49 protein-coding genes are annotated in these 50,856 nt (G+C 71.4%); 16 read left to right on the top strand and 33 right to left on the bottom strand.

The window, feature by feature from the left end:
• Nucleotides 1–200 precede the first annotated feature (200 nt).
• Nucleotides 201–929, top strand: coding sequence for a siderophore-interacting protein (locus CR470_RS06625; RefSeq protein WP_097866651.1), 729 nt, complete (start codon nucleotides 201–203; stop codon nucleotides 927–929).
• Between the two features lie 106 nt (nucleotides 930–1,035).
• Here CR470_RS06625 and CR470_RS06630 read toward each other — a convergent pair whose 3' ends face one another.
• The 7 genes from CR470_RS06630 to CR470_RS06660 all read right to left on the bottom strand — a co-directional run bounded on the left by CR470_RS06630 (nucleotide 1,036) and on the right by CR470_RS06660 (nucleotide 9,732).
• On the bottom strand, nucleotides 1,036–1,404 hold the full coding sequence (locus CR470_RS06630; protein ID WP_097866652.1) for a DUF6463 family protein: 369 nt from the start codon (nucleotides 1,402–1,404) through the stop codon (nucleotides 1,036–1,038).
• A gap of 36 nt (nucleotides 1,405–1,440) precedes the next feature.
• Nucleotides 1,441–3,027 carry an APC family permease gene (locus tag CR470_RS06635; protein ID WP_097866653.1) on the bottom strand — a complete coding sequence of 529 codons (1,587 nt, stop codon included), beginning with the start codon at nucleotides 3,025–3,027 and terminating at the stop codon, nucleotides 1,441–1,443.
• A 227-nt stretch (nucleotides 3,028–3,254) separates the two neighbouring features.
• Nucleotides 3,255–4,721 (bottom strand): aldehyde dehydrogenase family protein, encoded by a 1,467-nt coding sequence (locus tag CR470_RS06640; RefSeq protein ID WP_097866654.1) that lies wholly within the window; start codon nucleotides 4,719–4,721, stop codon nucleotides 3,255–3,257.
• Entirely contained in the window at nucleotides 4,718–6,457 is a 1,740-nt protein-coding gene (locus tag CR470_RS06645) for an N-acyl-D-amino-acid deacylase family protein (protein WP_097866655.1), read from the bottom strand. Before CR470_RS06645 ends, CR470_RS06640 begins: the two co-directional genes overlap by 4 nt.
• 277 nt (nucleotides 6,458–6,734) lie before the next feature.
• Nucleotides 6,735–7,859, bottom strand: coding sequence for an LLM class flavin-dependent oxidoreductase (locus CR470_RS06650; protein ID WP_097866656.1), 1,125 nt, complete (start codon nucleotides 7,857–7,859; stop codon nucleotides 6,735–6,737).
• A 119-nt stretch (nucleotides 7,860–7,978) separates the two neighbouring features.
• Nucleotides 7,979–8,776 carry an SDR family NAD(P)-dependent oxidoreductase gene (locus CR470_RS06655; RefSeq protein ID WP_097866657.1) on the bottom strand — a complete coding sequence of 266 codons (798 nt, stop codon included), beginning with the start codon at nucleotides 8,774–8,776 and terminating at the stop codon, nucleotides 7,979–7,981.
• A gap of 11 nt (nucleotides 8,777–8,787) precedes the next feature.
• Nucleotides 8,788–9,732, bottom strand: a complete 945-nt coding sequence (locus CR470_RS06660) for a TIGR03619 family F420-dependent LLM class oxidoreductase (RefSeq protein ID WP_097866658.1) — start codon at nucleotides 9,730–9,732, stop codon at nucleotides 8,788–8,790.
• A 234-nt stretch (nucleotides 9,733–9,966) separates the two neighbouring features.
• Here CR470_RS06660 and CR470_RS06665 point away from each other — a divergent pair, with 234 nt between their 5' ends.
• Nucleotides 9,967–10,401, top strand: coding sequence for a VOC family protein (locus CR470_RS06665; RefSeq protein WP_257138471.1), 435 nt, complete (start codon nucleotides 9,967–9,969; stop codon nucleotides 10,399–10,401).
• A gap of 74 nt (nucleotides 10,402–10,475) precedes the next feature.
• Here the strand turns inward: CR470_RS06665 and CR470_RS06670 are convergent, their stop codons facing one another.
• Nucleotides 10,476–11,447: a GlxA family transcriptional regulator gene (locus tag CR470_RS06670; RefSeq protein ID WP_097866659.1), complete on the bottom strand. Its 972-nt coding sequence runs from the start codon at nucleotides 11,445–11,447 to the stop codon at nucleotides 10,476–10,478.
• A 129-nt stretch (nucleotides 11,448–11,576) separates the two neighbouring features.
• Between CR470_RS06670 and CR470_RS06675 the strand changes: the two genes are divergently transcribed.
• The gene (locus CR470_RS06675; protein WP_097866660.1) at nucleotides 11,577–12,545 is read left to right on the top strand and encodes an NADP-dependent oxidoreductase; all 969 of its coding nucleotides are present in this window, start codon (nucleotides 11,577–11,579) and stop codon (nucleotides 12,543–12,545) included.
• Nucleotides 12,546–12,648: 103 nt separating this feature from the next.
• A complete protein-coding gene (locus tag CR470_RS06680) occupies nucleotides 12,649–13,062 on the top strand; it encodes a nuclear transport factor 2 family protein (protein WP_097866661.1) in 414 nt (137 codons plus the stop codon).
• Nucleotides 13,063–13,131: 69 nt separating this feature from the next.
• Here the strand turns inward: CR470_RS06680 and CR470_RS06685 are convergent, their stop codons facing one another.
• The gene (locus CR470_RS06685; RefSeq protein ID WP_097866662.1) at nucleotides 13,132–13,959 is read right to left on the bottom strand and encodes a M23 family metallopeptidase; all 828 of its coding nucleotides are present in this window, start codon (nucleotides 13,957–13,959) and stop codon (nucleotides 13,132–13,134) included.
• Between the two features lie 314 nt (nucleotides 13,960–14,273).
• On the opposite strand from CR470_RS06685, the gene CR470_RS06690 reads away from it, so the two are divergent.
• Nucleotides 14,274–14,882, top strand: a complete 609-nt coding sequence (locus tag CR470_RS06690; protein ID WP_097866663.1) for a hypothetical protein — start codon at nucleotides 14,274–14,276, stop codon at nucleotides 14,880–14,882.
• 120 nt (nucleotides 14,883–15,002) lie between these two features.
• On the opposite strand, the gene CR470_RS06695 is transcribed toward CR470_RS06690, so the two are convergent.
• Nucleotides 15,003–16,925 (bottom strand): AMP-dependent synthetase/ligase, encoded by a 1,923-nt coding sequence (locus tag CR470_RS06695; protein ID WP_097866664.1) that lies wholly within the window; start codon nucleotides 16,923–16,925, stop codon nucleotides 15,003–15,005.
• 133 nt (nucleotides 16,926–17,058) lie between these two features.
• Entirely contained in the window at nucleotides 17,059–18,354 is a 1,296-nt protein-coding gene (locus CR470_RS06700; protein WP_097866665.1) for an acetyl-CoA C-acetyltransferase, read from the bottom strand.
• A 100-nt stretch (nucleotides 18,355–18,454) separates the two neighbouring features.
• On the opposite strand from CR470_RS06700, the gene CR470_RS06705 reads away from it, so the two are divergent.
• Nucleotides 18,455–19,777 carry a 3-oxoacyl-ACP reductase gene (locus CR470_RS06705; RefSeq protein WP_097866666.1) on the top strand — a complete coding sequence of 441 codons (1,323 nt, stop codon included), beginning with the start codon at nucleotides 18,455–18,457 and terminating at the stop codon, nucleotides 19,775–19,777.
• A gap of 5 nt (nucleotides 19,778–19,782) precedes the next feature.
• Nucleotides 19,783–20,685, top strand: coding sequence for a MaoC/PaaZ C-terminal domain-containing protein (locus CR470_RS06710; RefSeq protein ID WP_097866693.1), 903 nt, complete (start codon nucleotides 19,783–19,785; stop codon nucleotides 20,683–20,685).
• Nucleotides 20,686–20,693: 8 nt separating this feature from the next.
• Here CR470_RS06710 and CR470_RS06715 read toward each other — a convergent pair whose 3' ends face one another.
• Nucleotides 20,694–21,377: a DUF2238 domain-containing protein gene (locus CR470_RS06715; RefSeq protein ID WP_097866667.1), complete on the bottom strand. Its 684-nt coding sequence runs from the start codon at nucleotides 21,375–21,377 to the stop codon at nucleotides 20,694–20,696.
• Between the two features lie 180 nt (nucleotides 21,378–21,557).
• Nucleotides 21,558–22,202: a TetR/AcrR family transcriptional regulator gene (locus tag CR470_RS06720; RefSeq protein ID WP_097866668.1), complete on the bottom strand. Its 645-nt coding sequence runs from the start codon at nucleotides 22,200–22,202 to the stop codon at nucleotides 21,558–21,560.
• Nucleotides 22,203–22,400: 198 nt separating this feature from the next.
• On the opposite strand from CR470_RS06720, the gene CR470_RS06725 reads away from it, so the two are divergent.
• Nucleotides 22,401–23,648, top strand: coding sequence for an alpha/beta hydrolase family protein (locus CR470_RS06725; protein ID WP_097866669.1), 1,248 nt, complete (start codon nucleotides 22,401–22,403; stop codon nucleotides 23,646–23,648).
• A gap of 87 nt (nucleotides 23,649–23,735) precedes the next feature.
• Here the strand turns inward: CR470_RS06725 and CR470_RS06730 are convergent, their stop codons facing one another.
• From CR470_RS06730 to CR470_RS06750, 5 genes are all read right to left on the bottom strand, one after another.
• The gene (locus CR470_RS06730; protein ID WP_097866694.1) at nucleotides 23,736–25,106 is read right to left on the bottom strand and encodes a dicarboxylate/amino acid:cation symporter; all 1,371 of its coding nucleotides are present in this window, start codon (nucleotides 25,104–25,106) and stop codon (nucleotides 23,736–23,738) included.
• A gap of 455 nt (nucleotides 25,107–25,561) precedes the next feature.
• On the bottom strand, nucleotides 25,562–25,855 hold the full coding sequence (locus CR470_RS06735) for a DUF4229 domain-containing protein (protein ID WP_097866670.1): 294 nt from the start codon (nucleotides 25,853–25,855) through the stop codon (nucleotides 25,562–25,564).
• Nucleotides 25,856–25,932: 77 nt separating this feature from the next.
• Entirely contained in the window at nucleotides 25,933–26,469 is a 537-nt protein-coding gene (locus tag CR470_RS06740) for a GNAT family N-acetyltransferase (RefSeq protein ID WP_097866671.1), read from the bottom strand.
• A 117-nt stretch (nucleotides 26,470–26,586) separates the two neighbouring features.
• Nucleotides 26,587–27,750 carry an aminofutalosine synthase MqnE gene (gene mqnE, locus CR470_RS06745; RefSeq protein WP_097866672.1) on the bottom strand — a complete coding sequence of 388 codons (1,164 nt, stop codon included), beginning with the start codon at nucleotides 27,748–27,750 and terminating at the stop codon, nucleotides 26,587–26,589.
• A 49-nt stretch (nucleotides 27,751–27,799) separates the two neighbouring features.
• A complete protein-coding gene (locus tag CR470_RS06750; RefSeq protein WP_097866673.1) occupies nucleotides 27,800–28,255 on the bottom strand; it encodes an Lrp/AsnC family transcriptional regulator in 456 nt (151 codons plus the stop codon).
• 121 nt (nucleotides 28,256–28,376) lie between these two features.
• On the opposite strand from CR470_RS06750, the gene CR470_RS39435 reads away from it, so the two are divergent.
• Complete coding sequence (locus tag CR470_RS39435; RefSeq protein WP_179892168.1) at nucleotides 28,377–28,523, top strand: hypothetical protein; 147 nt, start codon at nucleotides 28,377–28,379, stop codon at nucleotides 28,521–28,523.
• 7 nt (nucleotides 28,524–28,530) lie between these two features.
• Here CR470_RS39435 and CR470_RS06755 read toward each other — a convergent pair whose 3' ends face one another.
• The gene (locus tag CR470_RS06755; RefSeq protein WP_097866674.1) at nucleotides 28,531–29,217 is read right to left on the bottom strand and encodes a UbiX family flavin prenyltransferase; all 687 of its coding nucleotides are present in this window, start codon (nucleotides 29,215–29,217) and stop codon (nucleotides 28,531–28,533) included.
• Nucleotides 29,218–29,337: 120 nt separating this feature from the next.
• Here CR470_RS06755 and CR470_RS06760 point away from each other — a divergent pair, with 120 nt between their 5' ends.
• Entirely contained in the window at nucleotides 29,338–29,964 is a 627-nt protein-coding gene (locus CR470_RS06760) for a rhomboid family intramembrane serine protease (protein WP_097866695.1), read from the top strand.
• A 6-nt stretch (nucleotides 29,965–29,970) separates the two neighbouring features.
• Here CR470_RS06760 and mqnP read toward each other — a convergent pair whose 3' ends face one another.
• Together mqnP and CR470_RS06770 are read right to left on the bottom strand one after the other, a co-directional pair.
• Nucleotides 29,971–30,882, bottom strand: coding sequence for a menaquinone biosynthesis prenyltransferase MqnP (gene mqnP / locus CR470_RS06765; RefSeq protein ID WP_097866696.1), 912 nt, complete (start codon nucleotides 30,880–30,882; stop codon nucleotides 29,971–29,973).
• A gap of 14 nt (nucleotides 30,883–30,896) precedes the next feature.
• Nucleotides 30,897–32,354, bottom strand: a complete 1,458-nt coding sequence (locus tag CR470_RS06770) for a menaquinone biosynthesis decarboxylase (protein WP_097866675.1) — start codon at nucleotides 32,352–32,354, stop codon at nucleotides 30,897–30,899.
• Nucleotides 32,355–32,562: 208 nt separating this feature from the next.
• On the opposite strand from CR470_RS06770, the gene CR470_RS06775 reads away from it, so the two are divergent.
• Nucleotides 32,563–32,907: a PLD nuclease N-terminal domain-containing protein gene (locus CR470_RS06775; protein WP_097866676.1), complete on the top strand. Its 345-nt coding sequence runs from the start codon at nucleotides 32,563–32,565 to the stop codon at nucleotides 32,905–32,907.
• A gap of 128 nt (nucleotides 32,908–33,035) precedes the next feature.
• Here CR470_RS06775 and ccsB read toward each other — a convergent pair whose 3' ends face one another.
• The 7 genes from ccsB to hemL all read right to left on the bottom strand — a co-directional run bounded on the left by ccsB (nucleotide 33,036) and on the right by hemL (nucleotide 41,195).
• Nucleotides 33,036–34,130 carry a c-type cytochrome biogenesis protein CcsB gene (ccsB, locus tag CR470_RS06780; RefSeq protein ID WP_097866677.1) on the bottom strand — a complete coding sequence of 365 codons (1,095 nt, stop codon included), beginning with the start codon at nucleotides 34,128–34,130 and terminating at the stop codon, nucleotides 33,036–33,038.
• Entirely contained in the window at nucleotides 34,127–35,956 is a 1,830-nt protein-coding gene (gene resB / locus CR470_RS06785) for a cytochrome c biogenesis protein ResB (RefSeq protein ID WP_097866678.1), read from the bottom strand. The genes ccsB and resB overlap by 4 nt, the downstream gene beginning before the upstream one ends.
• A gap of 5 nt (nucleotides 35,957–35,961) precedes the next feature.
• On the bottom strand, nucleotides 35,962–36,744 hold the full coding sequence (locus CR470_RS06790; RefSeq protein ID WP_097866679.1) for a cytochrome c biogenesis CcdA family protein: 783 nt from the start codon (nucleotides 36,742–36,744) through the stop codon (nucleotides 35,962–35,964).
• A 4-nt stretch (nucleotides 36,745–36,748) separates the two neighbouring features.
• Nucleotides 36,749–37,351, bottom strand: a complete 603-nt coding sequence (locus CR470_RS06795; RefSeq protein ID WP_097866680.1) for a TlpA family protein disulfide reductase — start codon at nucleotides 37,349–37,351, stop codon at nucleotides 36,749–36,751.
• Nucleotides 37,352–37,418: 67 nt separating this feature from the next.
• Nucleotides 37,419–38,681, bottom strand: a complete 1,263-nt coding sequence (locus tag CR470_RS06800) for a hypothetical protein (RefSeq protein ID WP_097866681.1) — start codon at nucleotides 38,679–38,681, stop codon at nucleotides 37,419–37,421.
• 484 nt (nucleotides 38,682–39,165) lie between these two features.
• Nucleotides 39,166–39,927 (bottom strand): histidine phosphatase family protein, encoded by a 762-nt coding sequence (locus CR470_RS06805; protein WP_257138472.1) that lies wholly within the window; start codon nucleotides 39,925–39,927, stop codon nucleotides 39,166–39,168.
• A complete protein-coding gene (gene hemL, locus CR470_RS06810) occupies nucleotides 39,924–41,195 on the bottom strand; it encodes a glutamate-1-semialdehyde 2,1-aminomutase (RefSeq protein WP_097866698.1) in 1,272 nt (423 codons plus the stop codon). Before hemL ends, CR470_RS06805 begins: the two co-directional genes overlap by 4 nt.
• 332 nt (nucleotides 41,196–41,527) lie before the next feature.
• Here hemL and CR470_RS06815 point away from each other — a divergent pair, with 332 nt between their 5' ends.
• Nucleotides 41,528–42,112, top strand: a complete 585-nt coding sequence (locus tag CR470_RS06815) for a hypothetical protein (RefSeq protein ID WP_097866682.1) — start codon at nucleotides 41,528–41,530, stop codon at nucleotides 42,110–42,112.
• Nucleotides 42,113–42,217: 105 nt separating this feature from the next.
• On the opposite strand, the gene CR470_RS06820 is transcribed toward CR470_RS06815, so the two are convergent.
• On the bottom strand, nucleotides 42,218–43,819 hold the full coding sequence (locus tag CR470_RS06820; protein WP_097866683.1) for a carboxylesterase/lipase family protein: 1,602 nt from the start codon (nucleotides 43,817–43,819) through the stop codon (nucleotides 42,218–42,220).
• A 167-nt stretch (nucleotides 43,820–43,986) separates the two neighbouring features.
• Here CR470_RS06820 and CR470_RS06825 point away from each other — a divergent pair, with 167 nt between their 5' ends.
• Nucleotides 43,987–44,553, top strand: coding sequence for a TetR/AcrR family transcriptional regulator (locus CR470_RS06825; RefSeq protein WP_306667789.1), 567 nt, complete (start codon nucleotides 43,987–43,989; stop codon nucleotides 44,551–44,553).
• Nucleotides 44,554–44,724: 171 nt separating this feature from the next.
• Here CR470_RS06825 and CR470_RS06830 read toward each other — a convergent pair whose 3' ends face one another.
• Entirely contained in the window at nucleotides 44,725–45,363 is a 639-nt protein-coding gene (locus tag CR470_RS06830; protein ID WP_097866685.1) for a TIGR03086 family metal-binding protein, read from the bottom strand.
• Between the two features lie 85 nt (nucleotides 45,364–45,448).
• Here CR470_RS06830 and CR470_RS06835 point away from each other — a divergent pair, with 85 nt between their 5' ends.
• The 3 genes from CR470_RS06835 (at nucleotide 45,449) to CR470_RS06845 (ending at nucleotide 48,058) form a co-directional block, all read left to right on the top strand.
• Nucleotides 45,449–46,270: a helix-turn-helix domain-containing protein gene (locus CR470_RS06835; protein ID WP_097866686.1), complete on the top strand. Its 822-nt coding sequence runs from the start codon at nucleotides 45,449–45,451 to the stop codon at nucleotides 46,268–46,270.
• A 75-nt stretch (nucleotides 46,271–46,345) separates the two neighbouring features.
• Nucleotides 46,346–47,080: a Mut7-C RNAse domain-containing protein gene (locus tag CR470_RS06840; RefSeq protein WP_097866687.1), complete on the top strand. Its 735-nt coding sequence runs from the start codon at nucleotides 46,346–46,348 to the stop codon at nucleotides 47,078–47,080.
• Nucleotides 47,081–47,299: 219 nt separating this feature from the next.
• A complete protein-coding gene (locus CR470_RS06845; RefSeq protein ID WP_097866688.1) occupies nucleotides 47,300–48,058 on the top strand; it encodes an SDR family NAD(P)-dependent oxidoreductase in 759 nt (252 codons plus the stop codon).
• A 7-nt stretch (nucleotides 48,059–48,065) separates the two neighbouring features.
• Here the strand turns inward: CR470_RS06845 and CR470_RS06850 are convergent, their stop codons facing one another.
• The 3 genes from CR470_RS06850 to CR470_RS06860 form a co-directional block, all read right to left on the bottom strand.
• Complete coding sequence (locus tag CR470_RS06850) at nucleotides 48,066–49,139, bottom strand: ABC transporter ATP-binding protein (RefSeq protein WP_097866689.1); 1,074 nt, start codon at nucleotides 49,137–49,139, stop codon at nucleotides 48,066–48,068.
• Nucleotides 49,136–49,993: an ABC transporter permease gene (locus CR470_RS06855; RefSeq protein WP_097866690.1), complete on the bottom strand. Its 858-nt coding sequence runs from the start codon at nucleotides 49,991–49,993 to the stop codon at nucleotides 49,136–49,138. The genes CR470_RS06850 and CR470_RS06855 overlap by 4 nt, the downstream gene beginning before the upstream one ends.
• Nucleotides 49,981–50,856, bottom strand: an 876-nt coding sequence (locus CR470_RS06860) for an ABC transporter permease (RefSeq protein WP_097866691.1), incomplete at its 5' end; no start/stop codon positions are given. The genes CR470_RS06860 and CR470_RS06855, both read right to left, overlap by 13 nt.

The following is a 50,856-nucleotide window of genomic DNA, read 5'->3' on the forward strand; positions in this document are numbered from 1 at the left end:
GCCCGGACGGGTCGGACCCGGCCCCGTAGACCCCTCCGCGCTCCGCGGGCCACGGCACGGCCAGCGGAGCGTCATCGTCTCGCCGCTCCCCCGCTTCGGTGGTTCTCGGCCACTCCCCAGCCCTCGCGATTTAGGTTAGCCTTACCTAAAGTGACCTTTTGGGCAGTGGGCCGGGGCGCCGGGGCGAGGCAGGAGACACCGTGGGGCATGGCTGGGAAGGCGTCGTTCTCAAACTGTTCCGGGGGCGTGACTTCACCTTCACGGTGACCGGCACGGAACAGGTCACGGACCGCTTCCGCCGGGTGCACGCGACCGATGGCGGGCTGCTCGCCGCGACCGGCGGGGCCCACCCGACGATGTGGGTGCGGCTGTGGTTCGAGAAGGACGGCAAGCCGCATCAGCGCGCCTACACCTTGGTGGACCCCGACCCGGAGACGGGCACGTTCGCCCTGGAGTTCGCCCTGCACGCGGGACCCGCCTGCGACTGGGCGACGACCGTCGAGATCGGCGGGACGATCGACGCGACGCTCCAGGGCACCGGCTTCACGCTGCCCGATCCGGCGCCCTCGCGGCTCTTCGTGATCGGTGACGCGGCGGCGCTGCCCGCGATCAACTCCCTGCTGGACGCGGTCCCGTCGACCCCGGCGACGATCTGGTTCGAGACCGCGCACGAGGAGGACCGGAAACTGCCGTTCCGCCTGGACGAGGCCCACCACACCCTGCACCACGTGGAGCGCGCCGAGGCGGGCGCGCGGCTCGTCTCCGAGGTGCGGGCGGCCCTGCCGGAGCTGCTGGGCGAGGACCACACGGACGCGTACGTCTGGGTCGCGTGCGACACGGCGACCACCCGGACCCTGTCGGCGTACCTCCGCAAGGAGCTGGGCCTGCCCAAGGACCGGGTGAACGCGCTGGGTTACTGGCGGCCGTAGGGGCCGGCCGCTGCGGCGACGGGGCGGCCCCGGGGATTCCGGGGGCCGCTGCGGCGCCGGGGCGGTCCCGGGGATTCCTGCCGCTTCCGGCGCTCGCCGTGCGCGCCTACGCGCCGCCCCTGGACCGCAGCGACCTGCGCAGCAGGATGCCGCCGATTCCCACCAGGCTCGGAAACCCGCTCTTCGGCATGGCCACCGTGCCCACCACGCCGACGGCGGCCAGGGCGATGCCCGCCGCGCGCTGGGCCGGGATGTCGTCGTACTCCTCCGCCGAGCGCAGCAGCCGGCCGCCCAGCCACAGAGTGGGGGCGGCGGCCATGAACCAGAAGGCGGCGGCACGGTCGCCCCGGTCGGGCACGGAGTCGACCACGTCCCGTCCCAGGTCGGCGAGCACGTCGCGGTAGATCACCGCGCCGATGGCGCCGTGGGCGATTCCGACCACCTGGAGCCAGCGCCCCATCGAACGTCGCGTCATGGCCTCAGCGTACGGGCCCCGCACGGCCCGACGGGGTCAGTCCTCGACCACGAGGGCCGGGGTCTCCTTCGTCAGGACCTCGCCCCGGAAGAACGCCGGACTGCGGCGCTCCATCGCGACCATGAGCACCACGCCGAGGAGCAGCAGCCCGACCCCGATGACGAACACCGACCCGACGCCGAGGACCGAGGATCCGGAGCCGTACGCCGGGTCCCACATGTCGTAGAGGGTCTTGGCGAAGACGGCGGCGAGCAGAGCGCCGCCGAGCAGCGGGAAGAGGCCCTTGAAGACCAGGTCCCGGGCGGAGCGGGTCAGTTCGGCGCGGAAGTACCAGACGCAGGCGAAGGCGGTCAGCGCGTAGTAGAAGCAGATCATGAGGCCGAGCGCGTAGATGGTGTCGACCAGGACGTGCTCGCTGACCAGGGTCATCACGGTGTAGAAGACGCCGGTGCCGATGCCCGCCGTGATCGTCGCCCGGCCAGGGGTTTTGAAGCGGGGGTGGACCTTGGCGTACGAGGCCGGCATCGCCTCGTACGCGGACATCGCGAGCACCGTGCGGGCGACCGGGATGAACGTGGTCTGGAGGCTGGCGGCGGCCGAGGCGAGGACGGCGACGAAGAGCAGCACGCCGAGGCCGGGGCCCATCACCGGCCCGGCGAGGGCGGCGAAGACGTTGTCGGAGGTCTCCGGGTTGGCGAGGCCGAGTCCGGAGGTGCCGGAGCCGACGGCCATCTGCGCGGCGATGCCGGTGGCGAGGTAGGAGCCGACCAGGACGACCATCGCGATGAGGGCCGCGCGGCCGGGGGTCTTCTCGCTGCCGGTGGTCTCCTCGTTGGCGGTCAGACAGGCGTCCCAGCCCCAGAACATGAAGATCGAGAGGGACAGCCCGGCCGTGAAGGCCGCGAAGGACTGGACGGCGAAGGGGTTCAGCCAGGACCAGGAGAAGTCGAGCGAGGACGCGAAGTCCGGCCCGTCGCCGCCCGCCTTGGCCAGGGCCATCGCCACGAACACGGCGAGGACGGCCAACTGGAGCCCGACCAGGGCGTACTGGATTCCCTTGGTGGCGGTCATCCCCCGGTAGCTGATGGCGGTGGCGACGGCGATGAGAACCAGGCAGGTGAGGATGTGGACCGGCTTGCTGTCGTCCAGGGCGGCGACCGACGCGCTGCCGGTGATCTCCCCCGCGAGCAGCCAGAAGTACGAGGTGGCGACGCCCGCCAGATTGGACAGCACGATGATCGTCGCGATCACCAGGCCCCAGCCGCACATCCAGCCGACGCGCGGGCCGAACGCCTTCACCGTCCAGGTGAAGGAGGTGCCGCAGTCCGGCATCGCCCGGTTCAGCTCGCGGTAGGCGAAGGCCACGAGCAGCATCGGCAGGAATCCGGCCAGGAAGACGGCGGGCATCTGCACGCCGACCTCTCCGGCGGTGGAGCCGAGGGTGGAGGTCAGGCAGTAGACGGGGGCGACGGTGGAGACGCCGATGACGGCGCTGCCCATGAGGCCGACGGAGTTCCCGCCGAGCCCCTTGCCGCGTACGCCGCCACGGCCGTCACCGCCGTCGGCCGGGGCGCTTCCCCGTACCGTGTCTCCGGCCCGTGGCCGCGCGTCCAGCTGAGTCATGAGGAGGACGCTATGCGCTGCGATATCCACATCCGGAGCGTGAGACTCCAACGTCTCACCCTTGGATATATCAGCCAACTCCCCGTGAACACTTCATCAATTCAAGGTCACATTCACATGGAACCTTGCATTGCATGCCGCTCGACCGAGCCTGACGGCGTACGGTAATCGCAGCACAGTCCGCTTTGTGACGATTCAAAATTTTCCCGTGGCCCGGGGAAGCGACCTCAGCCGGGCCAGACGATCGCCTGCGTCTCGCTGTAGGCGCGCAGTGCGTACGAGCCCACGTCCCGCCCCACTCCGCTCCTCTTGAAACCGCCGAACGGGGCTTCCATGTTCCGCCCGACCGTGTTGACGCCGACCCCGCCCGCGCGCAGCCGGCGGGCGACGCGGAACGCGCGGGCCACGTCGCCGGACCACACGTAGTCGATGAGGCCGTAGTCGCTGTCGTTGGCCAGGGCGACGGCCTCCTCCTCGTCGTCGAAGGGGACGACCACCACGACCGGTCCGAATATCTCCTCGCGGACGACCCGCATGTCGGGCGTGCAGCCGGCGAGGAGGGTGGGGGCCACGTAGAAGCCCCGGTCCAGGTGGCCGGGGCGGGCGCCGCCCGTGACGACCCGCGCGCCTTCCTTCCGGCCCAGCTCCACGTACGCCTCGACGCGGTCGCGGTGGGCCGCGGAGATGACCGGGCCGACCACGGTGGCCCGGTCGGCCGGGTCGCCGACGGTGAGCCGGTCCGCGTACGCGGCCAGCGCGGCGATCAGCTCGTCCTGGCGGGACCGTTGGACGAGGACGCGGGTCGGGGCCGTACAGATCTGTCCGCTGTAGAAGGAGAACGTCGTGCCGATGCCCGCGACCGCCGCGTCCAGGTCCGCGTCGTCGAGGACGAGCGCGGCGCCCTTGCCGCCCAGCTCCATCAGCTGCCGCTTCATCCCGCGCCCGCACACCTCCGCGATGCGCTGCCCGACGGCGGTGGACCCGGTGAAGCTGACCATGTCGACGTCCCCGGAGTCCACAGCCGCCTCCCCCACCTCCGCGCCCGACCCCGTGACGACGTTCACGACGCCCGGCGGAACGCCCGCCTCCGCGAGCACGGCGGCCATCCGGTAGACGGAGAGCGGGTCCTGCGGGGCGGGCTTCACCACGACCGTGTTGCCCATCGCGAGCGCGGGCGCGATCTTGCCCGCCGGGTTGGCCCAGGGGTTGTTGTACGAGGTGACGCAGGTGACCACGCCGACCGGCTGGCGTACGGCCAGCGCTCCGAAGACCCCGGCCCGCCCCATCGGCCCGGCCTCGTTGATCTGAGGTGCGACGGCCTCCTCGACGGGCTCCAGGGCCCCCTTCGCGTACCGCCGGAAGCGCGCGACGCCCACCGCGACCTGCATGCCACGGGCGGTGGAGGCGGTGGCCCCGCTCTCCGCGCGGGCGACCTCGGCGTGCGCGAGGAAGTCGCGCTGGACGAGGTCCGCCGCCCGGTCCAGGATCGTGGCACGCTCCTCGGGCCGGGTCCGCGACCAGGGGCCGAAGGCCTCCTTGGCCGCCGCGGCGGCCTCGTACACCTGGGCGCGGCTCGCCTCCGGGGCGAGACCGACGACCTCCTCGGTGGCGGGGTCGATCACCTCGTAGTGGCCGCCGTCGGGTTCGGTCCACGCGCCGCCGATGAAGAGCCTGCCGGGGCTGCTGCCGCTCACGCGGTACTCACCGTCCGGGTGTCACGGCCCGAGCGCAGCACCGCCCCCGGCACCGCCCCCGTCACCTTGTCGTCGCGCAGGGTCTCGATCCCGTTGACGCGTACGGAGACGATCCCGATGGCGCTGGAGTCCAGGCGCGGGCTGTCCCCGGGCAGGTCGTGGACGAGGGTGGCGGGCCCGGCGTCGATGCGCTCGGGGTCGAAGAGGACGAGGTCGGCGTGGAAGCCCTCCTCGATCCGGCCGCGCTCACGCAGCCCGAAGAGCCGGGCGGGGTCGTCGGTGAGCATCTTGACGGCGGCGGTCAGCGGGACGAGCTTGCGCCCGCGCAGACAGTCGCCGAGGAAGCGGGTGGTGTACGGGGCCCCGCACATCCGGTCCAGGTGCGCGCCCGCGTCGGAGCCGCCGAGCATGACGTCCTCGTGCTCCCAGGTCCGCTGCCGCAGCGCCCAGGAGTCCGGGTCGTTGTCGGTGGGCATCGGCCACAGGACCGTACGCAGGTCGTCGGCCGCGCAGATCTCGACCAGGCAGTGGAAGGCGTCCTGGCCGCGTTCGGCGGCGATGTCGTTGACGACCCGCCCGCCGAGCCCCTCGTTGGCGGCGCTGTAGGTGTCCCCGATGACGTACCGGCCGAAGTTGGCGAGCCGCCGGAAGACCCCGGCCTCCTTGCTGTCGGCGCGGCGCAGCATCTCGGCGCGGGTGCCGGCGTCCCGGAGGCGTTCGATGCGCTCGGGGACGGGAAGGGCGAGGATCTCGCCCCAGCCGGGGATGAGGTTGAGGGCGCAGAAGGTGCCGAGCGACATGTTCATGGGCGTCAGGATCGGCATGGTGAGGGCCACGATCCGGCCGCCGGCGCGGCGGGCGCGCTCGCTGGGGACCAGCTGGCGCGGTACGCGTTCGGGGACGGCGGCGTCGATGGTGAGGACGTTCCAGTTGAGCGGGCGTCCGGCCGCGGCGGTCATGTCGACGAGGAGGTCGATCTCCTCGTCGGAGAACTGGTCCAGGCACCCGGCGACGATCGCTTCGAGCTGGGTCCCCTCGTGCTCGCCGACCGCGCGGGAGAGGGCGAGCAGCTCCTCCGGCCGGGCGTGCCGGGAGGCGACGGGCTCGCCGTCGCCGTCGGTGTGGGTGGAGGACTGGGTGGTGGAGAGCCCCCAGGCCCCGGCGTCCATCGCGTCGTGGAAGAGGGCGAGCATGGCGTCCAGCTGGGCCGGGGTGGGCTGCCCGCCGACCGCGTCGGCGCCCATGACGTGCCGCCGCAGGGCGCAGTGCCCGACCATGAACCCGGCGTTGACGGCGATGCGCCCTTCGAGGGCGTCGAGGTACTCGCGGAAGGTGGACCAGGTCCAGTCGACGCCTTCCTCCAGCGCGGCGAGCGCCATGCCTTCGACCCGCGACATCATCCGCCGGGTGTAGTCGGCGTCCTCGGGCCGGTCGGGGTGGAGCGGGGCGAGGGTGAACCCGCAGTTGCCGCCCGCGACGGTGGTGACGCCGTGGTTCATGGAGGGGGTGGCGTAGGGGTCCCAGAAGAGCTGGGCGTCGTAGTGGGTGTGCGGGTCGACGAAGCCGGGGGCGAGGACGAGCCCGTCGGCGTCCTCGCCGGTGACGGCCTCTTCGGTGATCGTCCCCGGCTCGGCGACGACGGCGATCCGGCCGCCCCGGATACCGACGTCGGCGGTGTACGCGGGCCCGCCGGTGCCGTCCACGACGGTCGCGCGGCGGATGAGGTGGTCGAGCATGACGGTTCCCTTCTCGGGGTTCCTTCTCCGGCTCGGGTGGCACAGCTCGGGTGTGTGGGACAGCCGGGGTGCGCACGCTCTCGGCCGCGGTGCGCACCCCGGCTCATCAGGGCGGCGGTCCGGGAAGACGCCGCCCGGCCTGTCCGGCCCCGCGGGCGTGTGAGGCGCGCCCGAGCCCAGGGCTCAGCCTCACCGGCGGACAGAGGCTGCGGGTGGCCGTTTCCAGCCCCGCCGGCGTTTGAGGCGCGGGGCTCGGGGCGGAGCCCCGACGTGGGCCTCAATCCGTGGCGGCCCGGAACCGCGTGGTCCGGTGCACGGGATCCGTGTCGATCTGCGGAATCACGTGCTCCCCGATCAGCCGAATCGTGTTCATCGTGTCCTCGGGACTGATCCCGATCGGCAGCCCGAAGCTCAACTGGTCCGCCCCCGCCCGGTCCCACCGCCGGCACTGCTTCAGCACCTCGTCGGGGTCCCCGCAGATCATCAGCTCCTCCGCGATGAGCAGCTCGACGATCTCCTCGGTGTACTCCGGCAGCAGCTGCGGCCACTCCGGTATCCCCTCGGGCCGGGGGAACGTGTCGTGGTAGCGGAACAGCAGCGACTGGAGGTAGTTGAGCCCGCCGCCGACCGCGATCTCCACCGCCTCGGCGTGCGTCTCGGCGCAGATCGCGGTGGACGTCACCATCACGTTGTCGTTGACGAAGGCGCCCACCGGCTCGGCGTCCTTGACCGCGTTCTTGTAGGACTCGACGACCCACTCCATGTCGGAGACCTTCTGCACGCTGAAGCCCAGCACGCCGAGCCCCTTCTTCCCCGCCATGGCGTACGAGGACGGCGACCCGGCCGCGTACCACATGGCCGGGTGGGACTTCCCGTACGGCTTCGGAAGGATCTTGCGCGGCGGGAGGGACCAGTGCTTGCCCTGGAAGCCGACGTACTCGTCCTGGAGCCACATCTTGGGGAACTCGGCGATCGTCTCCTCCCACAGCTCCTTGGTGTGGTTCATGTCGGTGATGCCCGGCATGAACCCGAGGATCTCGTGGCTGCCCGCCCCGCGTCCGGTGCCGAACTCGAAGCGCCCCTCGGAGAGATGGTCGAGCATCGCGACCTTCTCGGCGACCTTCACCGGATGGTTGACGGGCGCGAGCGGGTTGAAGATGCCGGAGCCGAGGTGGATGCGCTCGGTGGCGTGCGCGAGATAGCCGAGGTACACGTCGTTGGCGGAGAGGTGCGAGTACTCCTCCAGGAAGTGGTGCTCGGAGGCCCAGGCGTACTTGAAGCCGGACTTGTCCGCCTGGATGACGTACTCGGTCTCCTCGATCAGCGCCTTGTGCTCTGCCTCGGGGTCCACCTTGGCACGCGCGGCGGGCACGTACCCCTGAACAAAGAGCCCGAATTCCACGGAGGTTCACCGTCCTCAAGTTCTTCATGTGCTTCCGGCAACTTTTCTGACGCATCGTCAGATCGTGATGCGACCGACTGTTCCACCGCCACCGCGACCCGTCAATACCTGACGTCGCGTCAGAAAGGGCTGACCCCGGCCAGCCATCCCCCGTCGATGACGAACGGCTGCCCGGTGATGTACGAGGAGTCCTGCGAGGACAGGAACAGGACCAGCGCGGCGACCTCCTCGGGCCGGCCGATCCGCCCCATCGGCACGAGCTTGCGGTAGTACGCGTCCAGGGCGGCGCCGGACGCCGACAGGTCGGCGTCCGCGTCCAGCAGGGCCGGGTTGCTCATCGCGGTGTCGACGGCCCCCGGACAGACGGCGTTGACCCGGATGCCCTTCCCCGCCAGCTCCATGGCGGCGACCTTGGTGAGCCCCAGCACGGCGTGCTTGGTCGCGGCGTACGCGCCCACCAGGGGCATGCCGGTCAGACCGGTGTACGAGGACGTGTTGACGATCGTCCCGCCGCCCGCGGCCTCGATCTCGGGCGCGACGGCGCGTATCCCGAGGAACGCCCCCGTCATATTGACCCGCACCACCTGCTCGAACTCCCCCAGCGGGGTGTTGACCAGCTCGTTGAAGCGCAGGATGCCCGCGTTGTTGACGAGCCCGTCGATCTTCCCGTAGGCGTCCTTGGCCACGGCGACGGCGGCGGCCCAGTCCTCCTCACTCCCCACGTCCAGCCGGACGAACCGGGCGGCGTCCGCACCGAACTCCTCGCATAGCTCCTTCGCCAGCGCCTCCCCCTGCTCGACCAGCACATCGGCGACGACGACCCGCGCCCCCTCGGCCGCGAAGAGCCGCGCCTCCTGCTCGCCCTGCCCGCGCGCCGCCCCGGTGACCAGGACGACCCGCCCGTCCAGCTTGCCCATGACGCTCTCCCCTACCTGTCGAGACGAGGTGCCACGTCCGCACCGAACGCCGCCATCTGATCGGTCAGTTCGTCCACGCCGCGGCTCCGGAAGCGCACCTGGATCTGGTGCACGCCGATCGCCGCGTACTCCCGCAACGACTCCGCGAGCGCCTCCGGCTTCCCTGTGAGCGTCCGCCGCCCCACGGGCCACGCCGGCTCCCCCACGTACAGCGGCTCGGTGATCGCACCGATGACGATCGACTCCTCGATCCCCGCCTCCTCCCGCAGGGCGTGCACCCGGGCGATCTGCGCGGGCAGCCGGTCCCGGGCACCGCCCTGCGGCAGCCACCCGTCCCCGCGCACGGCGGCCCGGCGGGTGGCGGCGGGCGAGGAGCCGCCCACCCAGATCGGCACCCGTTCCTGGGCCGGCCGGGGCAACTGGCCGAGCCCGCCGAACGAGAACCGCTCTCCCGTGAACTCCGGGTACTCCTCGGGCCCGAGCGCGGCCCGCAGCGCGTCGATGCTCTCGTCGAGGACGCCGCCGCGCCCGTCGAAGTCCGCCCCGACCGCCTCGAACTCCTCCCGCACGTGCCCGGCCCCGACCCCGAGGATCAGCCGCCCTCCGCTGAGGTGGTCGAGGGTGGCGTACTGCTTGGCGGTGACGAGCGGGTGGCGCAGCCCGACGACGGCGACATGGCTCATCAGGAGGACGTGCTCGGTGACCCCGGCGAGAAAGGCGAGCGTGGCGACGGGGTCGTACCAGACGGTGCTCATGCCCTCGGCGAGCCGCCGGGGGATGGCGACATGGTCGCAGCCGGCGATGTAGGCGAAGCCGCCGTGATCGGCGGCGCGGGCGACCCGGACGAGATCCGCGGGGGTCGCCGCAGCCTCCCAGGGTTCCGCGTAGAGGGCGCTCTGCGACTGGACCGGTAGCTGCATCCCGTACGACAGCGGCCCGCTGGGCAGTAGCGGCACGGCGGCCTCCTTCCCCTCCGGCCCGGGACGGTCCCGCCCCGGACGACGGCCGCCATCGTCATACCTGACGGGCCATCAGACAAGGGGTGGGGGCACATCGGGGCGCATCCGCGACGGTGACCGATGAGTTTCGCCGCCGGGAACGGTCATGAGTGGCAGGCAGGACAAAGCGGGCGGCCGGAGCGGCCCGGCCCGCACACGGCACGCACTATCGGCAGAGCAAGGGAAACAACGATGACACCCCCCACGAACGACGACACCACGGGCATCACCACCGACACCACCACCGACGGAAACACCGACACCCCGGGCATCACGGGCCTCGGGGTCGTCATCGGCAGCACCGACTCCGCCGCCCTGATCGCCTGGTACCGCGCCGCGCTGGAGCCCCTGGGCGCCCGCTGGGCGGAACATCTGCTGATCGTCGGCCCCGGGGCGATCATCGGGTTCGACGAACGGGACGACGTGGCGGACAAGGCCGCCGAACCGGGCCGGCAGCTGATCAACCTCACCGTGCGCGACATCCGGGCGGCCGAGAAGCACCTCAACACACTCGGGGTGACCTGGGTGCGGCCGGTCGAGGACACCGGGGACGGCTGGTTCTTCTCCACGATCGTGGACCCGGTGGGCAACTACCTCCAGATCCTCCAGGGCCCGGGAACACCCTGAATCCCCTCCTCCGCACGGGCCACGAAGGCGGGCGTCATCCGCTCCGCCGGGACAGCCGGTCGAGCTGCGACCTGTCAGGCTGCTGCGGGTGCGGGGCGGAAGGTGCGGCGGTATGCCTGGGGTGTGACCCCGATGGCGGCATGAAGGTGCTGGCGCAGGGAGACACCGGTGCCGAGTCCGGCGCGTTCGGCGACCAGGTCGACGGGCCAGTCAGTGGTCTCCAGCAGGTGCCGGGCCAGGTCGACGCGCTGGCGGACGAGCCACTGACCGGGGCTGGTGCCGACCTCGCCGCGGAAGCGACGGGTGAAGGTGCGCACGCTGACGTTGGCGTGGGCGGCCATGTCGGCCAGGGTGACGGGTTCAGCGAGGTGTTCCATGATCCACGCCTGTGTGGGGGCGGTGCCCGGGGCGGCGGGGTCGGGGACGGGGCGCTGGATGTACTGGGCCTGACCGCCGTCGCGCCAGGGCGGCACGACGCAGGAGCGGGCGACCTCGTTGGCGATCTCGCTGCCGTGGTCGCGGCGAACGATGTGCAGGCACAGGTCGATGCCGGCGGCGACCCCGGCAGAGGTGAGGATCTCGCCGTCGTCGATGAAAAGGACGTCGGGGTTGATGCGCGCGGTGGTGAACATGCGCTGCAGGCGGTCGGCTTCGCGCCAGTGGGTGGTGGCGGGCCGGCCGTCGAGCAGTCCCGCGGCGGCCAGCACGTAGGTTCCGGTGCAGATCGCCACGATCCGGGTCCCCGGGCGGATGGCCGCCATGGCCTCGCCCAGCGTGTCGGGCAGACGGCCCTCCTCGCGGACGGGGCCCAGCGCGTGGGAGGGCGGGATGACGACGGTGTCGACGGCGGCCAGCAGGGAGGCGTCGTGGGAGACGGTGAGCTGGTAGTCGGCCTCGGTGCGGACGGGGCTGCCGTCCAGGCTGCACGTGGTCACGGAGTAGAGCCGGTTGCCCGTGCCGTCGCGAGCCGCGCCGAAAATCCGCGCGGGGATGCCGAGCTCGAAGGGAACGACGCCTTCCAGGGCCAGAACGCCAACGTGATGCATGGCCCGATTCTTTCATTTCATGGCCATCGGGCCACTACTGGGGGGCTTTCCGCCCAGGCACTCTGAGGACGTGCCCAGGAGAAACGGCACGAACGACGAGAAGCGCACTGCTGAAAAGAGCACGTCATCATGGACCAGGCCACCAGCCCCTCGACCATGCGCGCCGTCTCCCAGGACGCCGCCGGAGCCCCGGGGGTCCTCAAGGTCGTCGAGGCGCGGCGGCCCGTCGCGGGCCTGGGCGAGATCCTGGTGCGGGTGCACGCGGCAGGCGTGAACCCGACCGACTGGAAGACCCGCGAGCGCGGCGTGTTCGCCACCGGGGCCAGGCCGCCGTTCACCCTGGGCTTCGACGTCGCCGGGGTGGTCGAGGCGGTCGGCGGCGGGGTGACCCTCTTCGAGGCCGGCGACGCGGTGTTCGGGATGCCGCGCTTCCCGCACCCGGCGGGCGCCTACGCCGAGTACGTCGCCGCCCCGGCCCGGCACTTCGCCCCGCGCCCCGATGGCCTGGACCACATCCAGGCCGGCGCTCTGCCGCTGGCCTCGCTGACCGCCTGGCAGGCCCTGGTGGACACCGCGAACGTCCGGCCCGGCGAACGCGTCCTGATCCACGCCGCCGCCGGAGGCGTCGGCCACCTGGCCGTGCAGATCGCCAAGGCCCGCGGCGCCTACGTCATCGGCACCGCCGGCGCGGCCAAGCACGAGCTGCTGCGCTCGTTGGGCGCCGACGAGCTGATCGACTACCGCACCCAGGACTTCGCCGAGACCCTCCGCGACGTCGATGTCGTCCTGGACACCCTCGGCGGCCCCACCTGGGCCCGGTCCCTGCGAACGCTGCGGCGGGGCGGCACGCTGATCTCGATCCTGCCGCTGGACGACACCTTCCCCGCCGAGGAGGCCGAGGCGGCCGGAGTGCGGGCGGTGTTCATGCTCGTCGAGCCCGACCATGCGGGGTTGCGCGAGGTCACCTCCCTGGTCGAGGGCGGCCGCCTGCGCGTGATGGTCGACGCGGTCTTCCCCCTCGAAGAAGCCGTTCGGGCCCACACGCTGGGTGAGACCGGCCGCACCACCGGCAAGATCGTCCTCTCCGTCACCCCCTGACCCGCCCCGCGGCTTCTGCCCGGCGGCAGCCATGCCGCCGGTTCCCCAGCCTGCGTCGGGCGGCCCCGATCCCACCCGCACCACCACACAGAACGGAATCACCATGAGCACCACCACCCCGGCCGGCACCCGTGACGTTGTCGACGCGTTCTTCGCCCGCTTCGGCGCAGGCGACATGCCCGCCCTGCTGGACCTGTTCGCCGACGGCGTCGACTTCCACGTCGGCGGCGCTCCCCACGTCCCCTGGGCCGGCAGCCGCACCGGCAAGGACGACATCGCCGCGTTCTTCGCCTCCTTCGGCCAGCACCTCACCCCCGCACAGGAGTACGTCGTCGCCACGACCGTCGTCGACGGCGACCACGCCGTGGTCATCGGCCACAACCGCTTCGGGGTCCTGGCCACAGGCAAGACCTTCACCAACCACTTCGCCCTCCACATCACCGCAGCCGACGGCAGGATCACCGGCTACCGCATGTACGAGGACAGCCACGCCATCAGCGAAGCCTTCGCCGTCTGACCACGTGCTGCCCGGGCGCCGGCAAGAAGTCCTCGGTGCCTGGCACACCTCGGATCGTCCGTCCGCCGCTCAGCAGTCCGGGATCACCGCCCCGTTGTTGTCGCGGGCCTCGTCGTTGCCCCAGCGGGAGAGGTAGTACGCGGAGACGTACGCGTTGCGGCCGTTCTTGCCCGCGTACACCGTGTCCAGGTCGGTGCGCAGCCACCAGTGGTTGAACTGGGTGGCCGTGCCGGCCCGCTCTCCCCACACCTTGCAGTACACGTAGTTCGTACCGGCGTTCAGGACGCCCTGGGCGTCGGCCGTGTTCGGGGCGGCGTAGCCGGTGGCGTTGGCGAAGGTGTCGACCCAGTGCTTTCCGCCGCCACCGCAACCGTTGTCGCTGGTCAGGTACTTGCTGTAGTACGAGCCGGGATACGGGGCGAGCGACTGGCCGTTGATCACGATGTTCTGGCCGACGCCGTTGTACAGCTGCTCGTAGTGGATGTGGGCGCCGGAGCTGTTCCCGGTGGAGCCGGTGGTGCCGATCTGCTGGCCCTGGCCGATCTGGGCCCCGTTGGCGACGGAGAACGCGGCGAGGTGGAAGTAGTACGTCTTCCAGCCGCCGCCGTGCTCGATCGCGATGTAGTTGCCCGCACCGCTCGGCTGGGAGTAGCGGTAGGCGGTTCCGGCGGCCGAGGCGAGGACCGGGGAGCCGGCGGTGGCCCCGCCGTCCGTGCGGACGAAGTCGAGAGCCTGTCTGACCTCGGCTGAGTGATGGCTGTACGTCCATTGCTGGCCGCAGGCGTACGGGGCTTTGAAGTTGGGGGCGGCCGCGGCCGGGCTCGCGGCCGCGGTGACGGTGAGCAGTCCTCCGAGGAGCGCCAGCAGGGCCAGCAGACTGGTACGGGTCGAGCGCATGGGCGGGGAATCCTCCGGGTCGACAGCCGGGCAGCGGAGTGCGGAGCGCGAGATACGAAGTACCAAGTGCCGGTGTCTCTACGCGAGTTGAACGGACACCAGGGTGCCGCAACTTCCGGCGGAGGGACAGACCTCGCGGGGGGCTTCTCTGGGACCTCCAGGGTGCTTCAAGAGACTCCGGAGTGCTTCCGGGGTGCCGCTCCTCGGCGGGCCCCCGGCCCGGCTTCACCCGGCGGAGTGGAGTCGGCTGCCCGCAGGGGTGGTCCGGCCTCGCCATGCACGGATCCCGTGGTGGTGTGCCGAACCATGAGCGCATGTCACTGAACAGCCTGCGTTCGCTGGCCCGCCGTGTGGTTCCCACACTGCTGGTCGCCCAAGTCGTCTTCCTTCCGCTTCAGTCCGCCTCCGCCGCCGAACACACGGCGCACCCGTGCGCGTCCTCCGCCGGATGCGGTTCGGTCGTCGTCGCGCCCGTCTCGCAGGCGGCCCCGGATCACGGTGACTGCACCAGTCCGGAACCGGTCGTGTGCCTGATCCGGAGCGAGACGCCGCAGGAACGCGAGGTCGCCCGCGCACAGCGGATGCGCTATCACGACCTCCTTGAGGACATGGAACGCACGGAGTGCGCGATGCGCGCCGAAGGGCGCTCGGAGGAGGACATCGCCCGCGCTCTGGTCCAGATGCGCAATGACGCCAAGGACGTCGTCCGCGCCGGCATGACCCCGGAGCAGGTCGCGGAGCTGGAGGCTCGCAACCAGAAGAAGTACGGGAACCCGCTCGGCCCGACGGCGGACCAGCTCTACCTCAAGTACGGCTCCTGGGAGAAGGTCTCCGAAGCCGCCACGCGTTCGAGCGCGGCCGTGGACCGGGAACTCGGTCTGGAGTTCCGCCACTGCTCCTGTGACGTCCTCCGGGCGGCCTGACCGGTCCCGCCCACACCCGGAGCGGGGGCGGGACCGGTGCATGGAGAGTTGAGCACCGCTCTCCTCATGCGGGTGTCGCAGGTGGCGACCGCCTGAGGCTCAAGACCCGCCCCCGCCCTCTCACTTCCGGTACAACGCTTCGATATCCCCCGCGAAGTCCCGCGCGATCGCGTCCCGCTTCAGCTTCAGCGACGGCGTCAGGTGGCCCGCCTCCTCCGTGAAGTCCACGGCCAGGACCGTGAACCTACGGATCGACTCCGCGCGGGAGACCAGGCGGTTGGCCTCGTCGACCGCCTTCTGGAGCGAGGTGCGCAGGTCCTCGTCGTGGACCAGGTCCCGCATCGGGATGTCCTGCTTCTTGGTCATCCGGCGCCAGTGCTGGAGGCCGTCCGGCTCCAGGGTGATCAGGGCGGTGATGAACGAGCGGTTGTCGCCGACGACCATGCACTGGCTGACCAGGGGGTGGGCGCGCAGCCAGTCCTCCAGCGGGGCCGGGGTGACGTTCTTGCCGCCCGACGTGATGATGATGTCCTTCTTGCGGCCCGTGATCGTCAGATAGCCGTCCTCGTCCAGTGCGCCCAGGTCGCCCGTGGGGAACCAGTCGTCCGGCAGGAGCGCCGGGGCCACCTCCGCCCGTTCGCCGTCCCAGTAGCCCCGGAAGACCTGGCCGCCCCTCAGGAGCACCTCGCCGTCGTCCGCGATACGCACCGATGTGCCGGGAAGCGGCCAGCCGACCGTGCCCAGCCGGGGTTTGAGGGGTGGGGTCACCGTGTGGGCGGCCGTGGTCTCCGTGAGTCCGTAGCCCTCGAAGATGCCGATGCCCGCGCCCTCGTAGAACGCGGCGAGCCGGCGGCCCAGCGGGGAGCCGCCGCAGATCACGTACCGGACCCGGCCGCCGAGGGCCGCCCGGATACGGCGGTAGACCAGCGGGTCGTACAGGGCGCGGGCGGCGCGCAGGCCGAGGCCGGGGCCCGGTCCTGTGCCGTGTTCGGCGGCCTCGACCGCCTTCCCGTAGCGCTGGGCTATGCGGGCCGCGCGGTCGAACGATGAGGCCCGGCCCATCTGCTCGGCCGTCGCCCGGCCCGTGTTGTAGACCTTCTCCAGGACGTACGGGATGGCGAGGAGGAAGGTGGGACGGAAGCCGGCCAGGTCGGCGAGAAGGTCCTCCGTCTGGATGGAGGGGGCGTGTCCCAGGCGCACCCTGGCTCGCATGCAGCCGATCGCCACCATGCGGCCGAACACATGCGAGAGGGGGAGGAAGAGGAGCGTGGAGGCCGGGTCCTTCGAGACCGACTTGAAGACCGGGTGGAGGAGTTCGATCGCGTTGTCGACCTCGGCGAAGAAGTTGCCGTGGGTCAGGACGCAGCCCTTCGGGCGGCCCGTGGTGCCCGAGGTGTAGATCAGGGTGGCGGGGGTGTCCGGTTCCAGGGAGGCCCGGCGGGCCGTGACCGCCGCGTCCGGGAGGTCCTTGCCGAGAGCCTTCAGTTGGCCGATCGCCCCGGTGTCGAACTGCCACAGATGCGCCAGGCCGTCGAGCTGCTTGCGCTCCTGGCTGATCACGCGGCCCTGTTCCTTCGACTCCACCGCACACGCCACCGCGCCCGAGTTCTGGAGGATCCAGCGGACCTGGAACGCGGAGGAGGTCGGGTAGATGGGGACCGTCACCAGGCCGGCCGCCCACGACGCGAAGTCCAGCAGCGTCCACTCGTACGACGTCCGGGCCATGATCGCGACCCGGTCCCCCGCCCGCAGCCCTTCCGCCATCAGGCCCTTGGCCACCGCCAGCACCTCGGCGGCGAACTCGGCGGCCGTCACGTCCTGCCACGTGCCCTCGGCGTCCTTGCGGCTGAGCACCGGGTCCGACGGGGCCTGGCGGGCGTTGTCGAACGGGATCTCGGCCAGCGAGCCGCGCTCCACGGCCGGTGCGAACTTCGGTACGGAGACCTCCTGGACCCTCCCGTCGAGGCCTCGCTTCTTCGTCGGCTCGACCAGAACGGGCTTGGCCACGGGGGCGGTTGCGGCAGCGGAAGGTGGCGTTGACACGTGCGGCTCCTCGGTTCGGGGGTCGGGCGGGTCGGTTCGCCGGGTCGTCCGTCCGGCAGGAGGTGCGGAAGTAGCGGGCGGGTCGGTTCGCCGGGGCGTCCGTCCGGCAGGGATGCGGCGAGAGGCGAGCAGGTCAGGGGCGTTCCAGGATGGCGGTCACCCCCTGGCCGCCCGCCGCGCAGATCGAGATCAGTCCCCGGCCCGGTCCGTCCCGCTCCGCGAGGAGCTTGGCCAGGGTGGCGACGATCCGGGCGCCCGTCGCGGCGAAGGGGTGGCCGGTGGCCAGGGAGGATCCGGCCACGTTCAGGCGGGTCCGGTCCACCGGGGCCAGGCCCTGCTGCTCCCAGGCGGCGAGGGTGGCCAGCACCTGGGAGGCGAAGGCCTCGTGGATCTCGTACAGGTCGAAGTCCTCGATCCCCAGCCCGGCCCGCTCCAGCAGGCGCGGCACCGCGTACGCCGGGGCCATGAGAAGGCCGTCGTCGCCGTCCACGTGGTCCACGGCCGCCGTCTCGTACAGGGAGAGGTAGGCGAGCGGTTCCAGGCCCCGCTCCCGCGCCCACTCCTCCGTCGCCAGCAGGACGGTCGCCGCCCCGTCCGTCAGCGGGGTCGAATTGCCCGCTGTCATGGTGGGGTTGAGGCCGGATACTCCGAACACCGGCGTGAGCGTCGCCAGTTTCTCGACCGTTGATCCCGGGCGGAGGTTCTGGTCGCGGTCCAGGCCCCGGTACGGAACCAATAGGTCGTCCAGGAAGCCTCGTTCGTACGCGGCCGCCAGGCGCTGGTGGCTCGTGGCGGCCAGCAGGTCCTGGTCCTGGCGGCTCACCGCCCAGCGGCGGGCGGTGACGGCGGCGTGCTCGCCCATCGACAGGCCGGTGCGGGGTTCGGCGTTGCGCGGGATGTCCGGGACGAGGTGGCGGGGGCGGACGGCGGCGAGTGCCCTCAGGCGGGCTCCCGTCGTCTTCGCCCGGCGGGCGGCGAGCAGGATGCGGCGCAGTTCGTCGTTGACGCCGAGCGGAGCGTCGCTGGTGGTGTCGGAGCCGCCCGCGACGACCGAGTCGACCGACCCGAGCGCGATCGTGTTCGCGGCGGCGATCACCGCCTGGAGGCCCGTGCCGCACGCCTGCTGGATGTCGTACGCCGGGGTGCGCGGGTCGAGCGCGGAGCCGAGGACCGTCTCCCTCGCCAGGTTGAAGTCGCGGCTGTGCTTGAGGACCGCGCCCGCGACGAACGCCCCGAGCCGGTCCCCGGCCAGTCCGTACCGGTCCACGAGGCCGTCGAGCGCGGCCGTCAGCAGGTCCTGGTTGGAGGCGGTCGCGTACGGGCCGTCGGATCGGGCGAAGGGAGTACGGCTGCCGCCGATGACCGCGACGCGGCGCGGCTGCGGCAGGGCGAGGGGAATCGACGGGCGCGGTGTCGTCACCGTGACCATCTCGTCTCGGTCGGTCCGGGATTGTTCATCTCGACCATCTCCTGACTCCTAAGTAACCTTACTCAAGAGTAAATCTACGACCGAGCAGGGAGTCAGGACAATGGCCGATCGCTATCTGCACCTCACCGGCACAGCACCCGGCCGCTTCCTCACCCGGCGGCTCGGCCTGCCGCAGCCCGCCCCGCTGCGCCGCTGGACCCTTCAGACCCCGCACCTGGACGGGCCGCTGCTGCACCTGACCGCCGGGACATCGACGATGGGGGGCGGCCTGGCGAAGGTGCTGGCCACGACCGGACTCACCGTCGAGGCGCGGGCGGCGCGGCCCGCCGGGATCGTCCTGGACGCCACGGGGGTCGCCTCCGCCCAGGGCCTCGCCGAGGTGCACGCCGCCCTCCATCCCGTCGTACGGTCGCTGGCTCCCGGTGGCCGGATCGTCGTCCTCGGCACGCCGCCGACCGTAGAGGACCACCATCAGGCCGCTGCCCAGCAGGCGTTGGAGGGTTTCGTCCGGTCGCTGGGCAAGGAGGTCGGGCGGGGCTCCACGGTCCAGCTCCTGCGGCTCCCGGCCGACGGGACGCCGGAAGCCGCCGAGTCCACCCTCCGTTTCCTCCTCTCCCCCCGGTCCGCGTACGTCAGCGGCCAGGTGATCGAGCTGACCTCCGCCACCCCGGGCTCCGTACCCGACTGGGCCGCCCCGCTCGCCGGCCGCACCGCCCTGGTCACGGGCGCGGCCCGGGGCATCGGCGCGTCCGTCGCCTCGGTGCTCGCCCGCGACGGGGCCCAGGTGATCGTGCTGGACGTCCCCGGGGCCCAGGACGACCTGGTGCGCACCGCCGACCGGCTCGGGGCCACCGCGCTGCCGCTGGACATCACCGCCCCCGACGCCGCGGCCCGCATCGCCGCCGCCGCACCGGACGGGCTCGACGTCCTCGTCCACAACGCGGGCATCACCCGCGACCGCCGCCTCGCCAACATGCCCGCCGAACGCTGGGCCCAGGTCATCGCGGTCAACCTCGACAGTGTGCTCCGCACCACCGACGAGCTCCTGGCCTCGGGCGCCCTGAACCGGGGCGGCCGGATCGTCGCCACCGCCTCCATCGCGGGCATCGCGGGCAACGACGGCCAGACCAACTACGCGGCCAGCAAGGCGGGCGTCATCGGCCTCGTCCGCTCGCTCGGACCACGCGCCGCCGCCGAGCACGGTGTCACCGTCAACGCGGTGGCCCCCGGCTTCATCGAGACGAGGATGACCGCCGCCGTGCCCTTCCTCATCCGTGAGGCGGGCCGCCGCATGAACTCCCTCTCCCAGGGCGGGCTTCCGGCCGACGTCGCCGAGGCCGTCGCCTGGTTCGCCCAGCCCGCCTCGGGGGCCGTCAACGGCCAGGTGCTGCGCGTCTGCGGGCAGAGCCTGCTGGGGGCGTGAGTCCGGTGACCTCACTCAGCGTCTCGCTCGCGCGCGGGGCCCTCACCTCGCCGTTCAAGCGCGCCGGACGGCCGGACGCCACCCTGCCGCCCGACCGCCTCACCCGCCCCGCCGCGCCCGTCGCACCCGGGCCCCTCACCGCGTACGGGAGGATCTGCGGGTTCCCGGAATCCGGGCCGCTGCCGCTCACGTACCCGCATGTACTGGCCTTCCCGCTCACCATGCGGCTGATGACCGGCCGCGCCTTCCCGCTGCCGGTGCTCGGGCTCGTCCACACCTGGATCGAGATCACCCCGCACCGGACCGTGGAGCCCAATGAACCGCTCGAACTGACCGTGTACGCGGCCGGGTTGACCGCGCACCGGCGGGGCACCGAGGTCACGATGGCGACCGAGGCGCGGGTGGGCGGGGAGCTGGTGTGGGAGTCCCGCAGCGGCTATCTGTCCCGGCACCGGCAGGCCACCGCGGACACCCCGCCCACGCGGCGCTCCGCCCCCGCCCACGGCCCCGGTACCGCCGCCGTGAGCGCCACTTCGGGCCTCACCGCCCCCGAGGATCTTCCCGCCATCGCCGAGTGGAGGCTGCCCGGCGACCTCGGGCGGCGCTACGGGGCCGTCTCCGGGGACCGCAACCCGATCCACCTCCACCCGCTGACCGCCCGGCTGTTCGGCTTTCCCCGGGCCATCGCGCACGGCATGTGGACGGTCGCCCACTGCCTCGCCGAGACCGGGGACGCCGCCGGACTCGGTGTCATACGGGCTGAGTTCAAGGCTCCCGTCCTGCTGCCCGCCACCGTGACGTACGCCGCCGACGCCGCCGGGAGCGCCTTCGCGCTGCGCGGGCCGACGGGGCGCGTGCACCTGGCGGGGACGGTGACAAGGCAGGCCCGGGGGTCGCGGCCGGGGTGAGGGTGCCGTCACCGACGCGGCCGGCCCTCCCGCTCCAGGCCCGGACGGACGAGGGCACGGTCGTGGACGCGGCTCAGGAGCAGCAGGGCACAGACGGCGCCGATCAGGGCGCAGAACATGTCCCACTGGGTGTCCCACACGTCCCCCTGCGTTCCCAGGAACGCGTCCGCGGCCTCACCGCCGGCGACGGCCGCCAGCCATTCCAGCATCTCGAAGACGGCGCTGAAGGCCAGACAGGCGCAGACGGTGAGGACGGCGAGCCAGCGGCTGCCGCGCAGAGGGGAGGTGCGGACGAGCAGTTCGCGCACGAGGATGGCCGGGACGAAGCCCTGCACGAGGTGGCCGAAGCGGTCGTAGGGGTTGCGTTCCCATCCGAGCCAGTCGCGCACCCAGTCCCCCACCGGCACCTCCGCGTAGGTGTAGTGGCCGCCCACGATGAGCACCAGGGCATGCGCCGCCAGCAGACCGCAGAGCAGGCCACTCAGCGGGAAACGGTTGCGGAACAGGATGATCAGCGGCAGGCCCGCCATCACCCACACCGTCTCCAGCAGCCAGGTGGTCGGGTCGGCGGCGCCTGACCTCGACACGACGAGCGCCGCGGTCACCGCGACGGCAAGGGCGGTCGGCAGCCGGCGGCTCGACGACAGCCGCACGTCCAGCGACGGGGCGGGGTTCGGGGTGGTGGCGGCCATCGCCTGCTCCTAGGAGGTCGGTTCGGGCCGCCAGTCTCAACCTCGCGGGCAAGCGCCTTCTTGAGTACATGTACTCAACCAGCGGCCGGTGAAGATGAGTTGCTACCCACCCACCCCGGGATGGCCCGCCGCGACCGTCAGGGGGCGTCTGTCCGTCCCGGCCCGATCGGGAAGGCGTCTTCACGCCGCCGGAGGAGTCCAGGGACGAGCGTGCATCAGGTTCTCCAGGCCCGCCCAGGCGAAGTTCATGAGGGTCGCCGCGGCCTCCTTCGCCGAGACGTCCGGGGTGTCGTTGGCCCAGCCCGCCAGCGACTCCGCGGCCCCCACCAGCGCCTGCGCGAGCCCCGCCACGTCCCGGTCCGCGAGTGCGGGGTCGCTGTGCGCCTCGCGGGCGGCGGCCCCGATCAGGCCCGTCACGAACGCGACGATCTCGTCCCGCATTCCGCCGATCTCGGTGACGAACGGCTCCCCGTGCGAACGCGCCTGGCGGTGCAGGACCGACCAGCCGTCCGGGTTCTCGGCGGTGTGGAGGAAGAACGCCCGCAGTCCCGACCACAGTTGGCCGTCGGCGGGCAGCCCCGGCTCCGCCCCGGCCCGCACCGCCTCCAGAAGGGCGTTCGCCTCGCGGCGGATGCAGGCGGAGAACAGCTCTTCCTTGGAGTTCAGGTACAGGTAGACCAACGGCTTGGACACGCCCGCCAGCTCCGCGATCTCGTCCATCGAGGCGGCCCGGTAGCCGCGCTGCCCGAAGGTCCGCACCGCGGCGTCCATCATCTGCTGCTCGCGCACGGCGCGCGGCATCCGTTTGCTCTTCACTGCACCCACGTCGATCCTCCCCGCCCCCACTGCCCTGCTCCCGCCCCAGGGTACGGCGGCGCGCGGCCCGGCGTCGTGGGGAACGATCACCGGGGGCGGGGACGGCCCGGTGCGACCGGCGGAGGAGAGGGGTCATCCCCTGGTCCGACGACGGATCCACCCGGCGTCCGATGCGGGCCGTTCGAGCCCCCGCCTAGCGTTGCGAACATGACGATCTCCCTTCGCAACGGACCGGCCGGGGTCGCCGCGACCGCCGCGGCGCTCGCCCTGACCGCTCTGGCCGCGCTGGCCACGGCCGCGCCCGCCTCGGCGTCCGGCCCGGCGCCGGCCACCGCCTTAACCCCCGCCTCCACCGCCTCCGGCGACCTGGCCGAGTCGACCCCGCCGACGCTTCCCCGCCCCACCGGCCGGTACGCCACCGGCCGCGACACCCTGTTCCTGACCGACCACGCGCGCCGCGACCCCTGGGTGCCGGCCGCCGGGCCGCGCCAGTTGCTGGTGTCGCTGAACTACCCGGCCCGCCCCGGCACCGGCGGCGACCCGGCCCCGTACATGACGGCGGAAGAGGCGCGGCTGATGCTCGCGCAGCGCGGTCTTGAGGACGTCGTGGAGCCCGAGCTGGTCGGCGCCACCCGCACCCATGCCCGTACGGCGGCCCGCCCGGCCCCGGGCCGCTTCCCCCTGGTCCTGCTCTCCCCCGGCTTCGGCACGCCCCGGGCCACGTTGACCGGGCTCGCGGAGGAGCTGGCGAGCCGGGGTTACGTCGTGGCGACCGCGGACCATCCGTACGAGTCGACCGGTACGCAACTGCCCGACGGGCGGGTCCTCACCTGTGCGGCCTGCGACAAGCTGGACGCGCAGCCCGACGACGCCGCGCGGCGGGCGGTCCTGGCCGCCGTCTCCGCCGGGCGGGCCGACGACTTCTCGTTCCTGCTGGACCGGCTGACCGGCCCGGACCCGGCATGGCGGCACGCCCGGACGATCGACCCGCAGCGGGTGGGCATGGCCGGCCACTCCATCGGGGGCAACGCGGCCTCCTCCACGATGGCCGCCGACCCCCGGGTGGACGCGGGCGTCAACATGGACGGCACGTTCTTCGACCCGGCCCCCGCCCGGGGACTGGACGGGCGGCCGTTCCTGATGCTGGGCACCGACCCCGGGCACGGCCCCGGTGGCGGCGACACGTCCTGGGACGACGCCTGGGACCGGCTGGACGGCTGGAAGCGGTGGCTGACGGTGCGGGACTCCGGGCACTTCACCTTCACGGACACCCCGGAGATCGGTGAGCAGCTCGGCATCGCGGACCCGGACGCTCCGCTGTCCGCCGCCCGCTCGACCACGATCACCAGGAGCTATGTGACGGCCTTCTTCGACCGGAGCCTGCGCGGCCGGCCGGCCCGGCTGCTGAACGGCCCGACCCCGGCCAACCCCGAGGTCCTCTTCCAGCGCCCCTGACCGTACGCGGACACGACCGCGCCCCCGGCCCACGTACGGAACGTGGGCCGGGGGCGCGGTCGTGCGGGGCGGGTGCCGCCCGCGATGTCAGGCGGGAGCCGGCAGGGTCACCTTCTGCTCGGCACCGCGGACGTCGTCCTGGCCGAAGGCCTCCAGCGGGGAGGACGAGGCCGAGTTGTACGCGTCGTGGTCGAGGATCTTCTCCCGGGCCGAGACGATCACCGGGACCAGCGCCTGGCCGGCCACGTTGGTGGCGGTGCGCATCATGTCGAGGATCGGGTCGATGGCCATCAGCAGGCCGACGCCCTCCAGCGGGAGGCCCAGCGTGGAGAGGGTGAGGGTCAGCATGACCGTCGCGCCGGTGAGCCCGGCGGTGGCCGCCGAGCCGATCACCGAGACGAAGGCGATCAGGAGGTAGTCGCCGATGCCCAGCTGCACGTCGAAGATCTGCGCGATGAAGATCGCGGCCAGCGCCGGGTAGATCGCGGCGCAGCCGTCCATCTTCGTGGTCGCGCCGAACGGGACGGCGAAGGAGGCGTACTCCTTCGGAACGCCGAGGCGCTCGGTGACCTTCTGGGTGACCGGCATGGTGCCGACCGAGGAGCGGGAGACGAAGGCGAGCTGGATCGCGGGCCAGGCGCCCTTGTAGAACTGGAGCGGGCTGACCTTGGCGACGGTGGCCAGGAGCAGCGGGTAGACGCCGAACATCACCAGGGCGCAGCCGATGTAGACGTCGGCGGTGAACGTCGCGTACTTGCCGATGAGGTCCCAGCCGTAGTCGGCGATGGCGTAGCCGATGAGGCCGACGGTGCCGATCGGGGCGAGGCGGATGACCCACCACAGGGCCTTCTGGAGCAGCTCCAGGACCAACTGGCTGAGGGTGAGGATCGGCTTGGCCTTCTCGCCGAGCTTGAGGGCGGCGATTCCGGCGACGGCGGCCATGAACACGATCTGGAGCACGTTCAGCTCGGTGAACGGCGTGATCACGTTGTCCGGGACGATGCCGGTCAGGAAGTCGATCCAGCTGCCCTTGGTCTCGGAGAGCGCGCCGTCCTTCGGCGTGAGGCCGGTGCCGGAGCCCGGGTTGGTGATCAGGCCGATCGCGAGGCCGATGGCGACCGCGATCAGCGAGGTGATCATGAACCAGAGCAGGGTGCGGGTCGCGAGCCGGGCGGCGTTGTTGACCTGGCGCAGGTTGGTGATCGACACGAGGATCGCGAAGAAGACCAGCGGGGCGACGGCCAGCTTCAGCAGCTGGACGAAGAGCGAGCCGATCTCGTCGAGGGTGGTGACGAGCCAGCCGAGGTCCTGGCTGCGGGCCAGCCAGCCGAGCAGCACGCCGAGGACCAGACCGGCGACGATCTGGGCCCAGAACGGGACCCTGGGTATACGGAAACCGGGGCCGGAGCCGGTGGGCTGCTCGGCCTCGGGGGCGGCGGACGCGGGGTTCGCGGACACGGACACACTCCAACTGGGGACGCATCGGGACGCACGGATCCATCCGTGCGGTCGTGCGGTGGAACGGGGACGGGGTCGCGGCGCCCGCGTCGAGGGGCGGCGCCGCTGCATGATGCCGTATCAGACCTCGCGGCAACAGACCGCGGACATACAGCGGCAGAGATCGACATGCAGGCGCGCCACGAGCGGGATGCTCGCGGCATGGCGGAGGCGCACAGCTGTCTTCACATCGAATACGTTAACACTTGAACTTTGAGAACCTCAAAGCCTTTCTTTGGCTCCCCGGTAGGGCCTCGCCGTGCGGAGAAGGCCGGAAAGCGCCGGAACACGGCGCAGAACGCCGCGGACCCCGGTGCTGGAGCCTGTCGGCTCCGGCCCGGGGTCCGGCGGAGAAGGGGTGCGCACGGGGTGCGCGTGTGAGGAAGCTTACGTGGCGCCTACAGGTGGTGCAGGTGCTACTGGACCGCGTCCTCGCGGGTGCGGTTGGCATCGAGGCGCGCCTTGGTGCGGTCGACGGTGGTGACGATCTGCTCGGACATCTCGTCACGCTGCTTGCGCAGCAGCACGTAGCTGAGCGGGGCGGAGAGGAGGAGGCCGAGGAGGATCACCCAGACGACGTTGGAGCCCCCGAGCCCTGCGGGCACCAGCCCGAAGTGAACGGCGACACCGGCGGCGAGGAAGCAGCCGACGAAGATCAGCAGGCGCAACGCCGTGTAACGGATCAAGGCGCTCGGCTTGGCAGCGGACACGGCTGGCCCTCTCTCTTCCCATGGACTCTCGACACGCTTCTGCCCGTCCAGTGAAGCATGGTCCGAATTCTCTCGGTTCAGGGGGTTGCCGGGCCCAGCGGGAGGAGCATGACGATGTCGTCCCGGTCGTCGCCGGGGGCGACCCGGATCGCGTCAGGCACCCGGCCGACCTCCTTGTAGCCGCAGGCGGCGTAGAAGCGGTCGGCACCGGTGCCGCCCCGGCAGGTGAGGCGGATCGCCTCGATGCCCTCGACGGAACGGGCGGCCTCGGCGGCGGCGGTCATGAGGTCGCGGCCGTACCCCTTGCCCTGGTGGCGGGGGTGGACCATGACGGTGTAGAGCCACAGCCAGTGCTTCATCAGCCGGTGGGTGTTCAGGGCGAGAAAGGCGGTGGCGGCGACGGCCCCGCCCTCGTCCCGGCCGACCACCAGCCGGGTGCGACCGTCCTCGATGGCGACCAGGTGCTTCAGCAGCTCGGGGCGGATCTCCTCGGCCGTGACGGGCGGAACGAAGCCGACGGCTCCGCCCGCGTTGGAGACATCGGCCCAGAGGGCGGTGATGCCGTCGCGCAGGGCGGGGGTGAACGAGGGATCCAGCTCGAAGGTAAGCGCCATAGGGGCAGACTAGCCATTACGTCTCATTCACCTCAACCCTGTCCGGAACGCGAGAAAGCCCCGGCCGGGGACGGCGGCCGGGGCTTTCGCCCGGTGCGGGTTCGGGCAGGGCGCGTGTCAGACGCGCATCGGCTGCGGCGACTCGCGCCGGTCCGCCTCGGGACCCGGGTACTCGCGCAGGATCTCGTACCGGGTGTTCCGCTCGACCGGCCGGAAACCGGCGTCGCGGATCAGGTCCAGCAGATCCTCACGGCCGAGCTTGTTCGGCGTGCCGAAGTCGTCGGCGTCGTGCGTGATCTTGTACTCGACGACCGAGCCGTCCATGTCGTCCGCGCCGTGCTGCAGCGCGAGCTGGGCGGTCTGCACACCGTGCATCACCCAGAACACCTTGACGTGCGGCACGTTGTCGAAGAGCAGCCGGGAGACCGCGAAGGTCTTCAGCGCCTCGGCGCCGGTCGCCATCGTGGTGCGCGCCTGGAGCTTGTTGCGGACCTTGCCGTCCTTCATGTCCACGAAGTCGTGCTGGTAGCGCAGCGGGATGAAGACCTGGAAGCCGCCGGTCTCGTCCTGCATCTCCCGCAGCCTCAGCACGTGGTCGACGCGGTGACGGGGCTCCTCGATGTGCCCGTACAGCATCGTCGCGGGGGTCTTGAGCCCCTTCTCGTGCGCGAGGCGGTGGATGCGCGACCAGTCCTCCCAGTGGGTGCGGTGGTCGACGATGTGCTGGCGGATCTCCCAGTCGAAGATCTCCGCGCCGCCGCCGGTCAGCGATTCGAGACCGGCTTCGATCAGCTCGTCGAGGATCTCGGAGGCGGAGAGGCCGGAGATCGTCTCGAAGTGGTGGATCTCCGTCGCCGTGAACGCCTTCAGCGCGACCTCGGGCAGGGCTTCCTTCAGCGCGCTGAGCGAGCGCGGGTAGTAGCGCCACGGGAGGGTGGGGTGCAGACCGTTGACGATGTGCAGCTCGGTGAGGTTCTCGCCCTGCATCGCCTTGGCGAGACGGACGGCCTCCTCGATGCGCATCGTGTACGCGTCCTTCTCGCCCGGCTTGCGCTGGAACGAGCAGTACGCGCACGAGGCGGTGCACACGTTGGTCATGTTGAGGTGCCGGTTGACGTTGAAGTGCACCACGTCGCCGTTCTTGCGCGTGCGCACCTCGTGCGCCAGCCCGCCCAGCCACGCCAGGTCGTCCGAGGCGTAGAGGGCGATCCCGTCCTCGCGGGTCAGCCGCTCGCCGGCCCGGACCTTCTCCTCCAGCTCGCGCTTGAGTCCCGCGTCCACTAGGCCGCCTCCCATATCTCCGTGTATCAGACTCCGACCAACCGTACGCCTACGCCTCTTCGGGGAGTTCTCCGACCCGGTTCTCCCACTTGGTGGAGAGCACGATCGTCGTACGCGTCCGGGAGACGCCCTTCGTGCCGCTGAGGCGGCGGATCGTCTTCTCCAGGCCGTCCACGTCGCCGACCCGGACCTTGAGCATGTACGAGTCGTCGCCCGCGATGAACCAGGCGTCCTCGATCTCCGCGAGGTCCTTCAGCCGGTGCGCCACGTCCTCGTGGTCGGCCGCGTCCGAGAGCGAGATCCCGATCAGCGCGGTCACGCCGAGCCCCAGCGACGCGGAGTCGACGGTGGCGCGGTAGCCGGTGATGACCCCGGCGGTTTCCAGCCGGTTGATGCGGTCGGTGACGCTGGGCCCGGAGAGCCCCACGAGCCGTCCCAGCTCGGCGTACGAGGCCCTGCCGTTCTCCCTGAGGGCCTGGATGAGCTGCCTGTCCACCGCGTCCATATGACTGAAACCTTCCATTGTTCAGCAGTACCGCGAGTTTACGTGTAGAATCTAAGGCATGCGGGGCTGACACCCTGCAAATCTTCTAGAACATCCAAGAAACGCTTTCGAATCTTCAGGAGTGAACTTCACCGTGTACACGATCGAGATGGCCTACGCCCGGATGCGCGAGCTGCAGGACCTGGCCAACCGCTCGCGTGCCCACCAGCCCGCCGCCGCGCACCGCGTCGACAAGACCCGCACCCCGCGCGCGCACAAACAGCGCTGACCAGGTCCTATCGGTCCTGAGCGCCTCGGGAACCGCCACCGAGCTCTCCTTCCCAACGGCGGTACAGCCGGTGCGGCACGCCGCCCGCGTCCAGCACCCGGCCCGCGACGAAATCCACCAGATCCTGGATGTGCGTCGCACCCGCGTAGAACGCCGGAGAGGCGGGCAGCACGACCGCGCCCGCCTCGTCCAGGGCCACCATCTGCTTCAGCGTCTGGCCGCTCAGCGGCGTCTCGCGCACCGCGACGACGAGCGGGCGGCGCTCCTTGAGCGTCACGCTCGCGGCCCGCTGGAGCAGATCCTTCGACAGACCGAGCGCCACTCCGGCCACACAGGCCGTCGAGGCCGGCACGATGAGCATCCCCCGCGCCGGGTACGACCCGGAGGACGGCCCGGCCGCCAGATCACCGGCGGACCAGTGGCGTACGCGCTCCAGCTCCGCGTCCCCCAACGCGAACGCGTCCGGCTTCCCGTCGGCCCCCCGCTCCAGCCAGGTCCGCAGATCCTCGCGCCAGTGCCCGTCCCGGAACGCGATGCCCGTCTCGTCCAGCAGCGTGAGCCGCGAGGCCCGGCTCACCACCAGGTCCACGCTCTCGCCCGCCGCCAGCAGCCCGCGCAGAACGGCGGCCGCGAACGGGGTACCCGAAGCGCCCGACACCCCGACAATCCAAGGCCGCCGCTGCTGATGAGTCACTGAAGTCCTGGATTCCACACCCGCGAGCCTATCCGCCACGCCGTCCCGCCCGGCACCCGGAACCGGGCGGGCGCCGCAGACGTTCACCGGGTGACGGGCAACCCGGGGCAGGGGCAGACCATGGGCGACTACTGGACCACCGACCGCACCGCGGGCAACGGCACCACCGGCGGTGCGCGGGCCCTGACCGCCGGGATCCTGATGGCGGGCTGGGTGGCCCTGCTGTGGGTCCTCGAAGGGATCGACACGGCCACGGGCAACGCCCTGGACACCTACGGCATCAGCCCGCGCGAGACGGCGGAGCTGCGGGACGTGGTGCCCGCCGCGTTCCTGCACAGCGGCTGGGAACACCTGGCCTCCAACAGCGTCCCGCTGCTGGTCCTCGGCTTCATCGCCGCCCTCGCGGGGCTGCGCCGGTTCGCCGCCGTCGTCGTGACGATCATCCTGGTCAGCGGCCTCGGCGTCTGGCTGACCGCCCCGCCGGACACGGTGACGCTCGGCGCGTCCGGCGTGGTCTTCGGGCTGTTCGGCTATCTGCTGGTCCGCGGCTTCGTGGACCGCCGCCCCTGGGACGTCCTCATAGGCGTCGGCGTCGCCGTCGTCTACGGCTCGCTGCTGTGGGGCGTCCTGCCGACCGACTCGGGCGTCAGCTGGCAGGGCCACCTGTTCGGGCTGGCCGGCGGGGTGGCGGCGGCCTTCTTCTTCCGTCGCCCGCGCCGCGCGCCGGACAACCTGGTCACGGTCTGAGAGGCCTCACGGCGTGAGGCCTCGCACCAGCAGGTCGAGCAGCGCGCAGGCGAACAGCGCGATGCCGATGAAGCCGTTGACGGAGAAGAACGCCCGGTTCAGCCGGGACAGGTCGTGCGGCCGCACCACCCGGTGCTCGTACACGAACGCCACCGCGACGACGGCCATGCCGATCCAGTAGAAGGCCTCGGCGCCCGTGGCCAGCCCGAACCACACCAGCAGCCCGGTCGTGACCGCGTGGCACACCCGCGCGCCCCACAGCGCGGCCGGGATCCCGAAGCGCGCCGGGAAGGAGAGCACCCCCTGGGCCCGGTCGGCCTGGACGTCCTGGCAGGCGAAGATCAGGTCGAAGCCGCCGATCCAGATGCCCACGGCGAGCCCGAGGATCACCGCGTCCCACGACCAGCTGCCCGTCACCGCGAGCCAGGCGCCGACCGGCCCGATGGCCTGTGCGAGGCCCAGGATGGCGTGCGGGAAGTTCGTGAACCGCTTGCCGTACGGGTAGATCACCATCGGCACGACGGCCAGCGGCGCGAGCGCCAGGCACAGCGGGTTGAGCAGGGCCGCCGCGCCCAGGAAGACGGCCAGCGCGACGAACGCGCCGGTCCACGCGGACTTCACGGACACCGCGCCGGTCACCAGCTCACGGCCTGCGGTCCGCGGATTCCGGGCGTCGATCTCCCGGTCGATGATCCGGTTGGCGGCCATCGCGAACGTCCGCAGCCCCACCATCGCCAGCGTGACGAGCAGCAGCGTCCCCCAGTGGATGGTGCCGTCCAGCAGGAACATCGCGGTCAGCGCGGCGATGTACGCGAACGGCAGCGCGAAGACCGAGTGCTCGATCATCACGAGCCGCAGGAAGGCCGGTACACCCCCGCGTCGTCGGGGAAGCTCGGCCTCGGCGCTGCCGTCGCCCATCGTGAAGGCGTCGCTCACAGCCCGTATTCCTTCCAGCGACGGTCGACCTTCGCCGCCGTCTCCGGGTCGGAGACGACCATCTCCGGCCATCCGCCGTCCCGGGTGTAGCCCTCCGTGGGCAGCTTCCGGGTGGCGTCGATGCCCGCCTTGCCGCCCCAGAACTGCTGGTACGAGGCATGGTCCAGGTGGTCGACCGGCCCCTCGGTGACCGTGAGGTCGCGGGCGTAGTCGGTATTGCCGAGCGCCCGCCAGGCGACCTCGTGCAGATCGTGGACGTCGCAGTCGGCGTCCACCACCACGATCAGCTTGGTCAGCGACATCATGTGCGCGCCCCAGATCGCGCTCATGACCTTCTGGGCGTGCTTCGGGTACTTCTTGTCGATCGAGACGATCGCGCAGTTGTGGAAGCCGCCCGACTCCGGCAGGTGGTAGTCCACGATGTCCGGCACGATGATCTTCAGCAGCGGCAGGAAGAAACGTTCCGTGGCCCGGCCGAGCGGCCCGTCCTCGGTCGGCGGGCGGCCCACCACGATGGACTGGAGCAGCGGCCGCTTCCGCATGGTGACGCAGTCGATGGTCAGTGCGGGGAACGGTTCCTGCGGGGTGTAGAAGCCGGTGTGGTCCCCGAACGGGCCCTCGGGGAGCATCTCGCCCGGCTCCAGCCAGCCCTCGATGACGACCTCCGCCTGCGCGGGGACCTGGAGCGGCACGGTCTTGCAGTCGACCATCTCGATCCGCTTGCCCTGGATGAACCCGGCGAAGAGGTACTCGTCGATGTCCCCGGGCAGCGGCGCGGTGGAGGCGTACGTCACGGCGGGCGGCGCGCCGAAGGCGATGGCGACCGGCAGCCGCTCACCGCGCCGGGCGGCGACCTGGTAGTGGTTGGCGCTGTCCTTGTGGATCTGCCAGTGCATCCCGATGGTGCGCTTGTCGTGGCGCTGGAGCCGGTAGAGGCCCAGGTTCCGGACGCCGTTCTCGGGGTGCTTGGTGTGGGTGAGGCCGAGGTTGAAGAACGAGCCGCCGTCCTCGGGCCAGGTGAACAGCGCGGGCAGCTTCTCCAGGTCGACGTCGTCGCCGGTCAGCACCACTTCCTGGACGGGCGCGTCGCCGGACTTCACCTTCTTCGGCGGCACGTGCACCATCGAGCCGAGCTTCCCGAAGGCCTCCCGCACCCCGACGAAGCCCTGCGGCAGCTCCGGCTTCAGGAGTCCGCCGATCTTGTCGCTGATGTCGCTGTACGACTTCAGCCCGAGCGCCTTGAGCAGGCGCCGGTCGGTACCGAAGACGTTCATGGCCAGGGGCATCGAGGCCCCCTTGACGTTCTCGAACAGCAGGGCCGGACCGCCCGCCTTGTTGACCCGGTCGACGATCTCGCCGACCTCCAGGTGGGGGTCGACCTCGACCTTGACGCGCTTGAGATCACCATCGCGCTCAAGAGCCCGGAGCAGGGAGCGAAGATCGTCGTAAGCCATGCGGTCCAGTTTGTCATCCCCGCCCCCGCGGCCCCGCCGGGGCTCCCCCGGCCACGCACACCGAAAGTCCGCCGACCGTCCGCGCACCCGCCCGGCGAGTACGGCTCCGGGCCCCGGCTCCTTCATGCCGAGCCGGTACCCTGGCCGCGATACCGGGCAATCATCCCGCCCGCCGCCGCTTCCTGGGGGACGCACCATGAGAGCCCTGATGATCATCGTCCCGCTGGCTCTGACGATCTACGCGTTCATCGACTGCCTGAACACCTCCGAGGAGGACACCAAGCATCTGCCGAAGATCGCCTGGGTCTTCATCATCCTGCTGTTCTGGGTCGTCGGCCCGGTCGTGTGGCTCGCCGCCGGCAAGACCCGCCACAACAGCGCCGGAGGCACGGGACCCGCCTCGTGGCAGCGGAACCGGCGGCAGCGGTGGGTGGCCCCGGACGACAACCCGGACTTCCTCAAGTCGCTCAAGGACGACAAGGACGCCGAGGAGGAGCGGGGGCGCCGCGACGGCGGTACGGGCCCCGACGACAAGACCCCGCCCGCGTCCTGACGGGCCGTTCCCGCCGCCGGGGGTGACGCCTCGCCCCCCACCGGCGCCCGCACGAAGACGCCCCGGACGGAGATCCGTCCGGGGCGTCCTGTGTCGGTGCCGTGTGCGGTGCGCCGCGTGACGCGGTCTCAGACCCCCGCGTAGGAGTGCAGGCCGGAGACGAAGATGTTCACGCCGTAGTAGTTGAACAGCCAGCAGGCGAAGGCGACGAGCGCCAGGTAGGCGGCCTTGCGGCCCTTCCAGCCGGCGGTGGCACGGGCGTGCAGATAGGCGGCGTAGGCGACCCAGGTGATGAAGGACCAGACCTCCTTGGGGTCCCAGCCCCAGTACCGGCCCCAGGCGTCGCCCGCCCAGATCGCGCCGGCGATGATCGTGAACGTCCACAGCGGGAAGACGGCCGCGTTGACCCGGTACGAGAACGTGTCCAGCGAGGACGCCGAGGGCAGCCGCTCCATGACCGAGGAGGCGAACTTCCCGGGCGTGCCGCCGGAGGCGAGCTTGGTCTCGTAGTTGTCGCGGAAGAGGTAGAGGACCGTGCCGACGGCGCCGAGGTAGAAGACGGCGCCGCAGATGATCGCGGTCGAGACGTGGATCCACAGCCAGTACGAGTGCAGGGCGGGCACCAGCTGGTCGCTGTCGGTGTAGAGCGTCGTGACCGCGATGCCGAGGTCCAGCAGGACGGTGGTGACCAGCGGAAGGCCGATCCAGCGGACGTTCTTCTTCAGGGCGAGCAGCACCAGGTAGGAGCCGACCGCCACCGTGGAGAAGGTGATGGAGAACTCGTACATGTTGGCCCAGGGGGCCCGCTGCACGGACAGGGCGCGGGTGGCGACGCCGCTCGCCTCGACGAGGAACGCCACCACGGTCAGCGAGACCGCGATCCGGCCCCACAGGTCGCCCTTGAACGTACCTCCGGCCGCACCCGGGCCGTCGGGCACGTCGCGCGCCCCGGTGGCGGAGCGGGTGATGACCTCGGGGCGGTCCAGCACGGCCGTGCCACCGGCCCGCGCCTTCCCCGCGGTGGCGGCGGAGGCGGCGGAGACGGAAGCACCGGCTCCGGAGGCGGACAGCGCGGCAGCGGTGCGGCCGACCTTGCTGCGGCTGCCGAGGACCCACTCCGCGATATGCGCGAAGAAGGCCAGGGTGTAGACGGCCATCGACGAATAGATCAGCACATTGCTGGTGTTCGCCAGACTCTCGTTGGTTGCGGCGGCGAGATTCACTTCTCAGCCCCTTCGACAGGTGCTTCGGCAGGATGTACGGGCCGGCTCCCGGCCTCGTTCGTGGCATCGGTCGTGGCGTCGGTCGTGCCGGGCCCGCCCGGCGTGTCCGGATCCTTCGGTGTGTCCGGGGCCTCCGGTGTGTCCGGGGCCTCCGCGGCGACGGGGGCGGTGGCGACCACGGCGGCCGACAGGTCGCCCAGTTCCTCGGGGAGCCTCGCGGACTCGCTGCGGCCCAGGCCCGCCATCTCCACGACCGTGACGCCGTCGGCGCCCCGGGCCGCCCGCACCCACACCCGGCGGCGCTGGATGAACAGCGAGCCGGCGAGGCCGGCGACGGCGGCGACGGCTCCGGCGAGCGCCCAGCCGTTGCCCGGCTGCTGCGAGATCTGGAAGCTGGCCCACTCCTCGACGCCGTCGAACGTGATGGAGCCGGCACCGTCGGGCAGGTCCAGCTTCTCGCCGGGCATCAGCATCTTCTTGAGGAGCTCGCCGTCCTCGCCCTTGAACTCCTTCATCTTGGACGTGTCGAGCTGGTAGACGTTCTGCGCGAGCCCGGAGTCGACGCCGAGGGAGCCCTGGTAGGCGCTGAGCGCCAGCACGGGGAAGTCCAGGCCGGGGAACTGCGAGAACATCTGGCCCTTGCCCTCGCCGGCGAACGTCGGCACGAAGAAGGCCTTGAAGCCCAGCTGGGTCTTCTTGCCGTTCTTGTCCTTGTAGCCGTCCATCACCTTGATGGCGCCGGACGAGGTGATGTTGTCGTCGATCGGCAGCAGCGGGACGGCGGACCGCGAGACGACCTCGCCCTTGCCGTCCCGGACGGTGACGACGGGGGCGTAGCCGTGGGCGATCAGGTAGACCTTGGTGCCGTCCACGACGAGCGGCTCGTTGACCTTGATGACGTCCTTGCGTTCCGCGCCCTCGGCGCCCTCGGTGTAGGTCACCCGGGCCTCGAAGGTGCGCGGGGTACCGCGCTGCGGGCCGTTCTTCTCGTACGTACCGACGAAGTCGTCGAGCACGAAGCTGAACGGGGCCAGGGAGTCGGAGTCGTAGAGCGAGCCGGACTTGAAGTCGTCGTACTGGGTGAGCGTGTTGGAGAAGCCGTCGCCCTCGACGATCAGCTTGCCGCCCTCGGACTTGAAGAGCTCCCCGGAGGCGAAGGCCACCAGCATCACGATCAGGGCGATGTGGAAGACCAGGTTCCCGGCCTCGCGGAGGTAGCCCTTCTCGGCGGCGACCGCGTCGCCCGCCTCGTGCGCCCGGAAGCGCCGCTTGCGCAGGACCCCGAGGGCCGCCTCGCGGACCTCCTCGGGCTCGGCCTCCGTGCGCCAGGTGGTGTACGCGGGAAGCCGGGTCAGCCGCTTCGGCGCGCCCGGCGGGCGGCTGCGCAGCTGGCCGACGAACTGGCCGGTGCGCGGCACGATGCAGCCGATGAGCGAGACGAACAGCAGGATGTAGATCGCGGAGAACCACACCGAGCTGTAGACGTCGAAGAGCTGGAGCTTCTCGTAGACCGGGGTCAGGGTGGTGTGCTGGTCCTTGAAGGCCTGCACCTTCATGTCGTCGACGCTGGTCTGCGGGATCAGCGAACCCGGGATCGCGCCGAGGGAGAGCAGGAAGAGCAGGATCAGGGCCACCCGCATCGAGGTGAGCTGACGCCAGAACCAGCGCGCCCAGCCGATCACGCTCATCGCGGGCACGCCCGCCCCGGTGTCGGCGCGCTCCTCGCGGGGCGCGGTGGAGAGCCGTTCGCCCGCCGCGCCGTGGGCGGAGCCCTGGCCGCGCTCGTCCTCGCGCTGCCGCGTCTCCGTGCCGTTCGACTTGCTCATTGAACTCAGATCCCTACAACGAAGCCGCTGGACCAGCTCTGCATGTGCTGCATGAGCGTGGCCCACACGCCGGTCAGCAGCAGGATTCCGGTCACGATCATCATGCCGCCGCCGATCCGCATCACCCATGCGTAGTGGCGTTTGACCCAGCCGAACGCGCCGAGCGCCTTGCGGAAGGCGACCGCGGCGAGGACGAACGGGACACCGAGACCGAGACAGTACGCGACGGTCAGTATCGCGCCGCGTCCGGCGGTGCCCTCGGTGAACGCGAGCGTGCTCACGGCGGCGAAGGTCGGACCGATGCAGGGGGTCCAGCCGATCCCGAAGAGCGCGCCCAGCAGCGGTGCGCCGGCCAGTCCGGTCACCGGCCGCTTGTGGAACCGGAACTCGCGCTGCGTCACCCCCGGCAGGAGCCCCATGAAGAAGACCCCCATGAGGATCATCAGGACGCCGAGGATCCTGTTGAACAGCTCGGCGTGTACCTGGAGCTCCCGGCCGAAGTAGCCGAAGAGGGCCCCGCCCGAGACGAAGACGGCGGTGAAGCCGAGCACGAAGAGGATGGCGCCCGCCACGACGCGGCCCCGGCGCGCATCGGCGAGGTCGGTGCCGCTGACCCCGGTGACGTAACTCAGATAGCCGGGTACGAGGGGCAGCACGCACGGGGAGAAGAACGAGATGAGGCCGGCCAGCAGGGCGATGGGCAGGGACACCAGGAGGGTCCCGCTCATGACGGTCTCGTTGTACGCGGCCAGCGTGACGGCCCCGTGGTGGGCGGCGAGCGTGGTCACCGGATCACTTCTCCGCGATGATCGGGTCGATCATCTTGCGCAGCTCGTCCGCGTCGAGCGCCTGGAGCGTGCGGGCCGCGATCTTCCCGTCCCGGTCGATGACCACGGTGGACGGGATGGCCTGCGGGTTCAGGGTGCCCTTGGGGAAGCGGAGGATGAGCTTGCCGATCGGGTCGTAGAAGCTCGGGTACTCGACCCCGTAGTCCTTCTCGAAGTTGATCGCGGCGTCCCGCTGGGCGTCACGGGTGTTTATTCCGAGGAACTGGACGCCCTGGTCCGCCGTCTCCTGGGAGACCTGCGCGAAGTACTTCGCCTCCAGGCGACAGGGGCCGCACCAGGAGCCCCAGACGTTGAGCACGACGACCTTGCCCTGGTAGTCGGCGAGGTCGAGCGGCTTGCCGTCCAGACCGTTGCCGTCGAGCTTCGGCGCCGCCACCCGGTCACCCTTGGCGACGGTGGAGATGCCTCCGCTGCCGGTGACGAAGTTGGTGTTGCCTCCGCCTCCGGTCGTGTTGCCGTCACCACACGCGGACAGCGTCAGGGCACCGGCCACAGCGGTGGCGGCGAGCAGGGTGAAGCGGCGTCGGGATGCGCGGCCAAAGCTCATGTGAAAAGTTTCGCATGGCAGTTTCCGGGTTCCCCCGCGCCCCCCTCGGTGCCCGTAAAGCCCCTTGTCAAGCCTGTTTAAAGAAGGAGTTCCAACCGCCGGCGGGCGCCTGTCCGACGTCCAGCGTCCGGAGCTTGGCGAGCACGGCGGGATCCTGTACGTCGAGCCAGTCGACGTACTGCCGGAACGAGACGAGACGCACGTCGTCCTTGTCCGCCACCTTCTTGATCACTTCTTCCACGGCGTCCATATAGATGCCGCCGTTCCACTCCTCGAAGTGGTTGCCGATGTAGAACGGCGCACGATTCGACTCGTACGCGCGCTGGAAACCGGCAAGATACGCCCCGGTGGCCTGCGTGCGCCAGCCCGGATAGCGCGAGGGCATGCCCTTCGTCGAATTCTTCGACTGATTGGCGAGGATGTTGTAGTCCATCGAGAGCACCTCGAAGGAGTGCCCGGGGAACGGCATCGCCTGCAGCGGCAGATCCCAGACGCCGCCGCGCTTCACGGGCCAGGTCTGACGGCCGCCGGGCGAACTGGCGTCGTAGCGCCAGCCCAGCTTGCGGGCGGTCGGCAGGAGATTGTCCTGGCCGAGCAGGCAGGGGGTACGGCCGCCGATCAGTTCCTTGCGGTAGTCGAACGGAAGCGGATCCTCGTTCTCCCAGCCGGTGTTCGTCCGCCATTCCGTGACGAACGACACAGCCTGATTGATCTCGCTGTGCCATTGGGCGGGCGTCCAGCGCTCCACGGATCCGGAACCGCCGCAGAAATGCCCGTTGAAGTGGGTGCCGATCTCGTGGCCGTCCAGCCACGCCTGGCGCACGTACGTCAGCGTGTCCTTGACGTGATCGTCGGTGAGATAGCCGATGTCGGAGGCGCCGCGGGGGTTGTTCGGCGGACGGTAGAGGGATTTCTTCGACTCGGGCAGCAGATAGATCCCGGAGAGGAAGAACGTCATGGCCGCATCGTGTTCCTTGGCCAGTTCGAGAAAGCGCGGGAAGAGCCCGTTGCCGACCTCGCCCGCACCGTCCCAGGAAAAGATCACGAACTGCGGCGGCTTCTGGCCGGGTTCCAGCGGAACAGGGGCCTGCGGCTGGTTGGGCTGTTTGCCGGTGTCGGCGGTCGAGCCGTCACCGATCAGCCGGACCTTGTTCTTCGGTGCGCCGTTTCCGCTGCCGTTGCCGTTGCCGCTGCCGCCGGTGTCGCCCTTGCCGCCCTGGCCGGACCCTCCGTCGCCGGAGGAGCCCGAGGTGCCACAGCCGGCGAGTCCGATCGCGGCTGCGGCGCCGAGCCCCGCCCCGAGCAGGCCCCTTCGGTTGATGTCGCGCATACCGTCCCCATCTGCGGTCGTTTTATCTCATGCCCATACAAACTGCTGAAGGGTTAGATGAGGCGCGTAACACGTCGGTTCCGTGCATTTGGGGACTTTCTTTACGCTTCACCTTGCCGACCGTCCGGTCGATCATGGTGCGACGCCCGTGCGGCACCCGTACACCCTTGCGGGCAGCTCTGAGGGGGGACGCAGAGGCGGCCCTCCGCAGTTCTCCCGTCGGCCGACAGGGCGGCTTCCCTGGAACGTCGAACTCATGCGCGGACGCGGAGGGCCGCCCCGGCCGCCCGGCCGCCTGCCACGGTGGACGGTGTGGGTGAAGCCGCGTACCGGGCGGGGGAAGCCGAAACGGGGACGGGACCGGCCGCCCGTTGCCCAGGCGACCGGTCCCGTCATGTCCCGCACGTACACATGTCCCGCAGATACCGCATATCCCGCATGTCCGCTTGCCTCTCGGGGGCTGCGGCTGCGGCTGAGCCTCCGGCTACGCGCCGAACGCCTTGGACTGCCCCGGCTTGCCCTTCACCGGCTTGGCCCCGGCCAGCAGGTGCACGGGCACCAGATCCCGGGCCGGCTCCGAGTAGCCGACCGAGACGATCCGGTCGCCCCGGTAGGTGAAGCTCGTCAGCGAGGCCAGCGTGCACTGCCGCTTGCGCGGGTCGTGCCACAGGCGGCGGCGCTCGACGAAGGAGCGCAGGATCCAGATCGGCAGCTGGTGACTGACGCAGACCGCCTCGTGCCCGCGCGCCGCGTCCCGGGCGGCGTCGAGCGCGCCCATCATCCGGACGACCTGGTCGATGTACGGCTCGCCCCAGGACGGCTTGAACGGATTGGTGAGGTGCTTCCAGTTGTCCGGCTTGCGCAGCGCGCCGTCGCCGACGCCGAAGGTCTTGCCCTCGAAGACGTTGGCCGCCTCGATCAGCCGGACGTCGGTGGCGAGCTCCAGGCCGTGCGCCTTGGCGACGGGGGCGGCCGTCTCCTGGGCACGCTCCAGGGGGGAGGCGACGACATGGGTGATGTCACGCTTCTCCAGATGCCCGGCGACCCGGTCGGCCATCTTCCGGCCCAGGTCGGAGAGGTGGTAGCCGGGGCGGCGCCCGTAGAGCACGCCGTCCGGGTTGTGCACCTCGCCGTGCCGGACCACGTGGACCACGGTCAGCTGCTCGTCGCGGTTCACGTTGCCGCGGTTCGCGATGCCTCTCGCGTTCTCGCCGTTCGCGATGTCGCCGTTCGCGCTCTCGCTCATGCGGTGGCCTCCGCTGCGGCACGGGCGGCGCCGGGCAGGGCGGCGGCGATGCGCTCGACCGCCCGCTCGTCGTGGGCCGTGGAGACGAACCAGGACTCGAACGCCGACGGCGGCAGGTAGACGCCCTGCTCCAGCATCGCGTGGAAGAACGCGGTGAAGCGGAAGACGTCCTGCTTCTTGGCGTCGTCGTAGTCGCGGACGGGCTCGTCGGTGAAGAAGACGGAGAACATGTTGCTCGCGGCGGACACGGTGTGCGCGACGCCCGCCTCGGTGAGCGCGTCGCCCACCAGGGAGCGCAGCTCGGCGGAGACCGCGTCGATCTTCGCGTACGCCGCGTCGTCCAGCAGCCGCAGCTGGGCGAGCCCGGCGGCGGTGGCGACCGGGTTCCCGGAGAGGGTGCCCGCCTGGTAGACCGGGCCGGCCGGGGCCAGGTGCGCCATCACGTCGCCGCGACCGCCGAAGGCCGCGGCGGGGAAGCCGCCGCCCATCACCTTGCCGAAGGTCATCAGGTCGGGCCGGACGCCGTCGACGCCGTACCAGCCGGCCTTCGACGTACGGAAGCCCGTCATGACCTCGTCGGAGATGTACAGCGCGCCGTTCGCCGCGCACAGCTCCTTGAGCCCGGCGTTGAAGCCCTCCGCCGGCGGGACGACGCCCATGTTGCCGGGCGAGGCCTCGGTGATCACGCAGGCGATCTCACCCGGGTGGGCGGCGAAGGCGGCGCGCACCGCGTCCAGGTCGTTGTACGGCAGCACGACGGTGTCCCCCGCCGTGGCGCCCGTGACCCCCGGCGTGTCGGGCAGCCCGAAGGTGGCCAGGCCCGACCCGGCCGCGGCGAGCAGCGCGTCCACGTGCCCGTGGTAGCAGCCGGCGAACTTCACGACCTTGGCCCGGCCCGTGAAACCGCGGGCCAGCCGGATCGCCGACATGGTCGCCTCGGTGCCGGAGGAGACCAGGCGCACCTGCTCGACGGGCTCGATCCGCGCCACGATCTCCTCGGCGAGCGCGACCTCGCCCTCCCCCGGCGTACCGAAGGAGGTGCCGCGGGAGACCGCCTCCTGGACTGCGGCGATAACCTCGGGGTGAGAGTGGCCGAGAATCATCGGCCCCCACGAGCACACGAGGTCGACGTACTCGCGTCCGTCGGCGTCGGTGAGGTACGGACCGGTGCCGGACACCATGAACCGGGGCGTACCGCCCACGGCCCGGAAGGCACGCACGGGAGAGTTCACGCCGCCGGGCGTCACGACGGACGCTCGGTCGAACAGCGACTGCGAAACTGGGGCTTCGTATGAATACGCCACTTTGGTCCTGATCTGCGATTCGGGTATCGGGAGGCCGGGCCGGGAAATCCCTAAGAATCTCGGCCACCGGTGAGCAGGGAGCGCACTCCCCTCGTATCACGAAAGAGCGTCAGTCCCCTCGCGTCTGCGAAACTGGGCCGACATAGGGAAAGCTCACACATGCCATGGTGTCAGAGGCACGCGCGGTCTTTGCGGACAGGTGTTTCACCGCACGCCCGCGGGGGAGGTCACTGACACGATGATCGGGTTGCGCGGCGGGGGCTGTGTCTCCTAAGAAGTAGTCGGGTGGATGAGATATGCATCGCGGTGGCGAAGTGGGCGAAGGGACCGACGACCTGGGGCCCGAGCCTGCCCGGCGAGGGCGGCACCGGCGCAGGGCCGAGCGCGCCCAGAGCAGGGGCGCGGACAGCACGCCGCCCCCCGGGACCAGGAGCGGGGGCGGGATGGGGGTGACGTACAAGTACTTCGGCGCCCCGGACGGGGCCACCGCCGCACGCGTGCCCATCTCGATGCGCCCGGAGGAGCTCGGCGGTGACGAGCTGGGTATGGGCGGCATGTTCACCAAGATCAAGCCGGAGACCGTGGCCGCCATGGTCCTGACCGGAATCCAGGGCATACCCCTGCACAAGGTCCCCCCGCTCGAACTGGTCGTTCTCCACCCCGACTACGCGGTGGTCAAGCTCCCGATGACCGTCGTCGACCCGCTGCGCGGCGTCGGCGAGGAGTCGGTCGGCGCGGCGGCCTTCATCTGGTCCACGGTCCCCGACCGCGGCGGCCCGCGCGACGCCTTCAACGTCTACCAGCTGCTCCACGAGTGGCAGGACTTCTCCCACCGGCTGCACGACGCGGGGCATCAGGCGTACTGCCTGGTGTGGCCCTGATCCGGGACTTCCCGGCGGACTCCGTCCGAAAGCGTCCGGCTCACCGCGGGGCGCCGGGCCGAAGCCCATCGCCCCGGCGCGCGAGCCGAAGTCTTTCGCCCCGGCTCAGCGCCCGGCGGTGGCCAGCGCCTTCCAGAAGGCGTAGCGGTGGTCAGCCGCGAAATCGGTCGGCCCGATGCGGCCGGATCCGAGTCGCTGCACATACGGGCTGCGGGGCGTGAACGGCTTCCACGTGGGCAAGCCGTGCGCATCCGTCCGGCCGGTGGCGGCGAACCGACTCCAGTAGGCGGTCACGGTGTCCGACAGCCCGGCCTGCTCGGCGCTGAGGGGCTCGAAGAGATCGTTCTCGAACAGGTAGGCCAGGTCGACCATGTGGCCGGTACCGAGCGAAAAGCTCGCCGGCCGCGGCACCTTCCTGAAGTACGGGGCCCGCGCATCGGCGAAGTCGTAGGCATAGACACGGGTATGGCGGGCCAGCGCGCGCTGGGTGTCGAGCGCCGCGGTCGACCACTCCGAGTCGGTCAGCACGGCCGACAGCGCCGCTCCGGGCGCCGAGTAACGCGCGGCGGGATATTCGGCCAGAATCGCGGGAGCATCTTTCCCGAACCGTTCGGTGATCTTCTCCGCGTACTTCTCGGCGGTCAGCGGCTCTCCGGTCATGACCTCTTCGAGCCCGGCCAGCCCGCTCATCTCGTCGTGGGTGGAGCCGTGCAGCACCGGCACCCGGGCGAACCGACCGGAGGCGATCGCCCGTGACGGGGCCTCGGGCAGTACCGTGCCGTCCACGACGGGCCGGTAGCCGTCATGGCCCGAGAGCGACGCTTCGACGAGCGCGCCGGTGGACCTGCGCCGCAGGCAGGAGTCGACGGTTCGCGGATCGGCGCAGTGCGCGGCCTCGGCGACGGTGCGGCCGTTGGCCTCCGCCTGTGCGCGGGTGAACGAGCCGTCCGGTCCCGCGCAGCCCGCGCTCTGCACGATCGCCTTGTCGAAGAGCCCCCGCGCTCCGGGCGAGACGAGCTGGGCGCAGACGCTGTAACCGCCGCCCGACTGCCCCATGATCGTGACATTGCGGGGGTTCCCGCCGAAGGCTGAGGCATTGCGCTCGACCCACTTCAGCGCGGCCTGCTGGTCGAGAAGGCCGAGGTTGGCCGGCGCGCGCAGGCCCGGCGCGGTGAGGAACCCGAACGCGCCGAGCCGGTAGTTGACCGTCACGACCATGGCGCCCTGCCGCGCGGCGGCCAGCTCGGCCGCCCGGTAGGTGGCGCCGTCTCCGTAGGCGAAGCTGCCGCCGTGGATCCAGACGATGACCGGAAACCGTTCCGCCATCCGTCCGGCCGGCGTGGTGACGTTCAGATGGAGGCAGTCCTCGCTGCCGCCGCCCTCGATCGAGATCGGCTGGTCGGTCGGCTGCGCGCAGGCGCTCCTCGGGGTTCGGGCGTCCAGCGGCGCCGACCAGGAACGCACCGGCTGCGGCGCCTTCCACCGGCGTTCCCCGGTCGGCGGAGCCGCGTAAGGAATGCCCTGGAACGTGCGCACCGCACCTTCGGCCGAGCCCTGGACCGGGCCTTCCGCGGTCGTCACACGAGTCTGGGGCACGTGCGGTTCGGAGTGCGCCGGCGCGGGGCCGGCCGTGATCAGCGTGGCGGCGAGCGTGGTGGAGACGGCGGCCGCGGCAAGGGCGGCGACGCGGAACGGTCTGATCCTCATCCGGACTCCCGGGATCGGTGTGGTCTTCGATGACCGGAACCGTAATCAGGAATTGGGCAACCGCGCAAGACGATTGCCCAATGCGAGCGCCCAATACGAACGCCTGAGGCGTTCGCGTGAGGCGATCGTCTGGCGCGTGCGCGCAGAACGTTGCTAGGGTCGGCGCCATGGCAATGGGAAACCGGGAGAAGCTGCTGGAGGCCGCCGGGCGGTGCCTCTTCGACAAGGGCTACGAGCGCACGACGGTTCGCGATCTGGCCTCGGCCGCGGGCGTCAGCATGGCCGCGATCGGCTATCACTTCGGCTCGAAGGAGGCGTTGCTCAATCAGGCGCTCTTCGAGGCGCTCGACTCGGGGGGCCAGGCATTCGGGCCGCCGTCCGGCGACAGCGACCTCGGCGCGCTGTGGCGTCGTCTGATCGAGGCTTTCTCGGCCAACAAGACGTTCTGGATCGCCAATCTGGAGACCGTCCTGCGGGCCCAACGCGATGCGGGGCTGCGTGAGCAGGTGGCCGCCGGACTGCGACAGGGCCGCAGCGGCATGGCGCGGGAGGTCACCGGAACCGCGGAGAGCGAGCTGTCCGAGCAGACGATCCGCACCATCGGCTCGGTGCAACTCGCCCTCGTCAGCGGCCTGATGATGCAGCACCTCACCGACCCGGAATCCGCGCCCACCGCCGAGGAGGTGCTGGCGGGCCTGCGGGCACTGGCCGCCCACCTGCCCGAGGAGGCGTAGGGCTCGGGCCTTGATGCGGCGCCACCAGTAGTCACAGGCCGCGTAGCTGCCGCCGCCCAGGACGAGCACGGGGATGCTGCTCCTGGCCGAGGAGATCGTCGGCGACGCGCACGCCGCGCTCGGCCCCCCTCTACGAGGCCCCGCGCCCCGCCGGTCCCCCCACCGGCAGCCTCAGCCCCGGGCAGCCCCAGGCGTCCCGGCAGTCCCAGGCGTCCCGGCCGTCCCGGTCGTCCCGGTCGTCCCGGTCGGACGCCACCCCGGGTCGCGGCCCGTCACCGCCAGCAGCCGCTCGAAGGCGCCGGCCCCCTCCCCCACCGGGAACGGCTCACCGAACACCTTCATCTCCCGGGCCTGCGGCGCCATCGCCGCCAGCCCCGGCCCCAGTTCGTCGAGCACGCTCCCCTCCGGCACGAAGTCCGCGCCCGTCGCCCGCGCCAGGTCCCAGGCGTGCACCGTAAGATCGCCGAGGACCATGAGCCCCACCGTCCGGGCCGGCAGCCCCATCTGCCCCGTCGTGCCCTCCTCGGCACCGGGCGCGCTCCACGCCTCCACCAGCCGGGCGGTCTCCTCACCGAACCTGCCCCGCCAGTCGCCCGTCACGAACTCCGGCTCCTGGCCGAAATCCACCTCCTCACGCGCGGCGAGCGCCTGGAAGTTCACCACCACCAGGAACAGGTGGTTCAGCAGCGCCCGTACGTCGTACTCCGCGCACGGCGTACGGTCGCCCAACTGCCCGTCGTCGATGCCCCGGACCACGGGCAGGGCCCGGGCCGCGGCGGTTTCCAGCAGGTCACTGATCTTCTGCGTCATGCCTTCCATCCTGCGTCCGCACCCCGCCCGGTGTCTTGAAGAAACACGACAGACAGGCGGAGGACGCGCCACCTAGGATCGGGGCATGGCCGCCGGACCCCGCCGCGACACCCGGGGCATCGTCGACGCCCCGGACCTGTTCGCCCGCGTGCGCTTCCGACGCCGCGAACCCGCCGCCGCGCTGCGCCCGTACCTGGAGCACTACTGGCTGATCGACTGGGACCTCACCGAGCCGTACGCCGCCCATGTGGTCCCGCACCCGTCGGTGAACCTGGTCCTCCAGCGGTACGAGGCCGGGTACGGCCCCCGGGAGCGGTCCGGGTACGCCGAGGTCGCGGGCGTCGACCCCGGGCTCTTCACCCGGAAGCTGACCGGGCGCGGGCGGGTCTGCGGGGTGCAGTTCCGGCCCGGTGGCTTCCGGCCGTTCGCCCCCGGGCGACCGGTGTCCGCGTGGACCGGGCTGCGGTCCGACGCCGCCGGGGCGCTACGGCTGCCGCCCCCTGTCCAGGCCGTCCTGGACCCGGACGACGAGGACGCGCGGGTCAGGGCGCTGGACGCCTTCCTGCTGACCCTGGAACCCCGCCCCGATCCCCGGGCAACGCTGGCGATGGCCGCCGTCGACCTGGTGCGCACGGACCGCACGGTGCTCCGGGCCGACCGGCTCGCCCAGGACACGGGGCTCTCCGCCCGCTCCCTGCAACGGCTCTTCTCCGCGTACGTCGGCGTCGGACCCAAGTGGGTCATCCTGCGCTACCGCGTCCACGAGGCCCTGGAACGCGCCGGATCCGACCCGGCCGTCGACTGGTCGCGGCTCGCGGCGGACCTGGGCTACAGCGACCAGGCCCATCTGGTGCGGGACTTCACCGCGACGGTGGGCGTGCCCCCGACGGCGTTCGCCCCACGTTGACGGCGGCCGGGCGCACACCCGCGCGCTCCGCGAATTCCCTGGCAGCCTCTCCCGCCCCGGTGGCATCCTGACCGGGTGAACGGACCCGAGATCAGTCTCGAAGTAGCTCCCGAGCTGCGACTCTTCGTCCCGCACGACCGCCGCGGCGGGCCCACGCCCCTCGTCACGGACGGCTCCTCGACCCTCGGCCATGTCATCGAGTCCCTCGGCGTCCCGCTCACCGAGGCCGGAACGCTGCTGGTGAACGGCGCCCCGGTGGCCCGCTCGCATGTGCCCGGCCCCGGCGAGCACGTCGACGTACGCGCCGTGGAACGCCCCCAGCAGGTCCCCGGCGCCCCCCTGCGCTTCCTCCTCGACGTCCATCTCGGCACACTGGCCCGCCGGTTGCGGCTCCTGGGCGTCGACGCGGCGTACGAGAGCGAGGACATCGGCGACCCCGCCCTGGCCGCCCTCTCCGCACGGGAGCGGCGGGTCCTGCTCTCCCGGGACCGCGGGCTGCTGCGCCGCCGCGAGATCTGGGCGGGGGCGTACGTCTACAGCGACCGCCCCCCGGAGCAGCTCCGCGACGTCCTCGGCCGCTTCGCTCCGGCCCTGGCCCCGTGGACCCGCTGCACCGCGTGCAACGGCACGCTGGCCGGGGCGGCGAAGGACTCCGTGAGCGGACTCCTGGAACACGGCACCCAGGAGGCGTACGACGTGTTCGCCCAGTGCACCGAGTGCTCCCGGGTGTACTGGCGCGGCGCCCATCACGGCCATCTGGAGACGATCGTGTCCGAGGCGATGGCCGAGTTCGGGGGCGCGCCGGCCTGAGGGCTTTCCCGCAGGGGCTTCCCGCAGGGGCTTTCCCGCAAGGCTCCTGCAGGGGCTTTCCCGCAGGGCTTCCCGCAGGGGCTTCCGTCCGGATCGTGCCGGGCTCGTGAGCCGCAGGTCCGGCGCGCTCTGCCGGTCGTGCCCTCCCGCGCACGGGGTGCGCCGCGCCGCCTGCCTATCCTTCTCCCCGTACCCGATCAGCAGTCCGAGGAGATCGCCATGGCCGCCACCCCCATCGCCGTCATCACCGGCGCGAGCAGCGGCATCGGCGCCGCCACCGCCCGTACGCTGGCCGCCGCCGGCTTCCGGGTCGTGCTGACCGCCCGCCGCAAGGACCGCGTCGAGGCGCTGGCCGCCGAGATCACCGAGGCCGGTCACCAGGCGACGGCCTATCCCCTGGACGTCACCGACCGCGCGGCGGTCGACGAGTTCGCCACCGCGTTCCGCACCCTCGCCGTCCTCGTCAACAACGCGGGCGGGGCGCTCGGGGCCGACCCGGTGGCGACCGGCGACCCTGCCGACTGGCGCCAGATGTACGAGACCAACGTGATCGGCACGCTCAACGTCACCCAGGCCCTGCTGCCCGCCCTCACCGCGAGCGGCGACGGCACGATCGTGATCCTCTCCTCCACCGCGGCGCTGTCCGCGTACGAGGGCGGCGGCGGTTACGTGGCGGCCAAGCACGGCGAACACGTCCTGGCCGAGACCCTGCGGCTGGAGATCGTCGGCACCCCGGTCCGCGTCATCGAGGTGGCCCCCGGCATGGTCAGGACCGAGGAGTTCGCCACCACCCGCTTCCGCGGCGACACGGAGAAGGCCGCCAAGGTCTACGCGGGCGTCGACGCCCCGCTCACCGCCGAGGACGTGGCCGACACGATCGGCTGGGCCGTCACCCGCCCCAGCCACGTCAACATCGACCTCCTGGTGGTCCGCCCCCGCGCCCAGGCCTCCAACACGAAGGTCCACCGCACCGGGTGAACCCGGATCACCCCTTCGGGGACGGGGCGACGGCCCGCTCGGCGACGAGCACCGGGTGGTCGTGCGGGGTGATCGCGCACCGCGCTCCGGGCGTCAGCGCGGCCGCCTCCCAGCTGGGCAGGTCGGCCTTGCAGGCGGTTCCGGAGTCCGTGGTGAGGTGCAGTCGCGTGGTGGGGCCGAGGAAGGTCGCCACCCGTACGGTCGCGGGAGTGCCCGCCCCGTCGTCGGCGGCGCCGACCGCGAGGCCCTCGGGGCGCAGCAGTACGTCGACCTCGGCGCCGGCGGCGGGGGTCGCGCCGTGGATGGGCAGCCGCCGGCCGAACAGCTCGACGACCCCGCCGGCCCGGACGATGCCCGGCAGCCGGTTCATGGTGCCGACGAACTCGGCGACGAACGGCGTGGCCGGGCGGTCGTACAACTCGCCGGGCGCGGCGCACTGTTCGAGCCGCCCGTCCTTCATCACGGCGACGCGGTCCGCCATCGACAGCGCCTCCTCCTGGTCATGGGTGACGAAGACGGTGGTGATGCCGAGATCCAGCTGGATGCGCCGGATCTCCTCGCGCAGGGTCAGCCGCACCTTGGCGTCCAGGGCGGACAGCGGCTCGTCGAGGAGCAGCACCCTGGGCCGGACGGCCAGCGCGCGGGCGAGCGCGACGCGCTGCTGCTGGCCGCCGGACAGCTGGTGCGGGTAGGTGCCCTCGCGGCCGGGCAGGCCGACCAGGTCCAGCAGCTCCCGGGCCCGCTCCTTGCGCTCGGCGTTCGCCCGGCCCCGTACCCGCAGGCCGTACGCGATGTTCTCGGCGGCCGTCATGTTCGGGAACAGGCTGTACGACTGGAAGACCATGCCGATGTCACGGCGGTGGGCCGGGACCGGGGTGACGTCCTGGCCGTCCATCAGCAGCTCGCCGCCGTCGGCGCTCTCGAACCCGGCGATGATGCGCAGCGCGGTGGTCTTGCCGCAGCCGGACGGCCCGAGCAGGGCGACCATCTCGCCGGGGGCGATGTCCAGGTCGAGTCCGTCGAGGGCGACCGTGGAGCCGAACTTCCGGCGCAGTTGCTTGAGGTGCACGGGAACGGTCATGACACGGTCTTCTTTCGGTTCTCACGGACGGAGTTGTCGCGGACGGCGTTCGCCCGACGGCGGCTGCGGCCGCCGGCCAGGGTGGTGAGCAGGAGCAGCAGCCCCCAGGTGATCAGCAGGCTCAGCATCGCGGCCGCCACCGAGAGCTGGGCCTCGGAGTCCTTGACCTCCACCATCCACACGGAGAACGGGCGGTAGGAGAGCACGGAGGCGACGGTGTACTCGCCGAGCACCATGGCCAGGCTGAGTACGGCGCCGCCCACCACGGCGGTCCGCAGGTTCGGCACGACGATCTGCCGCAGGGTCTGCAGCCGCGAGGCTCCCAGGCTGCGGGCGGCCTCGACAAGGGTGCGTAGGTCGACGGCGCGCAGCCCGGCGTCCAGCGAGCGGTACAGGAACGGCAGGGACATGACCGTGTAGACGAGCACGAGGACCAGCGGGAAGTCCTCGTCCCGCAGGAGCTGGAAGGTCATGTACAGGGGCGTGTCGGCCAGGTCCTGTTCCCAGGACAGCACCGTGGTGACGCCGGCGACCAGCGCGATCGGCGGGACCACCAGCGGCATCATGCACAGGATCTCGACGATCCGGCGCAGGCGGGGCAGATAGAGCGCGATCGCGACCAGGGTCGGCACCATCAGGAGCAGTCCGCAGACGATGGTGGCCAGGCCCAGGCGTACCGAGAGCATCAGGCTGGTGGTCAGCCCCTCGGCGCCGATCCCCTTCGTGTACGCGTCGAAGCTGACGCCCTCGACCTCGTTGACGCTGAACCAGATCGAGGCGCCGATGGGGACCAGGAAATACAGCGCGGCGAGCGGCAGGACGACGCCCCGCGAGGTGAACTTCATCCGAGCCATCGGGTACTCCTGCGCTGCAGCGGTATCTGTACGGCCATCACGAGCAGCGCGATCACGACCATGTTGAGGCTCATGGCGAGGGCGAGGTTCTCCTGGCCCACCAGGACGTTGCCGTTGAGGGCGTTGGCGATCTGGATGGTGATCAGCGGCTGCGACGAGCCGACCATCACGGCGGCGGTGGCGTGCGAGGCGAACGCCGTGCCGAACATCAGCACCGCGCCGCCGAGCAGCGAGGGCGTCAGCACCGGGATGCCGACGTGGAGCCAGAACTGCCCCCGGGTCGCCCCGCAGGACGCGGCGGCCTCCTGCCACTGGGCGCGCAGGCCGTCGAGCGCGGGCAGGACGGTCACCACCATCAGCGGGACCATGAAGTAGAGGTAGGCCAGCACCAGGCCGGTGAAGCTGTAGAGGCTGAAGCCCGTCCGGTCCAGGTGGAACAGCTGGGTGACCGTGCCGGTGGTGCCGAGCGTCGCGATGAACGCGAAGGCGAGGGGCGCGCCGGAGAAGTTGGCGAGCACCCCGCCGGCCGAGACGACGATGCCCCGCAACGCCGGCCGCGGGGAACTGACGACGGCCTGCGCGATCAGCGTGCCGATCACGGTCGCCAGCAGCGCGGTCACAGCGGAGAGTTCGACGCTCCCGGTCAGGCCGGTCGCGTAGGCCCCGGACAGCGACCCGCTGACGTTCTCCGCCGAGAACCGGCCGGCGCCGCTCGCCGGGTCCAGGACGGTGAACGCCCCGTACACCATGGTCCCGGCGGGCAGCCCGAAGCACACCGCGAGAAACGCGAAGAAGGGAACGACGACGGGCCACCGGTGCCGCCGCGCGCCGCGGCGGCGGGCGCCGCCCGGACGGCCGTCGCC

This window comes from Streptomyces sp. rh34 (assembly GCF_002551245.1).
Taxonomy (GTDB): domain Bacteria; phylum Actinomycetota; class Actinomycetes; order Streptomycetales; family Streptomycetaceae; genus Streptomyces.

Excerpts from the sequence above, each read along its gene's own strand:
- CR470_RS06760 (WP_097866695.1), top strand. The coding sequence starts at position 29,338 with ATGGGCGACTACTGGACCACCGACCGCACCGCGGGCAACGGCACCACC.
- CR470_RS06740 (WP_097866671.1), bottom strand. The coding sequence starts at position 26,469 with ATGGCGCTTACCTTCGAGCTGGATCCCTCGTTCACCCCCGCCCTGCGC.
- CR470_RS06830 (WP_097866685.1), bottom strand. The coding sequence starts at position 45,363 with ATGACGCAGAAGATCAGTGACCTGCTGGAAACCGCCGCGGCCCGGGCC.
- CR470_RS06690 (WP_097866663.1), top strand. The coding sequence starts at position 14,274 with ATGTCACTGAACAGCCTGCGTTCGCTGGCCCGCCGTGTGGTTCCCACA.
- CR470_RS06855 (WP_097866690.1), bottom strand. The coding sequence starts at position 49,993 with ATGGCTCGGATGAAGTTCACCTCGCGGGGCGTCGTCCTGCCGCTCGCC.
- CR470_RS06655 (WP_097866657.1), bottom strand. The coding sequence starts at position 8,776 with ATGGGCAAGCTGGACGGGCGGGTCGTCCTGGTCACCGGGGCGGCGCGC.
- mqnP (WP_097866696.1), bottom strand. The coding sequence starts at position 30,882 with ATGGGCGACGGCAGCGCCGAGGCCGAGCTTCCCCGACGACGCGGGGGT.
- CR470_RS06835 (WP_097866686.1), top strand. The coding sequence starts at position 45,449 with ATGGCCGCCGGACCCCGCCGCGACACCCGGGGCATCGTCGACGCCCCG.
- CR470_RS06815 (WP_097866682.1), top strand. The coding sequence starts at position 41,528 with ATGCATCGCGGTGGCGAAGTGGGCGAAGGGACCGACGACCTGGGGCCC.
- CR470_RS06685 (WP_097866662.1), bottom strand. The coding sequence starts at position 13,959 with ATGCGCTCGACCCGTACCAGTCTGCTGGCCCTGCTGGCGCTCCTCGGA.
- CR470_RS06665 (WP_257138471.1), top strand. The coding sequence starts at position 9,967 with ATGACACCCCCCACGAACGACGACACCACGGGCATCACCACCGACACC.
- CR470_RS06800 (WP_097866681.1), bottom strand. The coding sequence starts at position 38,681 with ATGCGCGACATCAACCGAAGGGGCCTGCTCGGGGCGGGGCTCGGCGCC.
- CR470_RS06805 (WP_257138472.1), bottom strand. The coding sequence starts at position 39,927 with ATGAGCGAGAGCGCGAACGGCGACATCGCGAACGGCGAGAACGCGAGA.
- CR470_RS06825 (WP_306667789.1), top strand. The coding sequence starts at position 43,987 with ATGGCAATGGGAAACCGGGAGAAGCTGCTGGAGGCCGCCGGGCGGTGC.
- CR470_RS06850 (WP_097866689.1), bottom strand. The coding sequence starts at position 49,139 with ATGACCGTTCCCGTGCACCTCAAGCAACTGCGCCGGAAGTTCGGCTCC.
- resB (WP_097866678.1), bottom strand. The coding sequence starts at position 35,956 with ATGAGCAAGTCGAACGGCACGGAGACGCGGCAGCGCGAGGACGAGCGC.
- CR470_RS06670 (WP_097866659.1), bottom strand. The coding sequence starts at position 11,447 with ATGCATCACGTTGGCGTTCTGGCCCTGGAAGGCGTCGTTCCCTTCGAG.
- CR470_RS06705 (WP_097866666.1), top strand. The coding sequence starts at position 18,455 with ATGGCCGATCGCTATCTGCACCTCACCGGCACAGCACCCGGCCGCTTC.
- CR470_RS06845 (WP_097866688.1), top strand. The coding sequence starts at position 47,300 with ATGGCCGCCACCCCCATCGCCGTCATCACCGGCGCGAGCAGCGGCATC.
- CR470_RS06725 (WP_097866669.1), top strand. The coding sequence starts at position 22,401 with ATGACGATCTCCCTTCGCAACGGACCGGCCGGGGTCGCCGCGACCGCC.
- CR470_RS06750 (WP_097866673.1), bottom strand. The coding sequence starts at position 28,255 with ATGGACGCGGTGGACAGGCAGCTCATCCAGGCCCTCAGGGAGAACGGC.
- CR470_RS06635 (WP_097866653.1), bottom strand. The coding sequence starts at position 3,027 with ATGACTCAGCTGGACGCGCGGCCACGGGCCGGAGACACGGTACGGGGA.
- CR470_RS06795 (WP_097866680.1), bottom strand. The coding sequence starts at position 37,351 with ATGAGCTTTGGCCGCGCATCCCGACGCCGCTTCACCCTGCTCGCCGCC.
- CR470_RS06820 (WP_097866683.1), bottom strand. The coding sequence starts at position 43,819 with ATGAGGATCAGACCGTTCCGCGTCGCCGCCCTTGCCGCGGCCGCCGTC.
- CR470_RS06675 (WP_097866660.1), top strand. The coding sequence starts at position 11,577 with ATGGACCAGGCCACCAGCCCCTCGACCATGCGCGCCGTCTCCCAGGAC.
- CR470_RS06700 (WP_097866665.1), bottom strand. The coding sequence starts at position 18,354 with ATGGTCACGGTGACGACACCGCGCCCGTCGATTCCCCTCGCCCTGCCG.
- CR470_RS06775 (WP_097866676.1), top strand. The coding sequence starts at position 32,563 with ATGATCATCGTCCCGCTGGCTCTGACGATCTACGCGTTCATCGACTGC.
- CR470_RS06645 (WP_097866655.1), bottom strand. The coding sequence starts at position 6,457 with ATGCTCGACCACCTCATCCGCCGCGCGACCGTCGTGGACGGCACCGGC.
- CR470_RS06630 (WP_097866652.1), bottom strand. The coding sequence starts at position 1,404 with ATGACGCGACGTTCGATGGGGCGCTGGCTCCAGGTGGTCGGAATCGCC.
- CR470_RS06680 (WP_097866661.1), top strand. The coding sequence starts at position 12,649 with ATGAGCACCACCACCCCGGCCGGCACCCGTGACGTTGTCGACGCGTTC.
- CR470_RS06770 (WP_097866675.1), bottom strand. The coding sequence starts at position 32,354 with ATGGCTTACGACGATCTTCGCTCCCTGCTCCGGGCTCTTGAGCGCGAT.
- CR470_RS06715 (WP_097866667.1), bottom strand. The coding sequence starts at position 21,377 with ATGGCCGCCACCACCCCGAACCCCGCCCCGTCGCTGGACGTGCGGCTG.